General features: G+C 72.4%; 53 protein-coding genes and 1 tRNA gene (1 of these 54 cut by a window edge). 31 read left to right on the plus strand and 23 right to left on the minus strand.

Going from position 1 to position 55,207, the window contains the following annotated elements:
* Positions 1 to 117: 117 nt before the first annotated feature.
* Positions 118 to 190: transfer RNA gene (locus tag AVW09_RS00005), tRNA-Arg, on the minus strand.
* Positions 191 to 336: 146 nt separating this feature from the next.
* Between AVW09_RS00005 and AVW09_RS00010 the strand changes: the two genes are divergently transcribed.
* Entirely contained in the window at positions 337 to 1,833 is a 1,497-nt protein-coding gene (locus tag AVW09_RS00010; RefSeq protein WP_063255872.1) for an L-serine ammonia-lyase, iron-sulfur-dependent, subunit alpha, read from the plus strand.
* 125 nt (positions 1,834 to 1,958) lie between these two features.
* On the opposite strand, the gene AVW09_RS00015 is transcribed toward AVW09_RS00010, so the two are convergent.
* Complete coding sequence (locus AVW09_RS00015) at positions 1,959 to 2,390, minus strand: MarR family winged helix-turn-helix transcriptional regulator (protein ID WP_063255875.1); 432 nt, start codon at positions 2,388 to 2,390, stop codon at positions 1,959 to 1,961.
* 313 nt (positions 2,391 to 2,703) lie between these two features.
* Between AVW09_RS00015 and AVW09_RS00020 the strand changes: the two genes are divergently transcribed.
* From AVW09_RS00020 to AVW09_RS00035, 4 genes are read left to right on the plus strand one after another with little or no spacing between them, the layout of a single operon-like run.
* Positions 2,704 to 5,649 (plus strand): FtsX-like permease family protein, encoded by a 2,946-nt coding sequence (locus AVW09_RS00020; RefSeq protein WP_063255878.1) that lies wholly within the window; start codon positions 2,704 to 2,706, stop codon positions 5,647 to 5,649.
* Positions 5,646 to 8,141, plus strand: coding sequence for a hypothetical protein (locus tag AVW09_RS00025; RefSeq protein WP_063255881.1), 2,496 nt, complete (start codon positions 5,646 to 5,648; stop codon positions 8,139 to 8,141). The genes AVW09_RS00020 and AVW09_RS00025 overlap by 4 nt, the downstream gene beginning before the upstream one ends.
* Positions 8,141 to 9,004 (plus strand): ABC transporter ATP-binding protein, encoded by an 864-nt coding sequence (locus tag AVW09_RS00030; protein WP_063255883.1) that lies wholly within the window; start codon positions 8,141 to 8,143, stop codon positions 9,002 to 9,004. The genes AVW09_RS00025 and AVW09_RS00030 overlap by 1 nt, the downstream gene beginning before the upstream one ends.
* Positions 9,001 to 9,681: an ABC transporter ATP-binding protein gene (locus AVW09_RS00035; RefSeq protein WP_063255886.1), complete on the plus strand. Its 681-nt coding sequence runs from the start codon at positions 9,001 to 9,003 to the stop codon at positions 9,679 to 9,681. The genes AVW09_RS00030 and AVW09_RS00035 overlap by 4 nt, the downstream gene beginning before the upstream one ends.
* 13 nt (positions 9,682 to 9,694) lie before the next feature.
* Here AVW09_RS00035 and AVW09_RS00040 read toward each other — a convergent pair whose 3' ends face one another.
* On the minus strand, positions 9,695 to 10,315 hold the full coding sequence (locus tag AVW09_RS00040; RefSeq protein ID WP_063255888.1) for a histidine phosphatase family protein: 621 nt from the start codon (positions 10,313 to 10,315) through the stop codon (positions 9,695 to 9,697).
* A gap of 236 nt (positions 10,316 to 10,551) precedes the next feature.
* Positions 10,552 to 10,839: a hypothetical protein gene (locus AVW09_RS00045; RefSeq protein WP_063255891.1), complete on the minus strand. Its 288-nt coding sequence runs from the start codon at positions 10,837 to 10,839 to the stop codon at positions 10,552 to 10,554.
* A gap of 154 nt (positions 10,840 to 10,993) precedes the next feature.
* Here AVW09_RS00045 and AVW09_RS00050 point away from each other — a divergent pair, with 154 nt between their 5' ends.
* The gene (locus AVW09_RS00050; RefSeq protein WP_082822722.1) at positions 10,994 to 12,463 is read left to right on the plus strand and encodes an amino acid permease; all 1,470 of its coding nucleotides are present in this window, start codon (positions 10,994 to 10,996) and stop codon (positions 12,461 to 12,463) included.
* Between the two features lie 136 nt (positions 12,464 to 12,599).
* Here the strand turns inward: AVW09_RS00050 and AVW09_RS00055 are convergent, their stop codons facing one another.
* Entirely contained in the window at positions 12,600 to 13,232 is a 633-nt protein-coding gene (locus AVW09_RS00055; protein ID WP_063255893.1) for a LysE family translocator, read from the minus strand.
* 48 nt (positions 13,233 to 13,280) lie between these two features.
* On the opposite strand from AVW09_RS00055, the gene AVW09_RS00060 reads away from it, so the two are divergent.
* Positions 13,281 to 14,606, plus strand: coding sequence for a flavin monoamine oxidase family protein (locus AVW09_RS00060; protein WP_063255895.1), 1,326 nt, complete (start codon positions 13,281 to 13,283; stop codon positions 14,604 to 14,606).
* Between the two features lie 21 nt (positions 14,607 to 14,627).
* On the opposite strand, the gene AVW09_RS00065 is transcribed toward AVW09_RS00060, so the two are convergent.
* Both AVW09_RS00065 and AVW09_RS00070 read right to left on the minus strand, forming a co-directional pair.
* Positions 14,628 to 15,488: a sulfurtransferase gene (locus AVW09_RS00065; protein ID WP_063255897.1), complete on the minus strand. Its 861-nt coding sequence runs from the start codon at positions 15,486 to 15,488 to the stop codon at positions 14,628 to 14,630.
* Positions 15,481 to 15,843 carry a carboxymuconolactone decarboxylase family protein gene (locus AVW09_RS00070; protein ID WP_063255899.1) on the minus strand — a complete coding sequence of 121 codons (363 nt, stop codon included), beginning with the start codon at positions 15,841 to 15,843 and terminating at the stop codon, positions 15,481 to 15,483. The genes AVW09_RS00065 and AVW09_RS00070 overlap by 8 nt, the downstream gene beginning before the upstream one ends.
* A 180-nt stretch (positions 15,844 to 16,023) precedes the next feature.
* On the opposite strand from AVW09_RS00070, the gene AVW09_RS00075 reads away from it, so the two are divergent.
* From AVW09_RS00075 to AVW09_RS00120, 10 genes are all read left to right on the plus strand, one after another.
* A complete protein-coding gene (locus AVW09_RS00075; protein WP_063255902.1) occupies positions 16,024 to 16,899 on the plus strand; it encodes a LysR family transcriptional regulator in 876 nt (291 codons plus the stop codon).
* A 131-nt stretch (positions 16,900 to 17,030) separates the two neighbouring features.
* Positions 17,031 to 18,173 carry an acyl-CoA dehydrogenase family protein gene (locus AVW09_RS00080; protein WP_231901723.1) on the plus strand — a complete coding sequence of 381 codons (1,143 nt, stop codon included), beginning with the start codon at positions 17,031 to 17,033 and terminating at the stop codon, positions 18,171 to 18,173.
* Between the two features lie 226 nt (positions 18,174 to 18,399).
* Positions 18,400 to 20,046 (plus strand): ABC transporter substrate-binding protein, encoded by a 1,647-nt coding sequence (locus AVW09_RS00085; protein ID WP_063255906.1) that lies wholly within the window; start codon positions 18,400 to 18,402, stop codon positions 20,044 to 20,046.
* Positions 20,047 to 20,056: 10 nt separating this feature from the next.
* Complete coding sequence (locus tag AVW09_RS00090) at positions 20,057 to 21,076, plus strand: ABC transporter permease (protein ID WP_063255909.1); 1,020 nt, start codon at positions 20,057 to 20,059, stop codon at positions 21,074 to 21,076.
* Positions 21,073 to 21,921, plus strand: coding sequence for an ABC transporter permease (locus AVW09_RS00095; RefSeq protein WP_063255912.1), 849 nt, complete (start codon positions 21,073 to 21,075; stop codon positions 21,919 to 21,921). The genes AVW09_RS00090 and AVW09_RS00095 overlap by 4 nt, the downstream gene beginning before the upstream one ends.
* 4 nt (positions 21,922 to 21,925) lie before the next feature.
* The gene (locus AVW09_RS00100; protein ID WP_063255915.1) at positions 21,926 to 23,545 is read left to right on the plus strand and encodes a dipeptide ABC transporter ATP-binding protein; all 1,620 of its coding nucleotides are present in this window, start codon (positions 21,926 to 21,928) and stop codon (positions 23,543 to 23,545) included.
* A gap of 30 nt (positions 23,546 to 23,575) precedes the next feature.
* Complete coding sequence (locus AVW09_RS00105) at positions 23,576 to 24,688, plus strand: LLM class flavin-dependent oxidoreductase (protein WP_063255919.1); 1,113 nt, start codon at positions 23,576 to 23,578, stop codon at positions 24,686 to 24,688.
* A complete protein-coding gene (locus tag AVW09_RS00110; protein ID WP_063255921.1) occupies positions 24,685 to 25,671 on the plus strand; it encodes a ketopantoate reductase family protein in 987 nt (328 codons plus the stop codon). The genes AVW09_RS00105 and AVW09_RS00110 overlap by 4 nt, the downstream gene beginning before the upstream one ends.
* Positions 25,668 to 26,717, plus strand: coding sequence for an LLM class flavin-dependent oxidoreductase (locus AVW09_RS00115; RefSeq protein ID WP_063255923.1), 1,050 nt, complete (start codon positions 25,668 to 25,670; stop codon positions 26,715 to 26,717). Before AVW09_RS00110 ends, AVW09_RS00115 begins: the two co-directional genes overlap by 4 nt.
* Positions 26,714 to 28,024 carry an FAD-binding oxidoreductase gene (locus AVW09_RS00120; RefSeq protein WP_063255926.1) on the plus strand — a complete coding sequence of 437 codons (1,311 nt, stop codon included), beginning with the start codon at positions 26,714 to 26,716 and terminating at the stop codon, positions 28,022 to 28,024. The genes AVW09_RS00115 and AVW09_RS00120 overlap by 4 nt, the downstream gene beginning before the upstream one ends.
* On the opposite strand, the gene AVW09_RS00125 is transcribed toward AVW09_RS00120, so the two are convergent.
* Positions 28,018 to 28,527: a DUF4188 domain-containing protein gene (locus tag AVW09_RS00125; RefSeq protein ID WP_063255929.1), complete on the minus strand. Its 510-nt coding sequence runs from the start codon at positions 28,525 to 28,527 to the stop codon at positions 28,018 to 28,020. The two genes, AVW09_RS00120 and AVW09_RS00125, sit on opposite strands and share 7 nt — an antisense overlap.
* Before the next feature lie 71 nt (positions 28,528 to 28,598).
* On the opposite strand from AVW09_RS00125, the gene AVW09_RS00130 reads away from it, so the two are divergent.
* A complete protein-coding gene (locus AVW09_RS00130) occupies positions 28,599 to 29,213 on the plus strand; it encodes a MerR family transcriptional regulator (protein WP_063255931.1) in 615 nt (204 codons plus the stop codon).
* Between the two features lie 3 nt (positions 29,214 to 29,216).
* Here AVW09_RS00130 and AVW09_RS00135 read toward each other — a convergent pair whose 3' ends face one another.
* Positions 29,217 to 29,507 carry a DUF4287 domain-containing protein gene (locus AVW09_RS00135; RefSeq protein WP_063255934.1) on the minus strand — a complete coding sequence of 97 codons (291 nt, stop codon included), beginning with the start codon at positions 29,505 to 29,507 and terminating at the stop codon, positions 29,217 to 29,219.
* A gap of 94 nt (positions 29,508 to 29,601) precedes the next feature.
* On the opposite strand from AVW09_RS00135, the gene AVW09_RS18380 reads away from it, so the two are divergent.
* A complete protein-coding gene (locus AVW09_RS18380) occupies positions 29,602 to 30,573 on the plus strand; it encodes a GNAT family N-acetyltransferase (protein ID WP_082822723.1) in 972 nt (323 codons plus the stop codon).
* Position 30,574: 1 nt separating this feature from the next.
* Here the strand turns inward: AVW09_RS18380 and AVW09_RS00150 are convergent, their stop codons facing one another.
* The 3 genes from AVW09_RS00150 to AVW09_RS00160 are packed head-to-tail and all read right to left on the minus strand — an operon-like array spanning position 30,575 to position 32,619.
* A complete protein-coding gene (locus AVW09_RS00150) occupies positions 30,575 to 30,796 on the minus strand; it encodes a hypothetical protein (protein WP_022879690.1) in 222 nt (73 codons plus the stop codon).
* Positions 30,797 to 30,827: 31 nt separating this feature from the next.
* Positions 30,828 to 31,811, minus strand: a complete 984-nt coding sequence (locus tag AVW09_RS00155) for a DNA-3-methyladenine glycosylase family protein (RefSeq protein WP_063255937.1) — start codon at positions 31,809 to 31,811, stop codon at positions 30,828 to 30,830.
* Between the two features lie 55 nt (positions 31,812 to 31,866).
* On the minus strand, positions 31,867 to 32,619 hold the full coding sequence (locus AVW09_RS00160; RefSeq protein WP_063255939.1) for a winged helix-turn-helix domain-containing protein: 753 nt from the start codon (positions 32,617 to 32,619) through the stop codon (positions 31,867 to 31,869).
* A gap of 427 nt (positions 32,620 to 33,046) precedes the next feature.
* Between AVW09_RS00160 and AVW09_RS00165 the strand changes: the two genes are divergently transcribed.
* The 7 genes from AVW09_RS00165 to AVW09_RS00195 all read left to right on the plus strand — a co-directional run bounded on the left by AVW09_RS00165 (position 33,047) and on the right by AVW09_RS00195 (position 40,017).
* Complete coding sequence (locus AVW09_RS00165; protein WP_063255941.1) at positions 33,047 to 33,340, plus strand: GNAT family N-acetyltransferase; 294 nt, start codon at positions 33,047 to 33,049, stop codon at positions 33,338 to 33,340.
* A gap of 91 nt (positions 33,341 to 33,431) precedes the next feature.
* Entirely contained in the window at positions 33,432 to 33,641 is a 210-nt protein-coding gene (locus AVW09_RS00170) for a hypothetical protein (protein ID WP_063255944.1), read from the plus strand.
* Positions 33,642 to 33,643: 2 nt separating this feature from the next.
* Positions 33,644 to 33,961 (plus strand): hypothetical protein, encoded by a 318-nt coding sequence (locus AVW09_RS00175; protein WP_063255947.1) that lies wholly within the window; start codon positions 33,644 to 33,646, stop codon positions 33,959 to 33,961.
* 103 nt (positions 33,962 to 34,064) lie between these two features.
* Positions 34,065 to 35,219 (plus strand): exonuclease SbcCD subunit D, encoded by a 1,155-nt coding sequence (locus AVW09_RS00180; RefSeq protein ID WP_063255950.1) that lies wholly within the window; start codon positions 34,065 to 34,067, stop codon positions 35,217 to 35,219.
* On the plus strand, positions 35,216 to 38,269 hold the full coding sequence (locus tag AVW09_RS00185; protein WP_063255953.1) for an AAA family ATPase: 3,054 nt from the start codon (positions 35,216 to 35,218) through the stop codon (positions 38,267 to 38,269). Before AVW09_RS00180 ends, AVW09_RS00185 begins: the two co-directional genes overlap by 4 nt.
* Before the next feature lie 9 nt (positions 38,270 to 38,278).
* The gene (locus tag AVW09_RS00190) at positions 38,279 to 38,461 is read left to right on the plus strand and encodes a hypothetical protein (protein WP_063256195.1); all 183 of its coding nucleotides are present in this window, start codon (positions 38,279 to 38,281) and stop codon (positions 38,459 to 38,461) included.
* A gap of 68 nt (positions 38,462 to 38,529) precedes the next feature.
* Complete coding sequence (locus AVW09_RS00195; RefSeq protein ID WP_082822724.1) at positions 38,530 to 40,017, plus strand: MFS transporter; 1,488 nt, start codon at positions 38,530 to 38,532, stop codon at positions 40,015 to 40,017.
* An 18-nt stretch (positions 40,018 to 40,035) separates the two neighbouring features.
* On the opposite strand, the gene AVW09_RS00200 is transcribed toward AVW09_RS00195, so the two are convergent.
* The 4 genes from AVW09_RS00200 to AVW09_RS00210 all read right to left on the minus strand — a co-directional run bounded on the left by AVW09_RS00200 (position 40,036) and on the right by AVW09_RS00210 (position 42,104).
* Positions 40,036 to 40,593: a phosphorylase family protein gene (locus AVW09_RS00200; RefSeq protein ID WP_063255959.1), complete on the minus strand. Its 558-nt coding sequence runs from the start codon at positions 40,591 to 40,593 to the stop codon at positions 40,036 to 40,038.
* A gap of 151 nt (positions 40,594 to 40,744) precedes the next feature.
* The gene (locus tag AVW09_RS00205) at positions 40,745 to 41,689 is read right to left on the minus strand and encodes an aldo/keto reductase (RefSeq protein ID WP_063255962.1); all 945 of its coding nucleotides are present in this window, start codon (positions 41,687 to 41,689) and stop codon (positions 40,745 to 40,747) included.
* Positions 41,690 to 41,760: 71 nt separating this feature from the next.
* A complete protein-coding gene (locus AVW09_RS17420) occupies positions 41,761 to 41,910 on the minus strand; it encodes a hypothetical protein (RefSeq protein WP_156495887.1) in 150 nt (49 codons plus the stop codon).
* Positions 41,907 to 42,104: a hypothetical protein gene (locus AVW09_RS00210; protein WP_063255965.1), complete on the minus strand. Its 198-nt coding sequence runs from the start codon at positions 42,102 to 42,104 to the stop codon at positions 41,907 to 41,909. The genes AVW09_RS17420 and AVW09_RS00210 overlap by 4 nt, the downstream gene beginning before the upstream one ends.
* Before the next feature lie 103 nt (positions 42,105 to 42,207).
* On the opposite strand from AVW09_RS00210, the gene AVW09_RS00215 reads away from it, so the two are divergent.
* Positions 42,208 to 42,705, plus strand: a complete 498-nt coding sequence (locus AVW09_RS00215; RefSeq protein ID WP_063255969.1) for a DUF427 domain-containing protein — start codon at positions 42,208 to 42,210, stop codon at positions 42,703 to 42,705.
* Positions 42,706 to 42,716: 11 nt separating this feature from the next.
* Here the strand turns inward: AVW09_RS00215 and AVW09_RS00220 are convergent, their stop codons facing one another.
* Together AVW09_RS00220 and AVW09_RS00225 are read right to left on the minus strand one after the other, a co-directional pair.
* Positions 42,717 to 44,777, minus strand: a complete 2,061-nt coding sequence (locus AVW09_RS00220; protein ID WP_063255971.1) for an NAD(+) synthase — start codon at positions 44,775 to 44,777, stop codon at positions 42,717 to 42,719.
* Positions 44,778 to 44,839: 62 nt separating this feature from the next.
* Positions 44,840 to 45,343, minus strand: coding sequence for a hypothetical protein (locus tag AVW09_RS00225; protein ID WP_156495888.1), 504 nt, complete (start codon positions 45,341 to 45,343; stop codon positions 44,840 to 44,842).
* Positions 45,344 to 45,459: 116 nt separating this feature from the next.
* Here AVW09_RS00225 and AVW09_RS00230 point away from each other — a divergent pair, with 116 nt between their 5' ends.
* Entirely contained in the window at positions 45,460 to 49,008 is a 3,549-nt protein-coding gene (locus tag AVW09_RS00230; RefSeq protein WP_063256196.1) for a TM0106 family RecB-like putative nuclease, read from the plus strand.
* 32 nt (positions 49,009 to 49,040) lie between these two features.
* Here AVW09_RS00230 and upp read toward each other — a convergent pair whose 3' ends face one another.
* The gene (gene upp, locus AVW09_RS00235; protein WP_063255975.1) at positions 49,041 to 49,673 is read right to left on the minus strand and encodes a uracil phosphoribosyltransferase; all 633 of its coding nucleotides are present in this window, start codon (positions 49,671 to 49,673) and stop codon (positions 49,041 to 49,043) included.
* 86 nt (positions 49,674 to 49,759) lie between these two features.
* On the opposite strand from upp, the gene tadA reads away from it, so the two are divergent.
* A complete protein-coding gene (gene tadA, locus AVW09_RS00240; RefSeq protein ID WP_063256197.1) occupies positions 49,760 to 50,221 on the plus strand; it encodes a tRNA adenosine(34) deaminase TadA in 462 nt (153 codons plus the stop codon).
* Position 50,222: 1 nt separating this feature from the next.
* Here tadA and AVW09_RS00245 read toward each other — a convergent pair whose 3' ends face one another.
* Complete coding sequence (locus tag AVW09_RS00245; RefSeq protein ID WP_063255977.1) at positions 50,223 to 51,152, minus strand: LLM class F420-dependent oxidoreductase; 930 nt, start codon at positions 51,150 to 51,152, stop codon at positions 50,223 to 50,225.
* A gap of 10 nt (positions 51,153 to 51,162) precedes the next feature.
* A complete protein-coding gene (locus tag AVW09_RS00250) occupies positions 51,163 to 52,275 on the minus strand; it encodes an alpha/beta fold hydrolase (protein ID WP_063255979.1) in 1,113 nt (370 codons plus the stop codon).
* Positions 52,276 to 52,375: 100 nt separating this feature from the next.
* Between AVW09_RS00250 and proC the strand changes: the two genes are divergently transcribed.
* Both proC and AVW09_RS00260 read left to right on the plus strand, forming a co-directional pair.
* Positions 52,376 to 53,221 carry a pyrroline-5-carboxylate reductase gene (gene proC / locus AVW09_RS00255; RefSeq protein WP_063255982.1) on the plus strand — a complete coding sequence of 282 codons (846 nt, stop codon included), beginning with the start codon at positions 52,376 to 52,378 and terminating at the stop codon, positions 53,219 to 53,221.
* A gap of 1 nt (position 53,222) precedes the next feature.
* Positions 53,223 to 53,510: a DUF1905 domain-containing protein gene (locus tag AVW09_RS00260; protein WP_063255985.1), complete on the plus strand. Its 288-nt coding sequence runs from the start codon at positions 53,223 to 53,225 to the stop codon at positions 53,508 to 53,510.
* On the opposite strand, the gene AVW09_RS00265 is transcribed toward AVW09_RS00260, so the two are convergent.
* Both AVW09_RS00265 and AVW09_RS00270 read right to left on the minus strand, forming a co-directional pair.
* The gene (locus AVW09_RS00265; protein WP_063255988.1) at positions 53,507 to 54,178 is read right to left on the minus strand and encodes a potassium channel family protein; all 672 of its coding nucleotides are present in this window, start codon (positions 54,176 to 54,178) and stop codon (positions 53,507 to 53,509) included. The two genes, AVW09_RS00260 and AVW09_RS00265, sit on opposite strands and share 4 nt — an antisense overlap.
* Positions 54,171 to 55,207, minus strand: the 3' portion of a protein-coding gene (locus AVW09_RS00270) for a TrkH family potassium uptake protein (protein ID WP_063256198.1). The gene runs 379 nt beyond the window's last position; 1,037 of the gene's 1,416 nt are visible here — the last part of the coding sequence; its start codon lies beyond the right edge, outside the window; it ends in the stop codon at positions 54,171 to 54,173. Before AVW09_RS00270 ends, AVW09_RS00265 begins: the two co-directional genes overlap by 8 nt.

Here is a 55,207-nt window from a genome sequence, read left to right on the forward strand (position 1 = left end):
GACCCATCCACACGTTCTTGCCTATAAGCCCAGAGCGGGCCTCGGACAGGGGGCAGAAATGAGACAAGGCCCGGTCGGATTTCTCCGGACCGAGCCTCTCACTGTCTCAACACAGTGTGCGCCCGAAGGGACTCGAACCCCTAACCTTCTGATCCGTAGTCAGATGCTCTATCCATTGAGCTACGGGCGCAGGGCCTCCGCGCGAAACGGCGCGCAGGCCGTGGTCCAGCATAGACGGGATCGGTGCAGAGGTCTAATCGGCGCCGACGGCAGGGCATCCCGGGCGTGGCGCGCGAGTGTCCGGACGGTGACGCGCGCGCGACGTACGCTGGAGCGATGAGCGCCTACGTCTCGGCGTTCGAGCTGTTCTCCATCGGTGTAGGACCCTCGAGCTCCCACACGGTCGGCCCCATGAGGGCCGCCGCAGAATTCGCCGCACGCCTGCGTTCCACCCGAGCGCTCGAGCACGTGGCATCCGTCTCCTGCGCCCTGTACGGGTCGCTCGGCGCGACCGGGATCGGGCACGGCACGCCGGATGCCGTGGTCGCGGGGCTCCAGGGTCTCGAACCCGAGACGGTGGATCCGGATGCCGTGCGCCGGGCGTGGTCGGACTGGACCGACGGGCAGATGCTCGCGCTCGCCGGCAGCCATGGCATCCCGTTCTCGAGAGACCACATCGTGCTGGCGCCGCGCACGCGTCTGCCGGGGCACCCGAACGCGATGACGCTCGCCGCGCGGGCGGCGGACGGCACGGTCCTCTCGGAGGAGACGTACTACTCCGTCGGCGGCGGGTTCATCCGGCGCGAGGGCGAGCCGCCGCGGGTCTCCGCCGCGCCCGTGCCGTTCCCGTACACCGACGCCGCGACGCTCCTCGCGCTGTGCGACGAGCACGGCATCACGATCGCCGAGGCCGCGCGCCGCAACGAGGAGGCGCTCCGTACCGACGAGGAGATCGCCGAGGGCCTGGACCGGATCTGGGATGCCATGGCCTCCTGCGTGAACGCCGGGCTGAGTCACGACGGGGTACTGCCCGGCATCCTGAAGGTGAAGCGTCGCGCGTCGGTCATCCGCGCGCAGCTGGAGGAGATCGAAGCCGAGGGGCACCGCGAGCTCCCGGGGGAATGGCTCGGGGCGTTCGCGCTGGCCGTGAACGAGGAGAACGCCGCGGGTGGGCGTGTCGTCACCGCCCCCACCAACGGCGCGGCCGGCATCCTTCCCGCCGTGGCGATGTACTGGTGGCGGTTCCTCGCCGACTCGGGACTCGGCGTCGGCAACGCCGTCACCCCGCACGGTGAGCTCGTCGGGAGTGCGCTGCTCGGCTTCCACGGTCACGCGGCGACCCCCGCGGAAGCCGCCGGATGGGACGACGCCCAGGTCGCCGAGGCGAACCGGCGCCGTGGCATCCGTCGCTTCCTCCTGACGGCCGCGGCCCTCGGGTCGCTGTTCAAGAACAACGCGTCGATCTCCGGAGCGGAGGGCGGATGCCAAGCCGAGGTCGGTTCCGCGTGCGCCATGGCCGCGGGCGGGCTGACGGCCGTCATGGGCGGGACGAACCGGCAGATCGAGAACGCCGCCGAGATCGCGATGGAGCACCACCTCGGCCTCACGTGCGACCCGGTCGGCGGGCTGGTGCAGATCCCCTGCATCGAGCGGAACGCGATCGCCGCCTCGACGGCCGTGACGGCGGCCCGCCTCGCGCTGCGCGGCGACGGCACGCACTACGTCTCGCTCGACACGGTGGTGGAGACGATGCGGCAGACCGGCATCGACATGTCGACGAAGTACAAGGAGACGAGCGAGGGCGGCCTCGCGGTGAACGTCATCGAGTGCTGAGGCGCGGCGGGTCGGCGCCGTGAGCGCTCACGATCCGGTCGAGCGCTCACGATCCGGTCGACCCGAATGTGGGCGCTCGCGCGGATCGTGGGCACTCGGCGTGCCCAGCCGCGCGGCCCGGCACGTCAGCGTGCGGCGCGGAGCTTCGCCGTCAGGGCTTCGAGCTGTGCGAGCTCGGCGTCGTCGAGGCGCGCCATGCGGTCGGCGATCGTGTTGCCGTGCGCGGTAGCAAGGCGGCGGAACAGTGCGGCCCCGGCATCGGTCGCGGTGACCAGCGCCCCGCGGCCGTCCTCGGGATCCGCGCACTTGGTGACGAGACCCCGTGAGACCATCCGGTCCACCAAGCGCGAGACGCTCGGCTGGCTGATCAGCATGTTCGAGGTGACATCACGCAACCGCGCGGTCATGTTCCTCCGACGGGTCACCGTCAGGAGCACGTCGTATTCGGCCTGCGACAGTTCGGAGAAGTCGAAATCTGCCCGCAAGTCTTCCCACACTTCGTGCTGCGCACGGAACAGGCTCTCCCAGGCCTGGACGGCGAGGCGACGATCGGTCATGCACTCAGGGTAGGGCGTTCCGACCCGCCCGGGGCGGCGCCACGTCCATGTCGGTGAATACAGGAAGGGCCGGTCGAAGCGGCATCCGACCGGCCCTCTGCACCAGAGTGTCCTGCAATCACATGTGGTAACCGCCACAGCAAAACGGTTACCGTGCGTCGACTCTATAACGGTGAGGTAACGGAAGGGAAGAGGTTTCCGTGACCTTTTCGTGATCAGCGTCGGGAGCGCTCCCGGCGCGTTCGGAAGCTGTAGGAACGGCGGATGCCGAGGGCGGGGTAGGGTCGCGACAACGACCGCCGATGGGGGCTTCGTGCGTTTTCCTCTCTCCGCTTCGCGTGCGGCTCCGCGTGCCGCTTTCGGCGTCGCGGTGGCCGTCGTGGTCGCGCTCGCAACCGCCCTGACGCTGGCGATGCCGGCACTCGCCGCGGGGGCGGCTGATGCGGGGGCGCGGAGTCTGATCGCCGCGCGCTCCGGGCAGGACACCGGGTTCGACCTCTCGCTGCCGCGCGCCGCCGACCCGCGGGGCCAGGACGCCGCGGTCCGTGCGGTCATCGCGCAGACGTTCCCGGCGCGCGCCTCCGTCGACCTCGCGGTCACCGAGACCGCCGGACTCGTGGATGCCGCCGACCAACGGGCGTATCTCGCCGCGGACCTCGGCGGCGCCGACGAGCTTCCCCTCGTCGCGGGGCGACGGCCGGTCGGCGCGGCGGAGGCCGCGGTCCCGGCGTCCTTGGCCGAGCAGTGGGGCCTCGGCGTGGGCGACACGATCGACCTCGGGACGCGGGCCGTGACCGTCGTGGGCGTCTGGCGCGCCTCCACCGACGCTGCCGACCGCTGGTTCGGGGTGCGCGACGAGTTCGCACGCAGCGGCGGCTCGGGGCCGATCCTCGTGGTGCCGGAGACGCTGGACGCCGTCGCCGACGCGCAGGGAGCCGACCGGCGCCTGCATTGGACGCTGCATCCCCGACCCGACGGCCTCGACCTCGCGACGCTCGCCGCGGTCGTGCGCGCCGCTCAGGAGCTTCCGGATGCCGTGGCCTCGGCGGGCGTGTCTACGGACGATGTCGTCACGTCGGGGCGCCTCCTCCCGACGTCCCAGCTCGCGGCGGCGCGCGCCGCCGTCCTGGATGCCACCGAACCCGTCGCGCTCGCGTCGGCGCTGCTCACCGCGATCGCCGTGATCGTCCTGTTCGCGGTCCTCGTCGTCGGCGCCACGGCGGCGGAACGACGTCTGCGCTGGGCGCGGGGCGCCCCGGCGCTTCGCATCGTGGCCGGGGAGGCAGTGCGGTGGCTCGCGCCGGGCGTGGTCGGGGCCGCCGTCGGTGTCGCGGCGGTGCTCGCCGTCTCGCCCGAGCCGCTGCCGCTCGTGCTCCCCGCGGGGGCCGTCCTGCTGGCGGGCGGTCTCGCTCCCGCGCTGTTCGTGGCCGTGCTCGCCGCCGCCGATGTCCGCGCGCTGCAGAGCGCGGGCCGTCCCGGCGTCGCGTCTCGCCCGTGGACGGTCGGGGTCGTGGCATCCGTCTTCATCGTCTTCGCCGGATTCTCGGCCGTCCGCCTGCTCTTTCTCGTGCCTGCCTCGGGGTCCAGCCGCGGGACCGCGCCCGATCCGATCGCCGTCGTGGCTCCCGCGGCGGTGCTGCTCGCGCTCGTCGGCATCCTCGTGGTCGTGCCCGTGATCGCATCGCGCGGCGGCTGGGAGCGGCTCGCGCGGCGCGGCGGCGTGCGCCGGATGCTGTGGGCGACGCGCACCGCCCGGCAGCCGCTGGCCGCGATCGCCGCCGCGATCCTCGTCGGCGCGGCGGTGGGTCAGCTCGGCCTCGCGGCGGCGTACCAGAGCACCTGGGAGCGCGCCTACGGGTCCGCGCTCGCCGCGCAGGAGGGGACGGCGTACCGCGTCACGACCGATGCCCCGGACCTCACGTCCGACACCCTCGCCCGGCTCGCGGCGGCCCCCGTCATCGACGGCGTGGCCCCCGTCTGGAACGAGAACACGTCGATCGCCGCCCGCCCCGCGACGGTGACGCTGGCCGCGCCCGCGGCGATCGCGGCGCTCGGCGATCCCGCGCTCGAGCGAATCGGACGGCTCGTGAATGCCGGGCGCGGCGACGCCCCCGGGCCGCTTCTGCCCGAGGCAGCCCGGGGCGTGCGCGTCGCGCTGGAGGCCCGCGGCACGACCGCGTCCACCGCCGCGCTGGTGCTCGAGGATGCCTGGGCCCGGACGGTGGCGGTGGCGCCCGACCCCGACGGAGGGTTCTCCGTGCCGGCGGTCGAGGCCGCGGTCGGTGGGGCCTGGCGGCTGGTCGCCGTCGAAGTCGCGCTCCGTGGAACCGGGGATGCCGGCGGACAGGTCTCGATCGCCTCGGTGTCCGTCGACGGTGCACCGGTCGATCTCGGCTCGCTCGTCCTTCCGGTCGACGTCAGCGGCGATGCGCTCGCGCTGCAGGTCGATCCGGGACCGCCGGTGGCGACGGTGGACGCTGCGACCACGCGCGTGCGCTTCGTCCCGCAGGGCTCCCCGCCACCGGCCGTGGTGTCGCGGAGCTTCGCGGAGTCCGCCGGTGTCGCCGAGGGCGACACCCTGCCGCTCGCCCTGACGCCCGATGGGCGGTCGTCCGCGGTCCGCATCGCCGCGGTGGTCCCCGCGATCCCCGGCGCTCCGTTGGATTCGGCCGTGTTCCTCGACGCGACGGTCGTCCTCGCGAGCCGGCTGACGGTGAGCGCGGGCCTTCCCGCGACCGACGACGTGTGGCTCGCCCCGGCTCCGGGCGGGACCCCCGACGAACTCACCGGCGTGCTCCCGGACGGGGCGCGGCTCGGCGGGACCGCGGCCGACGACGGGCGGGGTGTCCTCTCGGCGGCCGTCGTGATGCTGTGGAGCGGTGCGGCCGGAATGGCGGTGCTCGCGCTCGCCGGGCTCGCCGCCGCCGGCGCGGCTGCGCGACGCTCTCGCCGGACCGAGGCCGCCTCCTTGCGCGCGGCGGGACTGGATGCCACCGCCCGCCGCCGTCTCCGGGTCGGTGAAGCGACGGCGAGTGTCGCGGGCGGGCTCGTCGTCGGCGTGCTCGCCGCCGCCCTCACCGCGGCGATGCTGCTGCCGGCGATGGTCACGAGTGCGCTCCCGAAGCCGGTGGCGATCGCCGTGAGCGTCGACCCGTGGGTCGCCATCGTCCTCGGTGCCGGCTTCGTCGCCGCCGCCGCCGGGGTCACCTTCGCCGTCGCGGTCCGCCGCGACATCGCGCCCGGGGAGGCCGCGCAATGAGGCTGGGTCGGCGCCTCCTGCGCCCGCACCTCGTCGCGTGGAGCCTCGTGGGTCTCACGGTCGCGGTGGTCGTGGCATCCCTCGTCCTCGTCCCGCGCTACCTCGATGGCGTCGCCGACCGGCGCCTCGACCTGGCGCTGGCCGAGGGGGTGGAAGCCGCGACGGTGGTGTGGAGCTCGGACCTCGACGCGGAGTTCCTGGATGCCGGGTCCGTCGACGGCATCGCCTCCGCGCTCGGCGACTACCCGGCCACCGTCGACGAACCGCTCCGGCGGGCTCTCGGCGAACCGCGGTGGATCTTCGCGTTTCCCGACGTGACCGCCGCCGCGTCCGACGGGCGCTTCGTCCGGGTGCGCTTCGGCTCCGCGCCGGTGCTGCAGGCATCGTGGACCGTGGTGCAGGGGGAGGCCCCTGCGCCCTGGACCGGGGACGGACCGGTCGAGGTCGCGCTCGAACGCGACGTGGCGGACCGGCTCGGGGCCGTTCCCGGCAGCACCTTCGCGGGGACCGAAGTGACCGCGGTGGTCACGGCGATCGTGGACTCCGACCGGGCGCTTCCCGCGACCCAGGGGGTGTTCGCCCGGCCCACGTCGGAGCGCGTGAACGCGACCGACGACCTGCTCACCGGCGGTGCCTACGTCGACCCGGCGTCCGTGCCGGCACTTGCCGGAGCCCTCGCCCGCGTGCAACTGGTCGCCTCGTTCCCCGTCGAAGGCGGGTCCGTCGCGGCCGTCGACGAGTCCGCTCTCGCGCGCGCCGCCGACAAGGCATCCGCGCAGGGAGCCACTCTCCCGAACGGGTATCCGGTCACGGTCTCGACCCGGCTCTCGGCCCTGCTGCACGACCTGCAGGCTCAGCAGAGCGCGCTCGAGACCCTCACCGCGCTGCTGGTGTCGGCCCCGTGGGGCGCGGCGGTCCTCGTGAGCGCGGTGGCGGTCGCCACGGCAGAGCGTCGGCGCCGGTCCGAGCGCGTCCTGCTGTCGGCGCGCGGGGCGAGCCGGGCGCGGACGGCGGGGATCGCGGGCCGGCAGATGCTCCTCGCCTCCGTTCCGGGTGCGGCGGTGGGGTGGGCGCTGGCGCTCGTCCTCGCCCCGGATGCCACCCCCTCCGGGTTCCTCGTCGCGCTCGGTGCCGCCGCGGGGGTGGCGGCGCTCGCCGCCGGAGTCGCCGTGCTCGGCGTGGAGCCGCGCACCGTTCCGCCGATCGTGCGGATCGCGGCGGAGGGGACGCTCGTCGCGCTCGCCGCGGCGGCGGTCGCGCTCACGGTCACGCGGGGCCTGCCGGAGTCGAGCACCGACCCGCTGCTCGCCGCGACGCCCCTGCTGATCGCGCTCGCCGCGAGCGTCGTGCTCGCCCGCGTCATCGGGCTCGTCCTCAGCCCCGGGGCGCGGCGCGCGTGGCGCGGGAGTCGGATCGGCGTCTCCCTCGCGATCTCGCGCCTCGCGCGCGGCGGCGCGCGCGTGCTCTCGATCACCGGCGTCGTCATCGCCGTGGCCACGCTGACCTCGGCCGTCGGTCTCCTGCAGGTCGCGGACGCGGGCATCGCGGAGGCGTCGGAGCGGACGATCGGCGCCGATGTGCGCGCGTGCGGCGGCGCCGGAGGTGCCCTCCCGGCGGGAGCGGCCGCGTCCGTGTCGCTGCGCACGCTGTCCGGCATCCCCGTGACCGACGACGGGCGCCTGCGCGCCGTGACGGTCCTCGCGGCGGAGACGGACGACCTCCGCCGCGTGCAGCCGACGATCCCGGCGCCGTCGGAGTCGGGCGTCGAGGCTCCGGTGATCCTGTCCGCCTCGGCGGCGGAAGTCCTGGCGGGTGCCCTCGAGGTGGGCGGGCGCCCGGTGGCTTCCGCGGCCGTCGCCCCCGACGACGCCGTGCCGACCGCCGATCCGGCGTGGGTGCTCGTCGACGCCGCGTTCGCCGACGCCCTCGACGCGCCGGCCGATTCCGTGTGCGACCTGATCCGCGTGCAGCCCGGCGTCGACATCGCCGGCTTCGCCGCCGACCTGCGTCTCGACCGGCCGGATGCCGACATCGTCGACGTCGCAAGCGAGGCCGCCCGCCGCGCGGCTCTCCCCACGGCATCCGCCCTGTCCCACGTCCTCGTGGGCGTGTCCGCGGTGGCGGTGCTGGCCGCGCTCGCGCTGGCGGTCTTCGACGCGCTCGCCGCGGCTGCCGAACGGCGACGCACGGCCGTCGTCCTGTCGACGATCGGTGTGACGCGGGCGCGCGGACTCGTGCTCGCCGAGTCGCTTCCGCTGGCCGCGGCGGCCGCGCTGCTCGGCGGGGGAGTCGGGTGGGCGACGATGGTGGTGATCGCGGGGGCGGGCGGCCTCGGGGAACGGCTCGGGATCGCGACGGCGATCCCGGCGATCGTGATGCCCACGACGGTGGGCGTGGCGGTGGCGGTCGCAGCCATCGTGGTGGGGGTGTCCGTGGGGGTCGCGGCGATCGCCGCGCGACGCGGTCGCCGACGCAGAGAGGGACAGGACTGATGGAGCTCACGGCACCGGAGATCGAATGCGTCGATCTCGTCCGCATCTACCGCGGGGCGGGGGTGGAGGTGCAGGCGCTGCAGGGACTCAACCTGCGGGTCGAGCGCGGGGAGCTCACCGCGATCGTCGGCGCGTCCGGGTCCGGCAAGTCGACGCTGCTCGCGATCCTCTCGGCTCTCGACGTCGCGAGCGCGGGCACCGCCCGCGTGGCGGGGCACGATCTGCTCGCGATGTCCGCGCGGCAGCGCGCGGAGTACCGCCGGACGACGGCGGGTTTCGTATGGCAGCAGACGGGCCGCAACTTCCTTCCGCACCTCACGATCGCGGAGAACCTCGACCTGACGCTGTCGGTCGGGCGCGTTCCCCGCGCCCGGCGCGCGGCACGGGCGGCCGAGGTGCTCGACCTGCTCGGCGTCGCCGCCGTGGCGGACCGGCGGCCGGGGCAGGTGACCGGCAGCGAGCGCCAGCGCGCCGCGATCGCCCTGGGGCTGGCGAACGGATGCCGCGTGCTCTTCGCCGACGAGCCGACGGGCGAGCTGGACGACGCGAACTCCGCGCAGGTGCTGGAGGCGCTGCGCGAGGTGAACGAGCAGTCGGGGGTGACGGTGCTCATCGTCACGCACGACGCGGGCGTCGCCGACCACGTGCGCCGGACGGTCGGCATCCGGGATGGGCGGACGGCGGTCGAGGTCTGGCGCGGGGGCGAGGTCGGCGACCATGCGCGCGAGTACGCGGTGCTCGACCGCGCGGGTCGTCTGCAGCTGCCGCGGGAGCACATCGACCGGCTCGGCATGCGGGAGCGGGTCCGCCTGCAGCTCGAGAGCGATCACGTCCGGGTCGAGCCGGCGGAGGAGGAGAGATGAGCGACGAGACGATTCGGCTGACGGGGCTCACCCGGACCTTCGGTGTCGGCGCTGCGCGGACGACGGCGCTCGTCGACGCGGACGTCACGGCGAGGGCGGGCGAATTCGTGGCGCTCCGCGGGCCGTCGGGTTCGGGCAAGACCACTCTGCTGCGCCTCGCCGTGGGCCTCGACGCCCCCGACGCGGGGGAGGCCTGGGTCGGGAGTCGTCGGGTGACGGGCGCGCCCGAGAACGAGGTGGCGGAGCTGCGGCGCACGGTGCTGGGCTATGTGGACCAGGAGTTCCCGCTCGTGGGCTTCCTGACGGCGGCCGAGAACGTCGAGCTGCCCCTCCGCGCGCGCGGAGCGTCGGCGCGCGAACGGCGCTTTCGGGTGACCGAGATGCTCGAGGCCGTGGGACTCTCCGACCACGCGGGTCAGCGTCCGGACGAACTCTCCGGCGGTCAGCAGCAGCGGGTCGCCGTTGCGCGAGCGCTCGTGCACCGTCCGCGCGTGCTCCTCGCGGACGAACCGACCGCGCAGCTGGACAGCGGGACCGCGGCATCCATCGTCGCCCTGATCCGCGAACGCGCGCGGCGCGACGGGATGACGGCGCTCGTCGCGACGCACGACCCGACCGTGGCCGACGCCGCCGACCGCGTCGTCGAGATCCACGACGGCCGCCTCGTCGGGGCCTGATCGTGGCGCCGGATCAGCGTCCGCGCACGTGGTTCCACTGCGTGATGACCTCGGAGCCGTGCTCGAAGCCGAGCTCGCTGACGGCCGAAGTGCCGAGCACGAAGTAGCGTCCGCCCGCGGCGGTGAGGCCCAGCCAGACGCCCGCGAGCGCGCGCAGGAAGTGCGCGTGCGAGAACAGGAGCACCTGCTCACCGGCCCGGACGCGTGGGCGCAGCTCGTCGAGGAGCGACTCCGCGCGGGCGGTGACCTGTTCGACGGTCTCGCCGGGTGTGGCGCCCGCGGGGGCGCCGGCCTGCCAGATCGTCCACGGACGGCCCAGCTGCGCGTCGATCTCGGGGGTCGTCAACCCCTCGTGGGCGCCGTAGTCCCACTCGACCAGGCGCGGCTCGATCTCGGCCTGCGGGTAGCCCGCCCGGGCGGCGGTCTCGACCGCCCGCTGGAGCGGGCTCGTGAGCACGAGGTCCCAGTGCCGTGTCGCCAGCAGCGTGCCGGCGAGCTCGGCTTTGTACGCACCGGTCTCGGTGAGCGGGATGTCGGTGAGTCCGGTGTGCCGCCCCGTGCGGCTCCACTCGGTCTCGCCGTGGCGCACGAGCACGAGGCGCCCGTCGGGGTCGGTCAGATCCTCATCTTTCACTCACCCATCCTCCCTCGCGGGAGGCGGTCAGCGGCTGGAGACGGACGAAGGGCCGGTCGAGGAGTGTCGACCGGCCCTTTTCCCTGCACCAGAGTGTCCTGCAATCACATGTCCGGTAGCTGCCACAGCAAAACAACTACCGTGCGAGCACTCTATAACGGTGAGATAACGGAGCGGAAGAGGCGCCGTTATCTTTTCGTGATTTCATAGCGTCCTCATCAGTTCCGCCGTGCCGGTCACGACAGCCAGGTGTTCCAGCCGACCCGCACCGGCGAGGTGACGGTCGATGTGCGACTCTCGACGGCCTCGCAAGACGGGCCGTACAGCGTCTCGGTGCCCGTCACCGTGACGGTGTAGACGCCGTACTCGCCGTTGCCGGTCTGCCCGGGCGGGATGTCGATCGTGATGTCGTTGCCGAGGCCCGCCGTGAGGCTCGCCGAGAAGGACGTGCCGTAGGTCGCGGACACGCTCGCGAGCTTGGCATCCAGGCTGACGTTCGCGCTTCCGCTGACGCTCGCCTCCACCGGCGGGGCTCGGGAGAGCTGATCAGCTCCCGCCCCGCGGCCGAGGGGTTCCCGGCATCCGTTAGCCTGACGTGCGCCGCGATTCGGTCCGAGAGCCGAACGGTCGGTCGCGCGAGCCCCCGCTCCCGGCCTCTCCACGATTGCGAGTCCCCCCATGACAACCTCCCCGGGTTCGTCCGCCCTGCCCACCGACACCACCGCGACGGCGCCGCCGCGCTCCCTGCGTCGGGCGATGGATGCCAGACACCTGGTGATGATCGCCCTCGGCGGTGTCATCGGCTCGGGGCTCTTCCTCAGCTCGGGGTACACGATCCACCAGGCCGGACCCCTCGGTGCGGTGCTCGCGTACCTTCTCGGTGCCTTCGTCGTCTGGCTCGTCATGGTGTGCCTGGGCGAGCTCGCCGTGGTCTACCCGGTATCGGGATTGCTCCACATCTACGCGGCGCGCACCATGGGTCCGGCGACGGGGTTCGCCACCGCGTGGCTGTACTGGCTGTGCTGGGTGGTTGCTCTGGGGTCGGAGTTCACGGCATCCGGGATCCTCATGCAGCGCTGGTTCCCGAGCGTGGACGTGTGGGTGTGGTGCCTCGTCTTCGCGGGCGTGCTGTTCACGCTCAACGCGATCTCGGCCCGCGTGTTCGGTGAGACCGAATTCTGGTTCTCGCTCATCAAGGTGCTGGCGATCGTCGCGCTCATCGTGCTCGGCGGACTGGCGATCTTCGGGTTCACCCCGTTGTCGTCCTCGCCGCACGAGGCGGTGCTGTTGAGCAACTTCCTGACGCCCGAGGGGCTGCTGCCCGCAGGACTCGGTGGCGTGCTCATCACCTCGCTCGCCGTGTTCTACGCCTTCAGCGGTGCGGAGCTCGTGGGTGTGGCGGCGGGTGAGACGAAGGACCCCGGTCGCAACATCCCCCGCGCGCTGCGCTCGACCGTGCTGCGGCTGCTCGTGCTGTTCGTCCTGTCGATCACCGTGATCGCCGCCCTCCTACCGTATGAGAAGGCGGGCCTCAGCTCGAGCCCGTTCGTCGACGTCTTCGAGTACGTCGGCGTCCCGTACGCGGCGGACATCATGAACTTCGTCGTCATCACGGCGCTGCTGTCGGTGGGGAACAGCGGGTTGTACTCGTGTGCGCGCATGCTCTTCTCGCTCGCCGAGGAGGGCTACGCGCCGCGCGCATTCACGCGCCTCACCCGGCGTGGTATCCCGATCGTCGCGCTCCTGGTGAGCCTGGCGATCGGGCTCGTGTCGCTGATCTCCAGCGTGATCGCGGCCGAGACCGTGTACCTCGTGCTCGTGTCGATCGCCGGGTTCGCCGCGGTGGCCGTGTGGATGTCGATCGTCGCGGCGCAGTTCTTCCATCGCCGGGCGTTCGTCCGCGGCGGGGGAGACCTGTCGACCCTGGCCTATCGCACGCCGTTCTCCCCGGTGGTCCCGATCCTCGCGTTCGTTCTGCTGACGGCATCCATCGTCGCGATCGCGTTCGACCCCGATCAGGCTCCGGCGCTGTACTTCGGCATCCCGTTCGTCCTGCTCTGCTACGGGTACTTCTGGCTGCGCTACGGCCGACGCGGGGCGCGGCCCGTACCGGTGAACGAGGAGGCGCCGGTCGACGAGGTCGACTGAGCCTGCGCAGGCTCGGTGATCAGCACAATCTCAGTGATCTGCGCAAACTCCGTGCGATTCCGGCGGATGCCACTGAGTCTGCGCGAATCGCTGAGTTCGTGCCGCGGCCGCCTCGGCGTGTGCGGCACGCGCATTGCTAGCTCTTCGCCCCGGTCAACGCCAGTGCCCCGCCAAGCCCGATCATCATGACCCCACCGGCGCCGGCCAGACCCGAGATCCGTCGCGGCGACCGCGCGAACCACGCCCGGGCCGTCCCGGCCGCGAGCGCCCACGTGCTGTCGCAGACCAGCGCCATGGCCTGGAAAAGCAGCCCGAGCGCGAGCATCTGCGCCCAGACCGGTCCGGCCGCGGGGGACACGAACTGCGGCAGCACGGCGACGAAGAACGCGATCGTCTTCGGGTTCGTCACCCCGACGACCATCCCTTGGCGCAGCAGAGTCCAGGTCGAGCGGGTCCCGACCGCGGCGAAGGAGGCGCCGTCCCGCCGGTGCCGGATCGCCTGGATGCCGAGCCACACGAGGTACACCGCCCCCGCGATCTTCACGACGGTGAAGGCCACGACCGACGACGCCACGATCGCGCCCACACCGAACGCGACGGCGATGACCGCGGGGATCGTGCCGAGGGAGTTGCCGACGACGCTGAGCACGCCGGCCCGGCGGCCGAGGGCGATCGACCGGCCGATGACGAACAGCACGCTCGGCCCCGGGATCACGATGATCACGGCCGAGGCGAGCACGAACGCCACCAGGTTCTCCCACGGAATCATGCGCTCACACTAGCCTCGTCACACGGTCGTCTACCCGAGGGAGCCGTCATGCAAGACCAATTCGACACCGTCGTCGTGGGAGCGGGAATCGCCGGACTGTCGGCCGCCCGGCTCCTGACCCGCGCGGGGCAGCACGTCGTCGTCCTGGAGGCCCGCGACCGGGTGGGTGGCCGCGTCCACTCGCAGCGCGACGGGCACCACGTCACCGACCGGGGGGCATCCTGGATCCACGGCATCGACGACAGCCCCGTCGAGGCGGCCGCCCGCGCGTTCGGGATGCCGATGGCCGAGTTCACCGTCGGCGGCTACCAGCCCGACAGTCGGCCGTTGACCTACTTCGGTCCGGACGGCGAGCGACTCGACGCCGACGAGATCCGCGCGTTCGCCGACGACGTCCGCACCCTGAACGCCGACCTCGTCGACGTCATCGCCCGCTCGGCTCCGGATGCCACCTACGCCGACGTCGTGGAGGAGGCGCTCGCCGCCCGCGACTGGGCCCCCGAGCGCGCGCAGCGCGTGCGCGAATACAACGGCCGCCGCGCCGAGGAGCAGTACGGCGTCCACATGTCGGCGCTCGGGGCGCACGGCCTCGACGACGACACCGTCAACGGGATCGAGGTCGTCTTCCCGCGCGGCTACGACGAACTCGCCACGAACCTCGCCTCGGGCCTCGACGTCCGCCTCGAGCACGTCGTGACCGCGATCGACTGGTCCGCCGCGGGGGTGACCGTCACGACCGATCACGGCACGTTCTCCGGCGCGTCGGCGGTCGTCACCCTCCCGATCGGCGTCCTGAAGTCCGGCGACGTCACGATCACGCCCCCGCTCCCCGACACGCACCAGCGCGTGCTCGGCGTTCTCGCGGCCAACGCCTTCGAGAAGGTCGTGCTGCGCTTCCCCGAGCGGTTCTGGGATGCCGGGGTGTACGGCATCCGCCAGTTCGGCGACGAGGGGGAGTGGTGGCACTCCTGGTACGACCTGGGCCGCATCCACGACGAGGCGGCGCTGCTGACCTTCGCCGCGGGCCCGGCCGCGGTCGCGACACGGCACTGGACCGACGACGAGATCGCCGCCTCGACGATGGCGCAGCTGCGGCGCCTGTACGGCGAGGGGATCCCCGAGCCGGAGAGCGTCGTCGTCACGCGGTGGCAGGACGACCCGTTCGCGCGCGGGTCGTACAGCTTCATGAAGCCCGGCTCGGTCGGCCCCGACCACGACGAGCTCGCCGCACCGGTCGGCGGCGTCCTTCACCTGGCCGGCGAAGCGACGTGGGGTGACGACCCCGCGACGGTTCCGGGCGCCCTGCTCTCGGGGCACCGCGCCGCCGAGCACGTGCTCGGCCGCGCGGTGCCGATCGAGGAGCTCTGGGCCTGACGGCCCCGCCCCCGGCCCGACTCAGCGCGGCTCGGGGCCCGTCGCGACGGGAAGCTCCGGGTGGTTCGACCACTGGCTCCACGACCCCGGGAACACCCGCGGCGTGAAGCCGGCGAGCGTCAGCGCGACGGCCTGGTGCGCCGCCGTCACGCCGGAACCGCAGTACACGCCCACCTCGACGCCGGGCAGCGCACCGAGCTCGGTGAAGCGCGCGCGGAGGGCCTCCGGGTCGTGGAAGCGCCCGTCGGCGCCGACATTCTCGGTGGTCGGGGCGCTCACGGCCCCCGGTACGTGGCCGGCCCGCGGGTCGATCGGCTCGACCTCGCCGCGGTAGCGCTCACCCGCGCGCGCGTCCAGCAGCAGCCCGCCGTCGGCGAACCCGGCCACGTCGTCGAGCGGCAGCACGGGCAGCGCGCCGTAGGTCAGCGTCACCGACCCGGGCGCGGGGGGAGTGGCATCCCCCGTCTCCACGTCGAACCCGGCGTCGGTCCACGCGCGGAGCGACCCGTCGAGCAGACGCACGTCCGCGACGCCGGCGTAGCGCAGCAGCCACCAGGCGCGTGCGCTGGAGAGGTTCTTCAGGTCGTCGTAGACCACGACCGTGTCGCCGTCGTCGATGCCCCAGCGTCGGGCGGCCTCCTGCAGCGCCTCGACGGGCGGAAGCGGATGCCGACCCTCGGTGGGCTCGCCGTGGGCGGCGAGCTCGTGGTCGAGGTCGACGTACTGCGCGCCGGGGATGTGACCGTCGCGGTACTCGGGCAGCCCGTCGGGACGATCGAGGCGCCAGCGCACGTCGAGCACACGCACCGGACCGCCGTCGGAGAACCGCCCCGCCGTGAGGGCGTCGCGCAGCTCGGTCGCGGTGACGAGGACCTCAGACATGCGCGGGCACCGCGTCGTGGTCGTGGATGCCGGACAGCTTGAACGCCAGCCGGCCGTGCGCGAACCCGCCGCCGGCGCGGATCGCGGTGGCGACCCAGGCGGCTTCTGCGAGCTCGGCCTTGGTGGCGCCGGCGCGGACCGCGGCCTGCGAGTGACCGTCGATACAGTAGGTGCACTGCGTCGTGATCCCCACGGCGAGAGCGATGAGCTCGCGGAACTTCAGGGGGATCTCGCGGCCCTCGGGCGCGAAGACGGTGTCGTTGAAGGCCGTGAACGCCGCCAGCACGTCCGGCGTCGTCTCCTTGTAGTCCCGCGTGTACGCGCGGTCTCCCTCGCGGTCGAAGAAGTCGCTCATCTCTCACTCCTGTCGCGCGCCGCTCCGTGGGCGCGCACCCGTCCGAGCCTAGGAACCCCGCCCGCGGTCGAGCAATGCCGGGTCCGTGATGACCACTCATCGCCGCGCGCGATGGATGCCATGTGAACGCGCGTGACCTCGCGCGAGCGGGCGAGGCGTGCGCGCGTCTATCGTCCAGGGATGGCCGAGACTCTGGACATCATCCAACTCCGCACCTTCGTCGCCATCGACGAGTGCGGAGGATTCGGCCGTGCCGCCGTGGCTCTCCACATGAGCCAGCCGACGGTGAGTCAGCACGTCCGGTCGCTCGAGAAGCGACTGCAGCAGCCGCTCGTCGAACGGGACGGGCGCCGCGCCCGCTTCACGCTCGCGGGCGAGAAGCTGCTCGCCGAGGCGCGCCGCATCCTGGCGGTGCACGACGAAGCCCTCGCACGCCTGGACGTCACGCGCGCCCGGACGATCGTCGTCGGCTCGACCGAGACGGCCGCCGAGCAGATCCTGCCCGAGCTGCTCGGCACCCTCCGCCGCGCGTTCCCCGACCGGCAGGTGCAGTTCCACATCGACCGCTCCACCAAGATGACGGATGCCGTGACCAAGGGCACCATCGACCTCGCGGTCGTACTCGACACGGGCTCGACCGTCGCCGGCGTCGAGGTGGGGGAGCTCCCGCTGAACTGGTACGCGTCGCCGTCGTGGCAGCCACCGGCGCACGGCGAGGCCGTACCGCTCGTGGCCTACGTCGAGCCGTGCGGCATGCGGCAGCGCGCGCTGCAGGAGCTCGGCGACATCGGCGCGCGCGTCGACATCGCGGCGGAGTCCGGCAGCCTCGAAGGCGTCATGGCCGCCGCGCGCGCGGGTCTCGGCGTCGCGGTGCTCCCCACCGCGGGCCGGGCTCCCGCCGGACTCGTCGTCCGGCGCGACTTCCCCGACCTCGGCCGCATCTTCGTGCGACTCATCACGCGGCGGGGGCTGGAACCCGACGTGGAGCAGGCGGCGCTGGCATCCCTCGACGGGTTCTTCGCCGTGCGCCGGCACATCCACGCCGTCTCGGCCTGACGCCTGGAACCCCGCTCCGGCTCCGGACCGCGGTCCCCGGCTCCCCGCCGCGGGTCATCGGAAACCCCGATCGATGCGGTTCGCGGATCGCTGTTGGACGCGACCGCTCCCGCGCGCGGAGCATGGGGAGCATGACTGCTTCCCCGACCCTCTCGCGCGTCGACCTCGACGCCCTCACCTCCGCCGTCGCCGAAACCGCCGAGCGCTACGACCGCTCGGGCGACTTCCCCGCCGAGGGTCTCGACGCCGTCCACCGGGCGGGCGTGTTCCAGGCTGTGATCGGCGCCCGCTTCGGCGGTGACGAGGTCGACGCCCTCGAGCGCCTGCGGATCCTGCAGGCGATCGGTCGTGGCGACCCATCGGTCGCCCTCATCGTCGCGAACACGCTCGCGACCCACATCGCGCAGATCGACCGGGACGTGTGGCCCGCCCACCTGTACGAGCGGGTCATCGCCGAGACGGCCGAGCGTCCCGTCTCGATCAACACCGCGCGCGCCGAACCCGAGCTCGGCGCCCCCGCCCGCGGCGGGCTCCCCGCGACCACCGTCCGGCGCACCGCGACCGGCTGGGCCCTCACGGGGCGGAAGGCCTACGTCACGGCCAGCACCGGCCTCGACTACCACCTCGTCTGGGCGAAGACCGACGACCCCGAGCCGCGCGTGGGCCACCTCATCGTCCGCGGAGACGCCCCCGGGATCACGATCATTCCGACGTGGGACCACCTGGGGCTCCGCGCGAGTTCCACGCACGACGTCGTCTACGACGGCGTCGAGGCTCCCGCAGACCACTTCCTCGAGATCCCGTACACGGGGGTCTACCGCGACCCGGCCGCCCAGGCCAGCGCCCTCGGGCTCACGCACGCCGCCCTGTACGTGGGTGTCGCCCGTGCCGCGCAGGATTTCTTCACCCGCTTCGCCCACGACCGGGTCCCCGCCGGCCTCGGGCGGCCGATCGCGACGACGGAGCGCATCCAGACCGTCGCGGGCGAGATCGAGGCGCAGCTCGTCCAGGCCGAGACGCTCCTGTACGGCGTGACCGAGAAGGCGGTGGCCGGTGACCCGGACGCCGTCGCCCGTGTCCCGCTGGCGAAGGTCCTCATCGTCCGTTCGGCGATCGCCGCCGTCGAAGCGGCGGTCGCCGCGCTCGGCAATCCCGCCCTCAGCCGCCACAACCCCCTCGAGCGTCACCTGCGCGACGTGCTGTCCTCACGCGTGCACCCTCCCCAGGAGGACCAGGCGCTGCTCGGCGCGGGACGGAAGGTCCTCGGCGTCTGACGCAACACGGCGTCATCGGAGCCGACGCCCGCGCGGGCGCACCCCTGGCCCCGGAACCCTCGAAACCCCCGGAATCTCGCGGATCCCGGGGGTTTCGGCATCCATCATCCGCACCGATCGTTTCTCATCCGCCCTCGTCGTTGGACGCTCCCGCGCGGCCCGCTGAGACTCGCTGGAGAGTTCCCGACCGCGCCCGGCGGTCGGCCCCGATCAAGGAACACAGCCCATGTCACCGCCCCTGAAGCGCCGACGGCGTGCCGCCCTCGGCGCCGCCCTCGCCCTGTCCCTGACCCTCCTCGCCGGATGCGCCGGCACGACCACCGCGGCCGCCCCCACGAGCGCCGCTCCCACCGAGGGCGGCGACGTCGTCTTCCTCATCAACTCGCTCGGGACGAGCTGGGTGCCCAACGAGAGCTCGATCTCCAGCTACCAGGGCAACATCTGGGGCCAGGTCACCGACAAGCTCGTCTACGTCGACGACAAGGGCGCCGTCTCACCCTGGATCGCCGAGAGCTGGGACCAGAACACGGATGCCACCGAGTTCACGCTGCACCTGAAGGACGGTGTCACGTTCTCCGACGGCACGCCGCTGGACGCCGCCGCGGTCGTGGCGAACCTCGACTACTGGGCGTTCGGCAGCCCCGACAAGGGCATCGCGCCGATCGGCCTGTTCCCGAAGACCTACCAGAAGGCCACCGCGGTCGACGCGAAGACCGTGACGGTGACCTTCTCCGCATCGACCCTCGGGTTCATCCCGACCCTCGGGTACCACGGCTCGATCCTCGTCTCCCCGAAGACGCTCGCCCTGAGCAAGCAGGACCAGGGCAACCTTGACAACTTCTCGGGCTCGGGTCCGTTCACGATCAAGAGCTGGGCCGACGGCGACGACGTCGTGCTCGAGAAGCGCGCCGACTACAACTGGGGCCCCGAAGCCCTCGGACACACGGGCCCGGCCTACCTCGACACGCTCACCTACAAGCAGGTCGCCGAGTCCAGCACCCGCATCGGCGCGCTGAGCGCGAACCAGGCGCAGGTCATCTACAACGTCCAGCCGAGCGAGATCGCGAGCCTCACCGACAAGGGGTTCGTCGCGGGCCTGCCGCGCTACCTCGGCTTCACGAACGGGTACGCCGTCAACGTGCAGGCGGCACCGTTCGGCGACGTCAAGGTGCGCCAGGCGCTCCAGCACGGCATCGACCGCCAGCAGATCCTCGACACCGTCTACACCGACGGCTGGGAGGCCGCGACGGGCTTCATCCAGAGCGGCGTCCCCGAGGCGACCGACCACTCGTCCGACTTCGCGTACGACCCGAAAGCGTCAGCCGCCCTCCTCGACGAGGCCGGCTGGGTCAAGGGCGCCGACGGCAAGCGCACCAAGGACGGGCAGCCCCTGGCCGTGACCCTCTACGCCAACCCGTACTTGGCGACCTCGGCATCCATCGACGAACTCGTGTCGCAGCAGCTCGGCGACCTCGGCTTCGCCGTGACGGTGCAGACGTACGACGTGGCCACCTTCGGCGAGAAGGTCAAGGTCGGTGCCAACACGCCGCTGTACGAGGTCACCCGGTCCTTCATCGACGTGGGAACCGTCGCCGGCATCCTCACCGACGCCAACAAGGGCGAGAACTGGTTCGGTCTCGGCCAGACGGACACGACGCTGAACGACCTGCGTGACCGCATCGCCCGCGCGACCGACAAGGACACCCGCGCCAAGGCGGTCGACGAGCTGCAGACGTACGTGCTCCAGCAGGGCCTGTTCGTGCCCATCACGCAGATCGTGCAGCGCATCTACGTCCAGAGCCCGAAGCTGCAGGGCGTCACGTACAACGGCGTCGCGATCGCCGACTACGCGACCGCCTGGCTGCAGAAGTAGGACGACCCCGATGAACTCCGCCTATCCGGTCTTCGCGGCCAAGCGCCTCGGCCAAGCGGTCGTGGTGGTGCTGCTGGCCTACGTGCTGACCTTCGTGGTGATCAGCGTGCTCCCCGGCGATCCGCTGACGAGCACGCTGCGCAACCCCGAGAACGGCTTCACCGAAGACCAGATCCAGAAGATGGTGGAGTTCTACGGACTGGACCGCCCGGTGTGGGTGCAGCTGGTCGAGGCGCTCGGGCGCTTCGTCCGCGGCGACCTGGGGATCTCGCTGAGGTCGAGCCAGCCGGTGGCCACCATCGTGGGAGACGCCCTGCCGTCGACGTTCGCTCTGGCGGCGTCGGCGCTGGGCGTCGCCCTGGTCCTCGCGTTCGCCGTCGCGTACGGCACCCAGGTGCTCCCGCGCCGGGCGGCGCAGCTGCTGCGCTCGGTTCCGGCCCTCTTCCTCTCGGTCCCGAACTTCGTCATCGGCCTGCTGCTGCTGAACGTCTTCGCGTTCCAGCTCAGCCTGTTCTCGGTGATCGACCCGGATGCCCCGGTCGCCACGTTCTTCGCGGCGGTGGCGCTCGGCATCCCGGTGTCGGCCCAGATCGCGCAGGTGCTCATCACCGGACTCGACCACGAGTTCGGCGAGGACTACGCGGTCGTCGCCTACGCCCGGGGGCTCGGGCGGGCGCGGCTGTTCTTCGCGCACCTGCTCAAGCCCTCGGCGCTGCCGGTCGTCACGATCATCGCGCTCACCGTGGGCGAGCTGCTCGGCGGCGCCCTCATCACCGAGACGGTCTTCGGCCGGACGGGGATCGGCAGCGTCGTGCAGACGGCGGTGACGACGCAGGACCTGCCGGTGCTGCAAGCCGTCGTGGCGCTCGCCGCGGTCGTGTTCGTGGCCGTGAACCTCATCGCCGACCTCCTCTACCCCCTGCTCGACCCTCGCGTCTCGCTCTTCGCCCCGCGCCGCGCCGCCGTGCCGGCCCCGGCCGGGGACGAGGCCCGTCCCGAGAAGCTCTCCGAGAAAGCGAGCGTCCGATGACCGCCGTCCTCTCACCCGTGCTCGCGGGCGCCGACTCCGCCGGACGTCGCCGGGGCGGCGTCCCCGTCGCCGTGGCGGTGGCGTTCCTCGTCATCCTCATCGCCACGGCGTGGGCCGTGGCCCCTTCTCTCTTCACCGGCTACGACCCCGCCGTCGGAGACACGAGCGAGAAACTCCTCGGGCCGAGTGCGGCGCACTGGTTCGGCACCGACAACCTCGGACGCGACCTCCTCGCGCGCATCATCTACGGCACGCGCTCCTCGGTGCTGAGCGCGTTGGTGGCCGTGGGCATCGCCGTCGTCGTCGGCGGTCTGCTCGGACTCGTCGCCGGGTTCTTCGGCGGGCTGGTCGACGTCGTCACGGCGCGCGTCGTGGACGTGCTGCTGGCGATCCCGAGCTTCCTCCTCGCGGTCGTGGTCGTGAGCTCGCTGGGCTTCGAGACCATCAACGCCGCCATCGCCACCGGCGTCTCGGCCGTGGCGGTCTTCGCCCGCGTGATGCGGTCGGAAGCGTTGAAGGTCCGCGGCACCGTGTACGTCGAGGCCGCACAGCTGCAGGGTGGCTCGCGGTGGCACGTGCTGCTCACGCACGTCCTCCCCAACGCCTCGCGGTCCGTGCTGTCGCTCGCCGTGCTGCAGTTCGGGGTGTCGATCCTCGTCATCGCGGGGCTCGCCTTCCTCGGCTACGGCGACCCGCCCCCGGCATCCGACTGGGGACTGCTCGTGTCGGCGGGCAAGGACTACCTCGTGTCGAGCCCGTGGCTCGTCTACGCCCCGTCGGCGGTCATCGTCGCCGTCGTGCTCTCGATCAACCGGGTCAGCCGCTGGCTGCGAGCGAAGGACTGAAGCCGTGACCGAACCCCTCCTCTCCGTTCGCGACCTGTCGGTGTCGTACGGCGGGCGTCGCGTCGTCAGCGACGTGTCGTTCGACCTGCAGCGCGGCCGCAGTCTCGCCCTCATCGGCGAGTCCGGCTCCGGCAAATCGACCATCGCGAAGGCCGTGCTGCGTCTGCTCCCGCGCGACTCCGGTCGCGCCGAGGGGCGCGTGCTGCTCGAGGGCGACGACGTTCTCGCGCTCTCGCTCGCCCGGTTCCGTCCGCTGCGCGGGCGCCGGCTCGGCTTCGTGCCCCAGGATCCGGCATCCGCCCTCAACCCCGTCCGCACGATCGGCTCGCAGGCCCACGAGGCCGCCGCCCTCACCGGGGAACGGGATGCCGCGCGCCGCCGGGCCGCCATCCTCGACGTGTTCGCACGCGTGGGACTCGCCGACCCCGAGCGGGTGTACCGTTCGTACCCGCATCAGCTCTCCGGCGGCATGCTCCAGCGCGTGCTCATCGGGCTCGCCGTGCTGCCGCAACCCGCGCTGCTGGTCGCCGACGAGCCCACGAGCGCCCTCGACGTGACGATCCAGAAGCGGATCCTCGATCTCCTCACCGAGCTGCGGACGTCTCTCGGCATCGGTCTGCTCCTCATCACGCACGACCTGGCCCTCGCCGCCGAGCGCGCCGACGACCTCGTCGTGCTGCGGGACGGCGTCATCCAGGAGTCGGGGCCCGTGGCCGAGGTCTTCACGGCCCCGCGCTCGGAGTACGCCGCCGCGCTGCGTGCCGACGTCCCCGCCCTGTCGCCCGATCGCTACCGCGCCGTCCTCGCCGGGCGCCGCATCGATCCGGCCCGCCCCGCGGTGCGGGTGTCGGACGTCGTGAAGACGTTCCGCGTCGGCGGGGAGGAGCTGCGCGCCGTCGACGACGTCTCGTTCGAGGTCGCGGCCGGCAGTACGCACGCGCTCGTGGGCGAGTCCGGCTCGGGCAAGACGACGACCGTGCGGCTCCTCCTGGGGCTCGAGACCCCGGATGCCGGTGACCTCCGCGTCGCGGGAGAGCCGGTGCACGGGCGGTCCCGCGCGGACCTCCGCGCGGTGCGGCGCCACTTGCAGCTGGTGTACCAGAACCCGTTCACGTCGCTCGACCCGTCGTGGCACGTCGAGACCCTCGTCCGCGAGCCGCTCGACCGGTACCGCGTCGGCGACCGGCGCGAGCGACGCGAAGCAGCCCGTGCGGCGCTGACCGCCGTAGGCCTGCGCGAGCACCTGTGGGGTCGCCGCGCCGCCGCGCTCTCGGGCGGTCAGCGCCAGCGCGTCGCGATCGCCCGCGCTCTCGTCCTCGAACCCGACGTGCTCGTGCTCGACGAGCCGACGAGCGCGCTCGACGTCACGGTGCAGGCCGAGATCCTCGATGTGCTGGCACGACTGCAGGTCGAGCGGGGGCTCACCTACCTGTTCGTGTCGCACGATCTCGCGCTCGTGCGGCAGATCGCCGACACCGTCACGGTGCTCCGTCACGGCCGCGTCGTGGAGCACGGCGCCGCGGCCGAGGTGCTCGAGAACCCGCAGCACCCGTACACCCGCTCTCTCGTCGCCGCGGTCCCCGACCCGAGCGGCATCCGACCCGCCGTGCCCGTCACGGTCTGAACCCTTCGCTCCCGCGAGAAAGGAACTCTCATGCCCGTCGAATTCGTCAACATGGTCGGCAGCCGCCCCCCGGGGTCCGTCGCTCCGGGCGGCAACACCTTCACCACGCCCATCGACGTGGACTGGCTCCGCCACTACGCCCGCACGATCGAGGCGTACGGCTTCGACTACACGCTCATCCCGTACGCCTCGGCCAGCGCCGACCAGTACGCCCTGTCCGCCACGGTCCTCGCCGCGACCCAGAAGCTGAAGACCGTCGTCGCGGTGCGCCCGAACTCGGCGTTCCCGACGGTGGCCGCACAGGGGCTGTCGACCCTCGACCAGCTCTCCGGCGGTCGCGCGCTCATCCACATCATCTCGGGCGGCAGTGACGACGAGCAGGCGCGGCAGGGCGACTACCTCGACAAGGAGGCGCGTTACCGCCGTTCGTCCGAGTTCATCCAGCTGCTACGGCGCGTGTGGACGGAGAAGGCGCCGTTCTCGCACGAGGGCGAGTTCTACCGCTTCGACGACTTCGGCCCCGGCTACCAGACGTTCTCCGGCGGTGCCCTCCCGGTGTCGCTCGGCGGCTCGAGCGAGTTCGCCTACGCGTCGGGCGGGGCGCACGCAGACATCTTCGCCCTGTGGGGCGAGCCGCTGGCGCAGACGGCCGAGCAGATCGACCGCGTCTACGCGCACGCTCGCGCCGCGGGGCGCACCGACCGCCTCCGGTTCTGGGTCACGTTCCGCCCCGTGGTCGCGGCCACCGACGCGCTCGCGCGCGAGAAGGCCCGTGGCATCCTCGAGGCCGCCCGTCCGTTCTACGAGAAGGTGCAGGACCTCAACCGCACGAACATCGGCTCCGTGCGGCTGCGCGAGATCTCGGAGCAGGCAGAGGAGCACGACGGCGGGGTCCTGTGGACGCCGCGCGGTGTCGCCGGATCGGGCGGCGCGTCGTCGCTCCTGGTCGGTTCGCCCGAGACGGTGGCGGAGGCCATCGTCCGGTACGTCGAACTCGGCGCCGACATCGTGTCGCTGCCGACCCTCGGCGACCTGAACGACGCGGTGGATGCCGGTCGCCTGGTGATCCCGCTCGTGCGCGAAGAGGTCGCGCGCCGCGGCATCGACCCCGAGATCGTGTTCGGGCGACGGAACGTCGCGTGACCGGCCGCCGACTGATCGTCGGCGCGGGTGCGCTCGGGGCCCTGCTGTCTGCCCAGTGGCAGGCGGCGGGGCTCCCGGCCGTGCTCGTCGCCCGGGGCGCTGCGCTCGACGTCATCCGCGAGCGGGGCGTGACCGTCCGCCGCCCGCGAGGTGACGAGACGGTCCGGGTCGACGTCGTCGGGTCTATCGACGAGGCCGAGCCGGCCGAGGGCGACTCCGTGGTGCTCGCCGTCAAGGCGCAGGATGCCGAGCAGGCGTTGGCCGCGATCGCGTGGAGGCCGCTGAGCGGCGGCGGAGCGGTGGCAGACCTCCCGGTCGTCACGCTCCAGAACGGACTGTCCGCGGAGGCGATCGCCGCCCGGCGGTCGGCCGCCGTGGTCGGCGTGTCCGTCGGGATCGCCGCGAGCCACCTGCGTCCGGGCGAGGTCGTCTCGCCCTCGTGGCCGACGATCGGGGTCGCGCGCGTGGGCGCGGCGACGGTCGCGGGTGCGCCCCTCGAAGCGGGGGTGCGCGGCGACCTCGCCGTTGCAGGCTTCGACGCGACGCTCGTCGACGACATCGCCGCCACGAAACGGCGCAAGCTCCTCGGCAACCTGCGCAACGTCGTCGAGGTCTTCGCCGTTGACGCGGAAGAGCGGGATGCCGCCACCGACGCGCTGCGGCGCGAAGCGGAGGCGCTCTTCGCGCGGCTCGACCTGGCCGTCGCCCCCGCCGAGCAGGGGTTCCTCCCCATCGACGACGTCCCCGGTCACGTGCCCGGACGCCTGTCGACGTGGCAGAGCCTCGAGCGCGGGACGAGCGTCGAGAGCGACTACCTCGTCGGCGACCTCGTGCTGCTCGCCCGCCAGGCGGGGGGAACGGTGCCGTTGGCCGAGGCGATCCAGCGCGCCCTCGGCATCCTGGCCGCGCGCGGCGACCGTCCCGGGAGCGTGCCCCTGCCGGCCGAGGTCGCCCACGCCGCCCGGACGGGGGTGGCCTCGTGAGCGCCCCCACGGTCTCGGTGCCGTCCGTGGGCACGTCGGCCCGCGAGCTGAACATCGGCTTCCACACCCGCGTCCCGTTCGCGTCGGGGCGTGCGGCGGAGGGCCTCCGCGACGGCATCACGCTGTTCCGTGAGGCCGAGGACCTGGGCTTCGACCGCGGCTGGGTGTACCAGCGGCACTTCGACAACTACCTGGCGGCGCCGCTGGTGTTCCTGCCGGTCGTCGCCCAGCACACCGCCCGCATCGGACTCGGCACCGCCATCATCGGCATCCGGTACGAAGACCCGATCCTGCTGGCCGAGGCCGCCTCCACCGCCGACCACCTCAGCGGTGGCCGGTTGGAACTCGGGTTCGGAACCGGGCTCGGGGGATTCGATCGCGCGTTCGGACAGGAGCCGAACGACGGACGTCAGCAGTCCCTCACCCGACTGGATGCCTTCCTCCGAGCGCTGCGCGGCGAAGCCGTCGGAACGGCGCCCAACGGCGATCCCCTCACCGTGCGCGGCGCGAGCACCGACCTGCTCGCGCGCACCTGGTACGGCGCGGGCTCGGTCGCCTCGGCCGAGCGGGTCGGGCAGCGCGGGATCAACCTCATGCTCAGCACGATCCTGACCGGCGACATCGCCGAGTACGAGGCCGAGCAGCGTGCGGCCATCGAGGTCTTCCGTGCCCTCCACCCCAGCGTCGAGCGCGCGCGAGTCTCGGTGAGCCGGTCGATCCTGCCGACCACGTCGCCCGAGCGGGCGCGCCGCTACGCCGCGTACGACGCCGATCGGCGCGCGAACGGTCCCGCCGCGTCGCGGCTGCGGGGTGCGGTCGCCCCGACGGCGGCTCCGCCCGGCGCGTACACGATGAGTCCCGTCATCCACGGCGATCCGTCGGCAGTCATCGATACACTGCTCGCCGACCCGGCGGTCGCCGAGGCGGACGACCTCATCGCGTTCCTGCCGCCCGAGTTCGCGCTCGCCGAGAGCACGCGCGTGCTCGAGGAGATCGCCGAGCACGTCCTTCCCGCCCTCCGCGCCGAACGAAAGGTCCCCGCATGACGGCTCCCGCGACCGAGATCGACCGGGCCATCGACCGCTCGGGGCTCCAGCCGCACGGGCGCCCTGCCGAGATCGTCGTGGCGCGCGATGTCGCGGAGGTGCAGGAGACGGTGCGCCGGGCGGCGGCATCCGGTGTCCCCCTCATCACTCGCGGTGCGGGCTCGGGCCTTGCCGGGGGAGCCGTCGCGGGGGAGGGCGCGATCGTGCTCGACCTGTCGCAGCTGAACCGCATCCGGACGATCGACCCGGTCGACGGCACGGCCGAGGTCGAGGCCGGGGTCATCACGGCCGACCTGGATGCCGCGGCCCGAGACCACGGCCTGCTGTACGCGCCCGACCCGGGCAGCGTCGGCATCTCCACGATCGGCGGCAACATCGCCACCAACGCGGGCGGCCTGCGCGGAGCGAAGTACGGCGTGACCCGCGACGCGGTGCTCGCCGTCGACGTGGTGCTCGCCGACGGTTCGCTCGTGCGGCTCGGCCGCCCGACCATCAAGGGCGTCACGGGGTACGACCTCGCGGGGCTCGTCGTGGGATCCGAGGGCACGCTCGGCATCGTCGTCTCCGCGCGCGTGCGGCTGCTCCCGGCGCCGCGGCGGCTGGCCACGGCTTCGGCGTTCTTCGCGTCGCTCGAGGACGCCGCGCACGCGGTCGCCGCGATCGCCGTGAGCGGTGCGCGCCCGGCCGTGCTCGAGATCCTCGACGGGGCGACGCTCGCCGCGATCGACGCCGCGGAAGGCACCGACCTCCGCGCCCGGGGGGAAGCGCTGCTGCTCGCTCAGACCGACGGTTTCGGCGCGGCGGAGGAGATGGCGGTGGTCATCGAGGCGATCGCTCCGACCGCCGCTCACCACGAGTGGACCGAGGATGCCGAGCGCGCCGCCGACCTGCTGAACGCGCGACGTCAGGCCCTGCCGGCGCTCGAACGGATCGGGCGCCCGCTGATCGAGGACATCGCGGTGCCCCGCAGCCGGCTCGCGGAGGCGATCAGCGGCATCCGGGTGATCGCCGACCGGCACGCGGTTCCGATCTTCGTCTTCGGCCACGCCGGTGACGGCAACCTGCACCCGATCATCGTCGTCGAGCACGGGGACGGCGAACTCCCCGAGGCCGCCGTCCGCGCCGCCGACGACATCTTCGCCCTCGCCCTGTCCTTGGGCGGCACCGTGACGGCCGAGCACGGCGTCGGGCGTCTCAAGCGTGAATGGGCGCGACGGGAACTCGGCGATGACGTTGTGCGGCTGCACGACGAGATCAAGCGGGTGTTCGACCCGCTCGGCATCCTGAACCCCGGCAGCGGTTACTGAGCCTGGTCGGCCGGCGGACGCGCGGGGGTGCGCCCGTCGGCGGCCCGCGCTGCCGCGCGATCGTGCCGCGAGCCCACCGGGACGATCGCGGTCGCGCGCGGCAGTCCCATGGTCGGGGTGGCGACGAAGATCGACTCGGCGCGGTCGACGAGGTACGTCTCGTGCCAGATGCCGACGGCCCCGGCCGCCTTCCGTGCCCGCTTGTTGAAGCGCGTCCACGCGGGCCGGTGCGCCTGGGTGGGCGCCGACGCGTAGGCGTACAACTTCTCCAGCGACGACCAATACTGCACGAGGTACGGGCCGCGCGCGCCGAACAGCATCGTGAACCCCAGGAGTCCCGACTCGGGGTCCATGCTCAACTCGCGGAGCATCGGGCCCATCTCCCCGAAAACGGGGAGCCAGGCGTCGGGCCGCCACCATTTGTTGATGGTCATGCCGATGTGGAAGACGACGAGTTCGCCGTCGTGTCGGTGCGTCATCCGCCCCGGATTGATGGATGCCATGGCTCCGTCCTCACTCGATAATGTCACTATCTAGTGTTGGATAGTGCAGGTATCCAGTCAAGGGGGAATCCATGCGGATCTCGGAACTCTCCGCCCGCAGCGGCGTCTCGGTCGCGACGATCAAGTACTACCTGCGCGAGCGCGTGCTGCCCGAGGGGGAGCGCACCTCGGCGACCCAGGCGACGTACGGCGAGGAGCACGTGCGGAGGTTGGGAGTCATCCGCGCCCTCGTGGATGCCGGGGTGGGGATCGCGGGGGTCCGCAACGTCGTCGCGGTGCTCGAGAGTCCGCCCGAGCACCCGTACGACCTGCTCGGCGCTGCGAGTGCGGCCGTCAATCCTCCGGGCGTCGACGACGACGCGCTCGACCTCGGACCCGCCCTGACGCTCCTGGGGCGCTTCGGGGGCGACCCCGAGGACTGTTTCCCCGCTCAGGTGGCCGCGGTCGCGCGGGCGCTGAACGCGCTCGATCGCGCAGGGTTCACGGTCCCCGAGTCGGTGCTCGACGCGTACGTCGAACATCTCGGCGCGATCGCCGCCGCGGAACTCGACGCGACCCCCACCGACTCCGCCGAGGCGGCCCTCCGCTACGTCGTCCTGGGCACTGCTCTCGTCGAGCCGCTCATCCTCGCGCTGCGTCGCGTCGCCGAGCAGATCGCGGCGTCACGCCGCTTCGGCCACGACTGACCGTCAGCGGTTCGGGTTGGTCGCGGCGCCGTCGAGCCACAGCGTGTCGCTCGGATCGCTGTGCGTCCCGCCCGAGTCGACGTGGGTGTCGCTGATCCGCGGACCCTTGGTGATGACGTGCACGAGCGCCATGCCGTGGCCCCGCCCGAGGTCGTAGTCCTCCTTCAGCCACTCCAGGATCGGGGTCGCCTTCGTGCCGGGGCCGAACCCTCGCTCCTGCGCGAGGTCGACGAGCTGGCGCGGGGTGAGCCCGGTCTTCTTCTCGACCGCGTCGAGGTAGGCCTGGAAGGACATCGTTTCTCCTGTGTCGGTGCGGGGACGGCGGTGTCGGGGGGAAGCGAGCGACGCTCGGGGCCAGGCTAGCGAGGCGGCGCGATAGCGTCGAGGAATGGCCGTCACGTTCCACCGCGCGCCCGTCGCCGAGATCACCCCGCTCACCCTCTACCGGCTGCTGTGGCTGCGGGTGAGCGTCTTCGTGGTCGAGCAGGAGGCGGCGTACCCCGAGATCGACGGCCGCGACATCGAGCCCGGCGCCGAACTGATGTGGGCCGAGGACGCCGCGGGCGCGGTGCTCGCGACGCTGCGCATCCTGCGCGAGGAGCGGAACACCCGGATCGGCCGCGTCGCCACGGCCGCGGACGCGCGCGGACGAGGGCTGGCGGGCGACCTGATGCGCGCCGCGATCGAGGTCCTCGACGCCGAGGCGCCCGGCATCCCGATCCTCCTCGATGCGCAGGCGCAGCTCGCGGAGTGGTACGGCCGGTTCGGGTTCGTCGTTTCGGGGGAGCCGTTCGCGGAAGATGGCATCCCGCACCACCCGATGCGGCGGACGCACCTCGCGACCGAGCGTCTCGTGCTGCGCGAGTGGACGCGGTCCGCCGACGACCGCGCGTTCCTGTTCGACCTGTACCGCCGCCCCGAGGTGCGGCGGTACATCGGCGACGGGAGGAGGATGACGGATGCCGGCGAGGTCGACGCCCTGCTCGAGCGCTGGACGGCGCGCGCCGACGGGGTGCTCGGCATCCGGGCGGTCACGACCCTCGACGGCACGCGGCTCGGGGCGATCCTCCTGAAGCCCATCCCGTGGTCGGAGGGCGCCGGCGGGGGAGCGCCGGAGGAGATCGAGATCGGCTGGCACTTCCATCCGGATGCCGGCGGCCGGGGGTACGCGACGGAGTCCGCCGCGGCGGTGCTCGCGCTGGCCCACGACGCCGGCATCCGCCGTGTCGTCGCCGTGACCCACCCCGACAACGTCGCGTCCCAGGCGGTGGCCACCCGGATCGGGATGCGGGCCGCGGGGTTCACCGACGACTACTACGACACGACGTGCGCGCTGTTCGTGTCGGAGCGGGCGTCCTGATTCAGAGCTCGACGCCGTTGTCGGGATCGTTGACCCCGACGTTCCGGCCGCGGCTGGATTCGAACGCGATGAGCCACCCGAGGGACACCACCGCGGCGAGGATCACCCCGAGCCACACGTTCTGGAACACCAGACCGAAGAGCACGCCCCCGGCGAAGAGGACGACCGAGCCGAGCAGCCAGTAAGTGCGTCCGCGGGGCCAGCCGGTTCCGGATTGCGTCATGCGCCTCAGCCTACGGGTGGCCTGGCTCTCGTCAGCGATCGCGGTGGTCTTCGGGGTGAAGCCGAGGGCCGCGCCGCGGTTCCAGCGCGGCTCCCGCGTAGATCAGCCGGATGACGCGCTGGCGGTGCCCCGCGAACGGCTCGAGCAGTTCGAGCATGCCGTCGTCGTCGGTGCGGTGCCCGGTGAGGGCGTAGCCCACCTGGTGAGCGAGGTGGTAGTCGCCGATGCTCACGGCATCCGGATCGCCGAAGGCGCGAATGCGCGTCTCGGCGCTCGTCCACACGCCGACGCCGCGCAGGCTGATGAAGACGCGGTCGCGTGCTTCGCCGTCGACGGCCTCGGTCGCGGCCCGCTCGAGCGAAGCGCCGCGTCGCGCGGCCTCGACGATCGTGCGGGACTGGGGCGGCTCGAGACCCGCGCGATGCCACGCCCACGACGGCACGTGCCGCCATCCCTCGATGTCGGGCGGGGCGAACATCGGCTGCGGCGTCGGCCCGGGGGCGCGTTCGCCGTACCAGGTCACGATGCTGCGCCACGCGGAGAACGCCTGGAGCCCGGTGACCTTCTGCTCCATGATCGCGCTGACGAGCGCGTCGAACACGAGGTCGGTGCGGCCGATCCGGAGATCGGGATGCCGGCGGTGCCATTCGGCGACGGAGGGATGCCGCGACGCGTCGAAGCCGTCGGGATCGTCGAGCGCGCCGCAGAGCGCGGGCAGCTGTTCGAGTGCCCAGGCGGCACCCGGACCCCACGCGGCGGCGAGGACCGTGCCGTCCGCCCGGCAGCGGAGGGCGAGGGTCGCGACGCCCGTCGGTGTGCGACTTGCGCGCCAGACGACGCCCCCAGCGCTCAGCGCTCCGGTCGCCACGAAGGTCGGGTCGTTGCGGCCGTGGCGCTGCGCGGTGATCGTGCGACCGAGATCCACCGGCGTGCGGGGGCGGTACTCGGTGCGGAGGGGGTCGGTGAGGGGCGGGCGCGGGTCGCGCTCGCGTGCACGTACCCGGGTCGACCTCATGCCGACACCCTACGTCGCCCCACCGACATCGCGGGGGGAGCCGGCACGACCGGGGTCAGAAGCGGTCGGGCGAGGGCGTGCCGTGGCCGTAGCGGATCGAGACGTCGGCGTGGCGGTCGAATCGGTAGCCGACGCCGCGCACCGTGCGCACGATGTCCTCGTAGATGCCGAGCTTCGCGCGCAGGCGGCGCACGTGCACGTCGATCGTCCGCTCCCCGGGCGCCTCGTCGTCGGTCGCGCCCTCCCATAGGGACGAAACGAGCTCCGTGCGCTCGATCGTGCGGCCCTCGCGGAGGACGAGGTACTGCAGCAGCTCGAACTCCTTGAAGGTGAAGGCGGCGGACTCGCCGTCGATGAGCACGCGCTTGCGCGAGATGTCGACGACGACGCCGCGGGGGGCGCGGTCCTCCTCGGCCGGCTCCTCCTTCGTGCGGGCGACGGCGGAGGGTTCGTGCAGGGCCAGCCGCACGACGTCGACGTCGCGGCCGCCGGCGCCGGCGGGAGCCAGGGCGACGGTCGCGTAGGTCTCGGCGGCCGGGGCGAGTTCGCTCAGCGTGCGACGCAGGGCCTCGACGAGCGTGCCGAGGCTGACGCCGGCTTCGGCGGCCTTGGCTTCGTCGATGCCGACGTAGAGGGCGAAGCCGCGCGGCGCGGTTCCGGCGGGAAGCGCGGGGCGGGCGGGGGCTGCGGGGGTCGCCGCGGCGGGCTGTGCGGCGGGCGCTGCGGGGCGGCGGACCGCCTGCGGGCGGACGGCGGCAGCGGCGGTGGTCGAGGTGGCGGGGCGGTCGAGAACGGCGGAGATCGACATGAGGAAGGTGTCCTTCAGTGGTGAACCCGGGCGTCAGATGCGGGGTTCTGCGGGAGGTGTGTGGCCGAGGGCCGGAGCGCGGTGTCCGGGTACGCGTGATCGACGCGTACCGCGAACGACCGAGTGTCGACGCGAGCGTTCAGAAGCTCGAGGTCGGCAGAGCGAGGGTCGCTGTTAGCGGCACATTCGACAACACATGACAGCGCGGCCGGGCATCATCATGCCGGCAGTCCCGTTCGCCTCCCAGGCGGACAGAGCAAGCGCGTTGACAGTCATGGGGCTGATTATGACCTACGGTGCCGTTCGGCGTCAAATGATGACACCGGGGAATGTGGCATCCTGCTCGGTTCGCCGCCGTTTCCGCGGAAAAGACCGAGCACATTGCGCTCTCGGCGCCGCGTGGGCTGCAGCGGCGTACCGTGGTGGCATGACCGACCTGCGCTTCGCCGACGACCGGGACGCCTCGCGCTATACCCTGCACGACGGCGACGACCTGGTGTCCGTCCTCGACTACCGCGACGACGGGCGCACGATCGCCCTCGTCCGTTCCTTCACCATCCCGACCTTCCGTGGACGCGGCTACGCGGCCGTCGTGGTGGAGCACGCGGTGGATGCCATCGAGCAGGCGGGCGACCGCGAGATCCTGCCCGTGTGCTGGTACGTGGGCGAGTGGTTCGAGGCCCACCCCGAGCGCGCGCACCTCCTCCACGCCCGCAGCTGACGCGTCGCGCTACCCGCGCTCCCCGGGGCCGTCAACCCCCGGCGATCCGCCGCGCCCGGCGACCAGGCTGGAGCGGGTGAAAGGGGATGGCATGACCCACGACAACGACCTTCCCGAAGGTGTCATCGATGCGGACCCACCCGGCGGCTGGGAGAGCGGCGACGTCGCCGACGCCGCGACGGCGGAGCAGAACGACCACGCGAAGGGCTCCCCGCGCCTGAACGACGCCGAGCCGTCGGACCCCATCGAGGGGGACGCCGCGAGCCAGGGCATCGATCCCGACATGAGCACGGAGGACTGACCATGACCGACCACATGCACAGCCCCGAACCCGCGAACGGCCCCGAAGGCGGCGCGTCGCCCGCGGATTCCGTCGGAGGCGCCGTCCACGCGGACGGCAAGGTCACGCGCCCCGACGAGCAGTCCGCTCCCGCGATGGACACGCACACCACGACCGACGAGGAACGCATCGCCGGAGTCGTCGTGCAGACGCGCGCCGATGTGGGGGACGCCTCCGAGGAACGCATCGCCGACGTCCTGCGTCAGCGCTTCTCCGACATCGGGCTCGACCTGGGCGACGACCGCATCCGCGCGCTCGCGGCCGAGGTCGCCGGCGGCTGAGCCCCGTCGATGAGCCTGTCCGGCCCTCGGTGACCTCGACCGGCGCGAGCGACCCGCGCGCCGGCTGAGCACCGATGTCGGAGGCCCGACGTACCGTGTGTGCATGCGGATCCTGCACACCTCCGACTGGCACATCGGGCGCTCGTTCCACGGCCATTCGACCCTCGACGCTCTCGGCGATGTCCTCGACGTGCTCGTGCAGCAGGTGCGCGAGAACGACGTCGACGTGGTCCTCGTCGCCGGTGACGTCTTCGACTCCGCCGCCCCCTCCGCCGCGTGCTATCCGCTGCTGACGCGGACCCTCGTCGCTCTGGCCGACGCCGGTGCACGGGTCATCGTCACCTCGGGCAACCACGATTCGGCGGCGCGCCTGGGCTTCCAGTCCGCGCTGCTGCGTGACGGGATCACGGTCCTCACCGATCCGCTGTCGGTGGGGACACCGGTGACGATCCCCGACGCACACGGACCGGTGCACTTCTACGGCATCCCCTATCTCGAGCCGGCCATCGTCCGGCACCTCTGGGACGGTGTCGAACTCCGCAGCCAGGCCCAGACGATGGGGCACGCGATGGATCTCGTGCGCCGCGACATCGAGTCGCGCGGCGGCCGCGCGGTCGCGCTGGCGCACTGCTTCGCCGCGGGGGTCGAGGCGACTCCCGGCGTGGAACGCGAGATCCGCCAGGGCGGCCTCGACAACGTGCCGCTCCCCGCCTTCGACGGCCCCGACTACGTCGCCCTCGGCCACATCCACGGGCGCCAGCAGCTCTCCGACCGCGTACGGTACGCCGGCGCACCCCTGCACTACAGCTTCGGCGAGGCGGGCAAGCCGCGTGGCTCGTGGCTCGTCGACCTGGATGCCGAGGGGCTGGCATCCGTCGAGTGGCTCGACCTGCCGGTGCCGCGCCCTCTGGTCACGCTGCGCGCGTCCTTCGACGACCTGCTCGAAGACCCCGCGTACGACGCGTTCGTCGATCACTGGGTGCGCGCGGAGTACACCGACTCCACGCCGCAGATCGACCCGATGCGTCGTCTGCAGGAGCGGTTCCCGTGGTGCGCCACGGTCGCCCATCTCCCCGCTGAATCCCGGAAGGACGACGGGCTCGGGTACGCGCGCCGCGTCCGTGCGGCACGCGACGAGACCGAGATCATCGACGCGTTCCTCGCTCACGTCCGCGAGGGCGAGGGCGCGTCCGAGGCGGAGCGCGACCTCATCCGCGACGTGCTCGACGCCCGCACGGTGGCGGAGGCGCGGTCGTGAAGCTTCACCGGCTCGAACTCGAGGGCTTCGGCCCGTTCCTGGAACGCCAGGTGGTCGACTTCGGCGCGTTCGCGGACGACGGGATCTTCCTCATCGCCGGGCGGACGGGCGCGGGGAAGTCGAGCGTGCTGGACGGCGTCTGCTACGGCCTCTACGGGGGAGTGCCGCGGTACGACGGCGCCGAACGGCGGCTGCGCAGCGACCACTGCGGGCTCGACGATCCGACCAACGTCACGGTCGAGTTCACCGCCGAGGGCCGCCGGTGGCGGGTGACGCGGTCGCCCGAGTACGAGCGCCCCAAGCGCAACGGCTCGGGCACGACGAAGGAACCCCATCGCGCGAGCCTAGAAGTGCTCGAACCCGAGGGATGGACGGGCGTCGCCGCACGACCGGTCGACGTGGCCGCGCGGCTCGACGAGATCCTAGGGCTCACCCAGCAGCAGTTCCTCCAGGTGATCCTGCTCGCGCAGAACCGCTTCGCGCGGTTCCTGCTCGCCAAGAACGACGAGCGCCAGGCGCTGCTGCGCACGCTCTTCGGCACGCGGTCGTACGAGCAGTACGCCGCGGCCCTCGACGATCGCCGCAAGCGCGCGCACGAGCGTCTCGCGGCCGAGGGCACCGAGGTGTCCACGCTGCTCGACGAAGCCGAGCGCATGATCGCGGCGTTCGACGCGGCGCGCGGGGCGGACGTCGCAGGGGCGGACCAGGCGCCGGTCGGCGTCGCGGAGGTCGCGTCGACCGACGGTCCCGCGCTGACGCTCGACGAACGGCTCGCGGGCGCGGTCCGCGCCGTCGAGCGTATGGAGTACCGGGTCGAGGCGGCCGCCCACGAGCGCGAGGCGGCGAAGAGCGCCCTGGATGCCACCCTCACGGCCGAGCGTGAAGCGACCGCGCTGCACGGACGCCAGGTCGAGCGCCGCGCCGCCCGCGCGCAGCTGGACGCTCTCGAGGCAGACACCGAACGAATCGACGCCGCACGCGCCGAGCTCGGGACGTCTGTCCGCGCGGAGGCGCTCCGCGCGCCCCTGGACGCGGTCGGTCGCGCCGAGCGTGCGCTCCCCGCCGCGGCGTCCGCGTGGCGCGAGGCGGTGGCCGCCGCCGAGCGCGTCGGCGAGGCGGGCCTCGACTCAGCGGTCGCCCTCGCCGCGCGCGACGACGACCTCACGGCGCTGCTCGCGCGCGTGGAGGACGCGCTCGCGCTCGAGGACGACCTCGCGACGATCGAGAACGACGTCACCGCGCTGCAGGCGGCGGTCGACCGGGCTGCGCGCCACGCGGACGAGGTCTCCGCCCGACTCGCGGCGGTCCCGTCGGCGCGGGACGCCCTGGACGAACGGCTCGCGAGCCTGGCCGACGCGACCGCGCGCCGCGACCTCGCCACCGCGGAGCAAGCGGAGGTCTCCCGTCGGCTCGAGGCGGCGCTCGAGGCCGAGCGTCTCGCCGAGGAGCGCGACACCGCCGATCTGGCGGCGCTCGTCCGTGCCGACGACCTGCAGCGCGCGGTCGAGGCCTGGAGCGCGCTGCTGCGACGCCGGCTGGCGGGTGCCGCAGGCGAACTCGCTCACGCCCTCGTCGACGGCGAACCGTGCGCCGTGTGCGGATCGAGGGAGCACCCGGCCCCGGCGGTCGGTACCGGAGACCCCGTGACGGACGCCGAGATCGCAGCGGCAGAGGAGCGCAAGAACGCCGCGAACGAGCAGGACCGCCTCGCGTCGGACGCCGCGCGCATCACGCGGGACGCCCACGCGCTGGCCGCGGCGCGGGCCGGCGGCGAGACCGTCGCCGAGCTCCGCGAGCGTCGCGACCGGATCGCCGAGGCCTCTGCCCGCGCCCAGGCCGACGCGGCCGAGCACGAGCGCCTCGCCGCGGAACGCGCCGCCCTCATCGTGCGGGAGGCGACGGACGCCGCGGAGAGCGAGCGACTCCGCCACGAGCTCGCCGACGCCCGGCAGGAGCTCGCCCTGCGTTCGCAGAGCGCCGAGACGGTGCGCGCCGCGCTGGCCGAGGCCCGCGCGGAGTTTCCGACGGTCCACGACCGTCGACGCGACGTGCGCGCCCGGCGCGATGCCGTGCGGGCGGTCATCGCCGCGCGGGCCGAGCACGAAACGCGCGGGCGTGCCATCGTCGAGGCGCGCGCCGCGTTCGACGAGATGCTCGCCACCAGCACGTTCTCCGACGAGGTCGAGGTGCGCGCGGCCCTGCGAGAGCCCGGGGAGCGCCGGCGCCTGGAGGCGGCCGTCGCCGATCACGACGCGAACCTGGCCGCCACCCGCCGCCGTCTGCTCGATCTCGAACTTCACCTGGTCGGAGCACCCGACGACCCGATCGATCTCGCCCCCGTCGCGGCCGCGGTCCGTGACGCACGCGCCGCCGTCGAGTCGGCGGCCGCCGCGCACGCCGCGGCGACGGCGGCCGCGACACACGTGCGCGATCTCGCCGAGCGCGCCGACGCGGGCAGCGCCGCCGTCGCGCGACTGTCGGACGAACACGCGGTCGTCGCGCGTCTCGCCGACACGGTGGCCGGGCGCGCCCCCAACACCCGCCGGATGACGCTGGAGACCTTCGTGCTCGCCGCCGAGCTGGAGGAGATCGTGGATGCCGCGAACCTCCGCCTCGACCACATGTCGGCGGGCCGCTATCGCCTGCAGCACACCGATGCCTTGGCCGCCCGGGGTGCGGCGAGCGGGCTCGGGCTCGAGGTCATGGACGCGTTCACCGGACAGTGCCGCCCGCCGCAGTCCCTCTCGGGCGGCGAGACGTTCCTCGCTTCGCTCGCGCTCGCGCTCGGGCTCGCCGAGGTGGTGACGGCGCGGGCGGGTGGCATCCGACTCGACACCCTGTTCATCGACGAGGGCTTCGGCTCCCTCGACGACGAGACGTTGGATCTGGCGATGCGGACACTCGACGAACTGCGTCAGGGCGGCCGCACCGTCGGGGTGATCAGCCACGTCGCGTCGATGAAGGATCAGCTCCCGGCCCAGGTGCGCGTGACCGCGACGCCGCGCGGCCCGAGCGTGATCCGCCAGGATGCGGTGGGCGCGCTCGCCTAGGCTGTGTACATGCGCAAGAGCACGCTCTGGACCGTCCTCGGAGTCATCGCGGCCGTCGTCATCGCGTGGATCCTCGTGAACATCCTGTTCTCGCTCATCGCGTTCGTCTTCCGCGTCGTCGTGGTCGCTGTCGTCGCGGTCATCGTGTTCGTGATCCTCCGCGCCGTCTTCGCACGGCGCGGCGACGACTGACCGCGCCGACTGACCGAGCCGGCGCAACCCCGCCCCCGCGTCCTCGCGCGCGAGTAGCGTGAAGGACGATGCCTGAGAAACCTTCGTCCCCCCACCCACCGACACAGGACATCCAGCTCTCGCCCCGCCACCGCTGGCGGGCGTACTGGATCGCCGTGTCGGTCGCGGCGCTGACGATCCTCGACCTGACGAAGGTCAACGTCGCGTTGCCGTCCATCGAGACGGCGCTGCACGCGGGTCCGACCGAGCTGCAGCTCGTCGTCTCGGGGTACGTCCTCACCTTCGGTCTCGTGCTCGTTCCGGCGGGTCGCCTCGGCGACCTGCGGTCGCGGCGCGTGCTGTTCCTCGTCGGGCTGTCGCTGTTCCTGGTGATGAGCCTCGTGTGCGCCCTCGCGCCCAACACCACGGTCCTGCTGACCGCCCGCCTCCTGCAGGGCGTCGCAGCGGGCATCCAGATGCCGCAGGTGCTGGGGCTCGTGCAGCAGCTGTTCCAGGGCAAGGAACGCGGCCGCGCCTTCGGCCTCTTCGGCGCGACGATCGGCATCGCGACGGCGCTCGGTCCGACGCTCGGCGGACTGCTCATCGCGCTCGGCGGCCCGACCGACGGCTGGCGGCTCATCTTCTGGATCAACATCCCGCTCGTCGCGATCGTGATCGTGCTGGCGGCGTGGCTGCTCCCCGCCACCCGGACGAAATCGCATCGTGCTCTCGATCTCGACCCGATCGGCGTGATCCTCTTCGGGCTCACGATCGTCGCCCTCATGTGGCCGTTCCTCTTCACGACCGGGTCGCCCGACGACGACCCGCGCCGCTGGTGGCTGATCGTCGTGTCGGTCGTCTTCGCGGCGGCGTTCATCTTCTGGGAGCGCCGCTACGCGGATCGCGGACGGATGCCATTGATGCCGCTGTCGATCTTCTCGCTCAGCTCGTACCGAAACGGCATCCTGATCTCGACCGCCTACTTCTCGGCCGTGCCGGCCATGTTCCTGCTCGGCACCCTGTTCCTGCAGGGCGGACTGGGTCTCGAGCCGGTGTTCGCCGGGATGGTCACGATCGGGTTCGCCGTGGCATCCGCGGGAAGTTCCTGGGTGGGCGGCAACCTCGTCACTCGTCTGGGGCGGCCGCTCGTGGTCGTCGGCATCCTCGGGATGGTCGTCACCGCGGGCGCTCTGGCCGTCGTGGCGCTGACGACCCCGGCCGAGTGGACGCCGTGGGCCATGGCGGGGGTCATGATCTTCGGCGGCCTCGCGGGCGGCCTCGTCATCTCGCCGAATCAGACGCTCACGCTGGCTGACATCCCGGTTTCGAGCGGCGGCGTCGCCGGTTCGGTGGGACAGCTGGGGCAGCGGATCGGCACGGCCGTGGGGACGGCGATCGCCCTCGCGCTGTTCTACGCGACGGTGTACCGCGAGCAGGACGGCCGCGACACGCTCGTGGTGTTCCACGACGCGTACGCCAGCGGTCTGATCGCCGTCGGCGTGTTCCTGGGGCTCGCCCTCATCGTCGGCGTCGTCGACCTCGCCGGCCGCGCGCGCCGCGGTTCGCAGACGCCGTAAGCCGCGCGCGGGGAGCCGTCAGACCCCGTACAGCTCGCGGATCTTCGCGCGGAGCTCGTGGCTGCAGCGCTCGACGACGTCGTCCCACAGTTCGGTCGCGCCGTCCTGGGCGCGGTCCGACACGGCGCGCAGGATGCGGATCGGCACGTCGAACTGCTGCGCGACCCACGCGAGCGCGTAGGACTCCATGTCGACCATGCGCGCGTCGAGTCCGCGGATGAGGGCGACGGCCTCGGCGTCGTCGACGAAGTGATCGCCCGTGGCGATCACGACGCCCTCGGGAGCGATGTCGACCCGCGCGGGCAGCCAGACGTGCTGACCGAAGGTGCCGTCGAGCCCTTTCACATCGTGCTGGATCGTGGCGGAGATGTCGTAGATGCCGCCTTCGAGTTCCGGATCGATGGCACCCGCGGTGCCGACGACCACGATCTCGTCGTACGTGCCCTCGCACAGCGCGCGCGTCAGCGCGTATGCGGCGGGAATCTTGCCGACGCCGGTCAGCAGTGTGTCGAAACCGGGGATGTCGGGTTCGAAGGCGACGAGTTCGGACGCGTGGGCGGCGACGAGGAGCTTCACCTCCCCATTCTGACCGACGCCGCGCCCGTGCCGCGCATCCTCCGCGATCCGCGCAGCGTCAGCCGAAATCTCGGGATGCCGCTGACACGGTGCAGATCGCTGAGGATGTGCCGCGACGGGCGCGGAGTGGCATCCGCCCCCCGTCGCAGGGTCAGTCCTGCGCTGCCGTCGACACCTCGTCGAGGCGGGAGAGCTCGTCGCCCGACAGCTCGAGCGACATGCTCGCGACGAGGTCCGCCACCTGCTCGGGGCGCGACGCGCTGGCGATGGGGGCGACGACCGTCGGCTGGGCGCGCAGCCACGCGAGGGCCGTGGTCGCGATCGAGGCACCGTGCGCGTGGCCGATCTCCTCGAGCGCGTCGATGACGGCGAGGCCCGCGGGCGTCGCCAGCTTCGCGGCCCCGCCGGCGCGGGGCGAATCGCCCGCGGCATCCGTCGTCCGGTACTTGCCCGTCAGGAAGCCACTGGCCAGCGCGTAGTAGGGGACCAGCGAGAGGCCGAACTCCTCGGCGACGGGGACGATCTCGCTCTCGACCGCCTCGCGGTGCACGAGGTTGTAGTGCGGCTGGACGGCGACGGGCAGGTCGGCGCCGGCCGCTTCGGCGAGGGAGATCCATTCGCGGATGCGCTCGGCGGTGTAGTTCGACACGGCGACGTACCGCACGAGCCCATCGGACACGAGCTCGGCGAAGGCGCCGACGGTCTCCTCCAAAGGGGTCTCGGGGTCGTCGAAGTGCGCGTAGTACAGGTCGATCGCCTCGACGCCGAGGCGCTTCAGGGAGGCCTCCGCGGCGGCACGGACGTTTCTCGCAGAAAGACCGCGGAAGTCGGGGTGCGTGCTGACCTTCGTGGCCACGACGACGTTCTCGGGCTTCCGGCTCGCGAGCCACTCGCCGATGAGGGTCTCGCTCTCGCCACCCGAATTGCCGGGCGCCCAGTGGCTGTAGCCGTCCGCGGTGTCGATGAAGTCGCCGCCGCCGGCGTGGAAGGCATCCAGCACGGCGAAGGAGGTGTCTCGGTCGGCGGTCCAGCCGAAGACGTTGCCTCCGAGGGAGAGGGGACGGATGTCGAGGTCGCTACGACCGATGCGCGTCATGATGGCCTTCCGTTCGGGAATGGGTGCCTTCGAGACAACGACCCCATCCGCGGGGAATTCCCGCCGCGCCGTCAGTTGCCCGAGCCGCCCGACAGGATGCCGATGAGCCCGCTGCCGAGCAGCCAGAGGCCGACCGCGGACACCGCGATCCAGATCACGACCTGCCCGCGCGGGTACCTGCGGGGCTTGTCGTTCTGCCCGTCGTCGTCGGGGACGCTCACGAGCGCACCATCATCACGATCGACACGATGATCACGGCGAGGCCTCCGATTCCGGCGATGGCGGCGATCACGGGGCCGCCGCCCGCGAGGAGCGCGGCGATGCCGAGCCCGAGGAACAGCACGCCGAGAACGATCCCGCCCACCTGGTAGACGCGGTACCGCCGACTGGTTCCGGTGCCGTGTTTGCCGCTCACTCGTGCCCCTCCTGCCACCAGGCTATCGAACCGCTGTGACCGTCTGAGCCACGCTTCGATCACGGCCGACCCTCGTGACGCCGGCGCGGCGTACCTTTGATCCATGGTGCGACCCGTTCCCGACGCTGTCCGACCCGGCCAGGAATCCGTGTGGGAGTACCCGCGGCCGCCGCGGGTGGAGAGGGTCCCGAAGCGCGTGCAGATCGACTTCGGTGGCATCCGGATCGTCGACACCGACGATGTCGTGCGCGTGCTCGAGACGAGTCACCCGCCCGTCTACTACCTGCCGATCGCCGCTTTCGGGGACGCGCTGACGCTCGGTCAGGGCGCGTCCTTCTGCGAGTTCAAGGGCGGTGCGCGGTACTTCGACGTGCACGGGGGCGGCGGGGTGGTCGCCGAGCGTGCCGCGTGGAACTACCCGAGTCCGATGCCCGGCTACGAGGTGCTCGCGGATCGCGTCGCCGTGTACGCCGCACCGATGGACCGCTGCATCGTCGCGGGGGAGACGGTGCGGCCGCAGCCCGGCGGGTTCTACGGCGGATGGGTCACCGACGACCTCGCCGGGCCCTTCAAGGGCGTCCCCGGCTCGATGGGCTGGTGAGGGCACGCGCCTCAGTCCCTCGCGAACGCCTCGGGAATCGCGGCGTGGAGCTCAGCGAGCCATGCTCGGGCGTTTCCGTCCGACGGTGCACGCCAGTCGCCGCGCGGTGACAGCGAGCCCGCGGGGGAGACCTTGGGTCCGTTCGGGATGGCGGTGCGCTTGAACTGCGCGAACCCGAAGAAGCGCTGCAGGAAGACCTCCATCCACCGCGCGACGGTGACGAGGTCGTAGGACGGCCGCGCGCCCTCGGGGTAGCCCGCAGGCCAGGATCCGGCATCCGGGTCCTCCCACGCCTTGGCGGCGAGGAACGCGATCTTCGACGGCCGGAATCCGAAACGCAGCACGTGGTAGAGCGTGAAATCGTGCAGGTTGTAGGGGCCGATGCGGTCCTCGGTGGACTGCATCTTGCCGTCCTGCCCGGCCGGCACCAGCTCGGGGCTGATCTCGGTGTCGAGCACGGCCTGGAGCACCTCGACCGTCGCGGCGCTCAGCTCGCCGGCCGAGATCACCCACCGGATGACGTGCTGGATCAGCGTCTTGGGCACGCCCGGGTTCACGGAGTAGTGGCTCATCTGGTCGCCCACGCCATACGTCGACCAGCCCAGCGCGATCTCGGACAGATCGCCCGTCCCGATGACGATGCCGCCGTTCTGGTTCGCCAGGCGGAAGAGGTAGTCGGTGCGCAGACCCGCCTGGACGTTCTCGAACGTGACGTCGTGCACCGGCTCGCCCGCGGCGAACGGGTGGCCCATCCGGGAGAGCATCTCGGATGCCGCGGGGCGGATGTCGATCTCCTCGATCGTCGCGCCGACCGCCTCGGCGAGGGCGATCGCGTTGCGCTTGGTCCTCTCGCTCGTGGCGAACCCGGGGAGCGTGTAGGCGAGGATGTCGCTGCGCGGACGGCCCATGCGGTCCATCGCGCGGGCGATCACCAACAGGGCGTGGGTCGAGTCGAGCCCGCCGCTCACGCCGAGGACGGGGCGCGGGCGGCCGATGGCCTCGAGGCGCTGCACGAGCCCGGACACCTGGATGTTGAACGCCTCGTAGCAGTCCTGCGCCAGACGCGCGGGGTCGTCGGGGACGAAGGGGAAGCGGTCGAGCGAGCGCCGCAGTCCGAGGTCGGCGGCCGGGGGCGCCAGTTCGAACGCCACGGTGCGGAACGGGGTTCCGGCCGTCCGGCGGTTGTCCTCGAACGTGCCCTGGCGCAGGCGGTCCTGGCGCAGGCGGTCGAGGTCGACGTCGGCGACGCTGCGCCGCGGACCGTCGGGGAACCGCTCGGTCGTGGCGAGGAGCTGTCCGCCCTCGTAGATCATCGTCTGACCGTCCCACGACACGTCGTTGGTCGACTCGCCCTGACCCGCGGCGGCGTAGACGTACGCGGCGAGGCAGCGGAGCGACTGCGACTGGCACAGCAGGCTGCGGTCGTCGGCGCGTCCGATCGTGATGGGGCTGCCGGAGAGGTTCGCGAGCACCGTGGCGCCGGCCAGCGCGGCGGGGGAGGACGGCGGGATCGGCACCCACACGTCCTCGCACACCTCGGTGTGCAGCGTGAGCCCGGGGACGTCCACGGCGTCGAACAGCAGGTCGGTGCCGAACGGCACGGTCTCGCCGACGACGGTGATGTGCTGGCCGGCGGTGTCGTCGCCGCGGGCGTACCAGCGCTGCTCGTAGAACTCGCGATACGTCGGCAGGTACGACTTCGGCGCGACGCCCAGGATGCGCCCGCGGTGCACGACGACGGCGCAGTTGTAGAGGCGGTTGCCGTGGCGCAGGGGCGCCCCGACGAGCAGGACGGGCAGGAGATCGACGGATGCCGCGACCACACGCGCGACCGCGGCCTCCACGGCATCCAGCAGGGGATCCTGCATCACGAGATCGTCGATCGCATAGCCCGACAGGCAGAGCTCGGGGAACACGGCGATCGCGACCCCCTCGGCGTCGCACTCACGCGCCGAGGCCAGCACCGCTTCGGCGTTGGTCGCGGGGTGGGCCACGGCTACGGGGATCGTGCACGCCGCCACGCGCGCGAAGCCGTGCCGGTAGACGTTCTCGAACGGCAGCTCGGTGATCACCGCTCCAGTCTGTCAGGTGGCGCGGACACGCGGCGGTGCGTGTGCGCGGACCCGGGGCGGCGTCAGCGCGAATCGCACTCCCCGGCGAGGTCGGCGCTGATTCCTGCCCCGGCGGCGACCCGGCCGAGGGCGTCCGAGACGTCGGGGAGCTGCTGGAAATCCTGGAAGACGACCGCGAGCGATTCCGTGTCGTTCGCGGCGCCGAGGTGCTCGAAGAGGGTGGCGCCGTGGTCGTAGTAGGACGCCACCGCCTCGATGTCGGGACGGATGTCGTCGGGCCACGGGGTACCCGGATCGCGGAACGCGGCGGCGCTGCGATGGAAGAGATCGGCTCCGTCGTCGGACATCTCCCGGAGCTGCGTCAACGTCTCGAGGGTGATCTCCTGCTCCGCGAAATGCGCGAACTCCTGCTGGTAGGTGCGCGTGGCGCACAGGATCGACAGCGTCGTCGCCCTCACTGCCGCGTCGTCCGCGCCAGGATCCGCGTCGGGCTGCACAGCGCCGCCGCTGCACCCGCCCAGCAGCACGATTCCGCCGACGATCGCCGCCGCAGCCCGAATTCTCATCCTCGCCCCCCAGTCGGACACTACGTGCGGTCGGTGAACCCCGCGCGGCTCTCCGACGAACGAGGTGTGGACAGTGCGACCGGCGATGTCGGCGGCCCCGATTAGCGTTGACCATCATGCGGTACATCGAGCAAGAGGCCCGGATCGTCTGGAGCGCGAGCGACCTGAAAGCGGCAGCCGAGTGCGAGTTCGCCTGGCTCCGGGCGATCGACGCCAAAATCGGCCGCATCGAGGCCGTGCCCGACCCCGAGGATGCCACGCTCGAACGCGCCGCGGCGCTCGGCACCGCGCACGAGCTGCGCGTGCTCGACGACTACCGCCGCCGCTTCGGCGCGGGCGTCCGCGAGATCCCCGCCGCCCGCTCCTCCGACGCCGCGGCGCTCGCCGAGGCCGTGCGCCTCACCGACGCGGCACTCGCCGACCCGACCGCCGAGGTCGTCTACCAGGCGGCTTTCGCGACCGGCGAGTTCGTCGGTTTCGCCGACTTCCTCGTCCGCGAGCCCGACGAGGGCGACGGCGGCGCGCGGCCCTGGATCGTGCAGGACACCAAGCTCGCGCGCCGCGCCCGTGTCACCGCCCTCATGCAGCTCGCGGCCTACGTCGATCAGCTCGACCGCCTCGGCGTCGCGCGCTCCGACGAGGTGCAGCTGCTGCTCGGCGACGGCGGCACGAGCACGCACCGTGTCGACGATCTCCTCCCCGTCTTCGAGCTGCGCCGCGCGCGCCTCCGCGCTCTCATCGCCGATCGCCGCGTCGAGCTGGGCGCGGCCGGTCCCGTCGTCCCGTGGGGCGACCCCCGCGGCGATCTCGCGGTCGTCGCGTGCGGCCGGTGCGCCACGTGCGAGATCGAGGTGGTCGCCCACCGCGACCTGCTGCTCGTTGCCGGGATGCGCCCCGTGCAGCGCGATCGGCTGCGGGCCGGTGGCATCCACACGATCGACGCGCTGGCGGACGCGCCCGCGGCTCCGCAGGGGATGAGCGTCGACACGTTCGTCTCCCTCCGCACGCAGGCACGGCTGCAGCTCGAGAGCCCCGCGGGCGACGGCGTTGCGGGCGAGCACGTCGTGCCGACCTTCGAGGTCGTGGCCCCGAAGGCGCTCGGCGTCCTGCCCCGCCCCGACCACGGCGACCTGTTCTTCGACTTCGAGGGCGACCCGCTGTACACCGAGGGCGATCGCGAACAGTGGGGTATCGACTACCTCTTCGGCTGGGTCGACACCCGCGAACGCTACGGAGCACTGTGGGCGCACACGTTCGACGAGGAACGCGCGGCGCTCGAGCGCTTCCTCGACATGGTGGCGGTGCGGCGCGAGCAGTTCCCCGACATGCACATCTACCACTACGCCCCGTACGAGCCCACGCACCTGCTCACGATGGCGGCGCGGTACGGCGTGCGGGAGGGCGACGTCGACCGCCTCCTGCGCGACGGCGTCTTCGTCGACCTGTACCCCGTGGTGCGCCGCGCACTGCGCGTCGGCTCGCGGTCGTACTCCATCAAGAAGCTCGAGCCGCTCTACATGGGCGACGAGGTGCGCACGAGCGACGTGCAGCGCGGCGACGACTCCATCGTGAAGTACGTCGAGGCGCGGGCGCTCGCCGCCGACGGCGAGGTCGAGGCCGCGCAGCGGGTGCTCGACGACCTGGCCGACTACAACCGCTACGACTGCGTCTCCACCCACCGCCTGCGCGACTGGCTCGTCGAGCGCGCGCGCGAGGGCGGGGCCATGCCCGCGCGGGGTGCGGAACCCGACGAGCAGGCGTACGAGCCGTCGCCGCGCGCGACCGCCCTGCAGCGGTGGGCGGCGGACGCCGCCGAGCCCGACGCGACGGCCCTGCGCCTCGCTGCCGCCGCGATCGACTACTACCCGCGGGAAGAGAAGACCTACTGGGCGACGCACTTCCTGCGCCTGCGTGAGCCGGTGTCGATCTGGGAGGACACGCGGGACGTCATCGTCGTGGACGCCGCGCGCTCCCGGGTCGTGGCCGACTGGCACATCGCGGAGTCGGGGCGCGGCGCCGAGCGTCGTCTGGTCGAGGTGCGCGGTGAGGTGGCGCCGGGGAGTCGCCTGACCGTGGATGCCGAGCCCTTCGCGGTCTACGACCTGCCGGCGCCGTTCCCGCTCGAGGTCCGTCCGCGCTGGATCCACGGTGCGCGTCGGGTGACGGTGCGGGAGGTGCTGGACGATGGCGCGATCATCGAGGAGGTCGCCGTCGACGGCGTGACGTGGGACACGTTCCCGCTCGCCCTCACGCCCCCGGCGCCACCCCGCGCGGGCAACCAGCAGAAAGCCATCGACGCGTGGGCGGATGCCGTCCTCGCCGCGGCCCCGACGCTCCCCGAAGGACCGGCGGCCGACATCCTCCGCCGACGTCCGCCGCGCACGCGGTCCGGCGCACTCGCGTCCGTGACCGCGGTCGACGGTGCAGCGGGCGACGACGAGGTCACCGCGATCGCCCGCAGCGTCGCCGACCTCGACCACAGCTACCTCGCCGTCCAGGGTCCGCCCGGCACCGGTAAGACCTACGTCGGCTCCCACGTCATCGCGCGGCTCGTCGCCGAGCGCGGCTACCGCGTCGGGGTCGTGGCGCAGTCGCACGCGACGGTGGAGCACATGCTCGACCAGGTCATCGCGGCCGGTGTCCCCGCCGCGCGCGTGGGCAAGGCCCCGAAGGACCCCGGTGCGGAACACTCCTTCACCGTCCTGCCGAAGAACGGCGTTCCCGCCTTCGCCGCCGAGAACGCCGCGCACGGATTCGTCGTCGGGGGGACGGCGTGGGATTTCAGCCACGAGGGCCGCATCCCGCGGGGGAGCCTCGACCTGCTCGTCATCGATGAGGCGGGGCAGTTCTCGCTGGCATCCACGATCGCCGTCTCGCTCGCGTCCACGCGGCTGCTGCTCCTCGGTGACCCGCAGCAGCTGCCGCAGGTGAGCCAGGGCACGCACCCCGAGCCCGTCGACACATCGGCGCTCGGATGGGTGATCGACGGGGCCGAGGTCGTCCCGGCGGAGTTCGGGTACTTCCTCGCGCGCACGCGCCGTATGCACCCCGCCGTCGCCGGGCCGGTGTCGCGGCTGTCATACGAGGGGCGCCTCGCCGCCCACCCCTCGACGGCATTGCGGACGCTCGCGGGCGTCGAGCCCGGCCTGCACCCCGTCGCGGTCCGCCACCGCGGCAACGCGACGGCCTCGCCCGAGGAAGCCTCTGCCGTGGTCGCTCTGTTCGCCGATCTCGTCGGTCGGGAGTGGGTCGGAGCCGACGGGGCGGCCGGCGACGCCGCCGTCATCCACCCGTCGCGCCCGCTGCGCGCCGACGACATCATCGTGATCACGCCGTACAACGCGCAGCAGGTCGCTGTGGAGGAGGCCCTCGCCGCCGCGGGATACGCCGACGTGCCGGTGGGGACCGTCGACCGGTTCCAGGGCAAGGAGGCGGTCGTGGCGATCCTCACGCTCGCGGCGTCGTCCGGGCGTGAGGCGCCGCGCGGGTTGGAGTTCCTGCTGCTGCGCAACCGCATCAACGTCGCGATCTCGCGCGCGATGCAGGCCGCCTACGTCCTGTACTCGCCGTCCCTGCTCGACGACCTCCCGCGCACCCCCGAGGGTGTGGCGCGCCTCAGCGCCTTCGCGCGCCTGGTCGGCGTCGGAGCCGGATCGGACGGCTGAGGGCGCAGCGGAGGCCCGGCAAAGACTCGGTGTCAGGCGGTGCCGTACAGGCGGTCGCCGGCGTCGCCGAGGCCGGGCACGATGTAGCCCTTCTCGTTCAGGCGCTCGTCGAGCGCGCCGAGGACGAGTGTGACGTCGTGTCCCTCGACCTGCTTCTCGATCGCCGCGACGCCCTCGGGCGCGCCGAGCAGGCAGATCGCGGTCACGTCCTGCGCCCCGCGGTTGAAGAGGAATTTGATCGCCGCGCCGAGCGAGCCGCCGGTCGCGAGCATCGGGTCGAGCACGAAGCACTGGCGGTCGCTGAGGTCGTCGGGCAGGCGCTCGGCATAGGTCGACGGCTGCAGCGTCTCCTCGTCGCGGATCATGCCGAGGAACCCGACCTCCGCGGTGGGGAGGAGCTTCACCATGCCCTCGAGCATCCCGAGACCCGCGCGCAGGATCGGAACCACGATCGGACGCGGCTCGCTGATCTTCACGCCCTGGGTCGTCGTGACGGGCGTCTGGATCTCGATGGGGTCCACGCGCACGTTCCGTGTGGCTTCGTAGGCCAGCAGCGTCACGAGCTCCTCGGTGAGCTGACGGAACACCGGCGACGAGGTCTGCCGGTCGCGCAGCACCGTGAGCTTGTGGGTGATGAGGGGGTGGTCGGCGACGTGGACACGCATAGGCTCAAGGCTAGCCGCTCGACCCCGTCGTTCCGCCCCCGTCTTTCCGGAGCCCCGTGACCCCCACCGACGCCGACCTCGCCGCGATGCGCCGCGCGCTCGCGCTCGCCGGCGACGCCGCGACCCACGACGATGTGCCCGTCGGGGCGGTCGTGCTCGGACCCACCGGCGAGGTCATCGGCGAGGGTCGCAACCTCCGCGAGGTCACCAACGACCCGACCGCCCACGCCGAGGTCGTCGCGCTGCGCGAAGCCGCCGCGCACCTGGGTACCTGGCACCTCGCCGGCTGCACGCTCGTCGTCACCCTCGAGCCGTGTGTGATGTGCGCGGGGGCCGTCCTGCAGGCGCGGGTTCCGCGCGTGGTCTTCGGATCCTGGGATGCCAAGGCCGGCGCCGCCGGGTCGCTCTACGACGTTCTGCGCGACCGACGTCTGCCGCACCGCGTCGAGGTGGTCGGCGGAGTCGCCGAGGCGGAGGCATCCCTCCTGCTCCGGGACTTCTTCGAGCACCGCCGCGACGGAGCGCCCCGCAACGACGGAGCGCCCTGACTCAGCGGGGCAGCAGCGGCAGCAGCTCGGCGCCGACCTCGTCGGCGTGATCGACGTCGCGCAGGTCGAGGAGCTGGAAGTACACGCGCTCTGCACCCAGGGCCCGCAGACGCTCGACCTTCTCGGCGATCTGCTCGGGTCGCCCGATGAGGTTCGCGCCGTTGTCGAACTGCGCGCGCGTCTGACCGATCGCGGCCGCGCGGCGCTCGATCGCGGCGTCGTCCGCGCCGACGATCGTGGGCAGCGCGACCGAGAATTTCAGCGACGCGGGGTCGCGACCGATGTCCTCGCACGCCGCGCGCACGACGGCGAACTTCTCGGCGACGACGTCCTCCGCGACGAAGCCGATGTTGAACTCCGTCGCGAAGCGCGCCGCCAGGGCCGGCGTGCGCTTCGGGCCGCCGCCGCCGACGATGACCGGGACGGGGGACTGGACGGGCTTCGGCAGCGCGGGTGCGGCATCCAGGCGGTAATGCTCGCCCTCGAACGAGAACGTCTCTCCGGCCGGGGTGGACCACAGGCCCGTCACGACGGCGAGCTGCTCCTCCAGCAGGTCGAATCGACGGGGCGGGAACGGGATGCCGTACGCGGCATGTTCCGCCTCGAACCAGCCGGTACCGAGGCCCAGTTCGACGCGGCCACCCGACATCGCGTCGACCTGCGCGACCTGGATCGCCAGGATGCCGGGAACCCGGTACGTCACCGACGAGACCAGCGTGCCGAGGCGGATGCGGGAGGTCTCGCGGGCGAGGCCGGCGAGGGTCGTCCACGCGTCGGTGGGGCCGGGCAGCGGATCGCCCTCACCCATCCGCAGGTAGTGGTCGGAACGGAAGAAGCCGTCCAGGCCGTGGGTCTCGGCCGAGCGCGCGAAGGCGAGCTGGTCGTCGTACGAGAAGCCCTGTTGGGGCTCGGTGAACAGGCAGTACTCCACGGGGGACCTCTCAGTCGGCCGAACGCAGGATGATCGCCTCGGTGGGCGGGGCGGGGTCGGCGGGACGGCCCACGTACCCGATCACCGTCAGCAGCGCCTGGCGGAACTGCGCCGGCCGCTCGAGGTGTGGGGCGTGCCCGGCGCCCTCCACCGCGATCTCGGTGACCTCTCCGCCTGCGGCGGCGTACGCGTCCAGCACGTCGCGCGTCTGCGACACCATCGGCTGCGCGGGCGCGACCTCCTCGCCGGGCCAGTCGGGCACGATGCCCAGCGCACCGAGGTGGTTGAAGTCGTAGAACGAGGCGTCCGAGACGATGGCGTCCGCGGTGCCGTGGATCCAGAGGATCGGGGGCTTCTCGGCGAGCTCGACGATCCCCGAGACGTCGAAGTACTTGGGCGCCATGGTGTTGAGTACGCCGATCGTCCCGGCGGCGAAGCCCGGCCAGTTCGGCGAGGCCACGGCATCCCCGGGGTAGTTCCCTCCGGCCGTCGAGGTCGTGAGCATGGACTCGACCCACACGTCCTCGTGGTCGCTCGTATACCCGGGCGCGACGTACCCCGTGCGGAAGACGGATCGCGGCGAGGTCGGGGCCTCGTCCGTCGTGTCGTGGTCGATGAGGCGCTGCACGAAGTCGGGGTTGGCGCCGCCCGCACCCGCGCCGGCGTCGTCGTCGGTGAGCCGCGAGCCGTCGCGGCGCGTGCCGCCGAAGCCGTACGGCGAAACGGGCGCCTGGAGCGTGAGCGAGAGCACGGGGTGGTCGAGGGCGTACTGCAGCACGACGCCGCCGCCCATCGACCAGCCGACCAGGTGCGCGGTCGGGATGCCGAGCGCCTCGAGGGTCGCGTGGAGGTCGTCGCTGAAGTCGCGCACGCCGCGGGTCGCGTCGATCGGGGCGTGCTCGGTGCCGCCGAAGCCGCGCAGGTCGACGGCGAGCACGCGGAGGTCGCTCGGCAGGTCCTGCATGATCTCCTGCCAGAAGAGCGAGGACGACACGTTCCCATGGACGAAGACCACGGTGTGCTCGGGGGCCGTGGCGGGATCGTCGGTCGCGCGCTCGAGCACGTTGACGCTCAGCCGACCGGTCTCGATCAGCCGCGAAGTGATGCCGTCGAAGAGAGTCATGGTGGTCCTCCGTGTCGCTCGCGTCCGCCCCGGTACGGACGCGCTCCGACTCTAACGCTCGCCCCTATCCGCCGCACTCAGGCTTCGTAGACTTGCGTGCATGACGGATGCCACTCCCACGCTGCCCCCGCTCGCCTTCCTCGGCGCAGGTTCCATGGGAGGGGCGATCCTCCGCGGACTCGTCGCGGCGGGGCTCACCGGCGGGGGCGTCATCGCCACCAACCGGTCGATCGCGAAGGCCGCCGAGCTGGCCGAGCTGGAGGGTGTGACGAGCGTCGCGCTCGAGGCAGCCCCCGACGCCAACGCGACCGCCGCGGCATCCGCCGACGTCATCCTCATCGGCGTGAAGCCGGCCATGGTCCCCGACCTGCTGGACGAGATCGCCCCGCACCTGCGCCCCGGCGCCGTGGTGTTGAGCCTCGCGGCCGGCGTGACCCTCGCGACGTTCGCGAAGCACCTCGGCGACGGCGTCGCGACGCTGCGCTCGATGCCCAACACGCCGTCGCTCGTGGGTAAGGGCGTCACGGGTCTCGCGGCCGGTGCCGCGGCCACCGCAGAGGACGTCGCCCTCGTCCGCGCGCTGTTCGAGACGGTCGGTCAGGTCGTCGAGGTGCCGGAATCCCGGATCGACGCGCTGTCCACGATCTCCGGTTCGGGGCCTGCCTACGTCTTCCTGCTCATCGAGGAGTTCACGAAGGCCGCGGTCCGCATGGGCTTCGATGACGACGCCGCGCGCCTCCTGGCGGAGCAGACGTTCATCGGGGCGACGGCGCTCCTGGCATCCTCGGATGTGGACCCTGCCGAACTCCGCCGCCGCGTCACGAGCCCGAAGGGCACGACCGAGCGCGCGGTCGCCGTCCTGCAGGCCGCGCACCTCGACGACACGTTCACCGAGGCGGCCGAGGCCGCTCTCGCCCGCGCCAAGGAACTCGCCGCCGGGGCCTGAGGTGCGTCTGCGGTTCGAGGGGCCGATCTGGTACTGGCGCGGACCCGCACCGTACCACTTCGTCACCGTGCCGCCCGCCGAAGCCGCGGCCATCGCCGAGATCGCTCCCGTCGTCACCTACGGCTGGGGGATGATCCCCGTCGCCGTGACGATCGGCGCCACCCGCGTGGCGACATCGCTCTGGCCGAAGGGCGGCGCGTACGTCGTGCCGATCAGGAAGGCGCTCCATGATGCCGAGGATCTCGCCGTGGACGACACGGCGAGGGTGGAACTGGAGATCGCGGTCTAGCGATCCAGCGCGGCGAACCGCTCGATGTCGCCGTTCGTGCCCGAGACGATGATGAGGTCGTGGTTGGTCACCACGGTGTTCGCCTCGGCGTAGCGGAACGGGCGGCCCGGGCTCTTCACACCGACGACCGTGACGTTGTACTTCGTGCGCACGCCCGACTCGTTCAGCCCCACGCCGCGGATGAGCTTCGGCGGGTACATCTTCGCCAGCACGAAGTCGTCGTCGAACCGGATGAAGTCGAGCATTCGGCCGCTGACGAGGTGCGCGACGCGCTCGCCGGCCTCGGCCTCGGGGTAGATGACGTGGTTCGCGCCGACGCGGGCAAGGATCTTGCCGTGCGACTGCGAGACGGCCTTCGCCCAGATCTGCGGCACTTTCAGGTCGACGAGGTTGGCGGTGATGAGGACGGATGCCTCGATGAGCGAGCCGACCGCGACGACCGCCACCTGGAAGTCCTGGGCACCGATCTGCCGGAGGGCGTCGATGTTGCGCGCGTCTGCCTGGACCGCGTGCGTGACGCGCTCCGACCACTTCTGCACGAGGTCGAGGTTGCCGTCGACGGCGAGCACTTCTCGGTCGAGGCGGTCGAGCTCGCCGGCGCACGCCGCGCCGAAGCGCCCGAGTCCGATGACGAGGACGGGCGCGTCGCTGCGGATCCGTTCAACCAACGATCGGCCTTTCGACGGGCAGCGCGTACAGCTGCGAACGGGAGGATGCCGCGACGGCCGCGGCGAGTGTCACAGTACCAATGCGCCCCATGAACATCGTCAGAGCGAGCACGTAGACCGCGGGGTCGGGGAGTTCGGCGGTGAGGCCGGTGGACAGTCCCACGGTCGCGAACCCCGAGATGACGTCGAACAGGACGTACTCGATCGGCGCGCCGGTGATGCGACTGATCGTGACCGTGGAGATCGCCACGATCGTCGCACCCCAGGCCACGACGGAGAGCGCCACGCGCTGCACGTCGCTGGGGATCCGGCGACCGAACGCCTGCACGGACGGGCGCCCCTTGGCCTCCGACCACACGGCGAGGGCGAGGACCGCCAGGGTCGTGACCTTGATGCCGCCCGCGGTGGATGCCGAGCCCCCGCCGACGAACATCAGCATCGAACCGACGATGAGCGTCGCGCCGTTCAGATCGCCGATGTTGACGACCGAGAACCCGCCGGAGCGCGTCATGGCCGAGAGGAAGAAGGCCTGGAACGTGGTGTCCCACGCGTCCATGCGGCCGAACGTCAGCGGGTTGTCGTATTCCAGCAGCAGAATGACGCCCGCGCCCGCGAAGAACAGCACCACGGTGGTGATGATCGTGAGCTTCGCGTGGAGCGACCAGAGCCGGAAACGCCACCAGTGCCGCCACAGCGTGAAGATCACGGGGAAGCCGATCGAGCCGAGGAAGACGCCGATCATGAGGACCGTGAGCAGGAAGTAATCCTGCGCGAACGGGGCCAGTCCGTCGGCGTTGGGAACGAACCCGGTATTGGTGAAGGCCATCGCGGCGTAGTACGGCGCCTCCCACAGGGCGACGAGGGGGTCGATTCCTCCGACCACGAGCGACGGGTAGATGAGGACCGTGAGGCCCGCCTCGATCACGAGGGTCGACAGCGCCACGGTCCGCAGCAACTGACCCACCTCGCCGAGACGGATGGTCTGGCCCTCGTTCACGGGTCCGCCATGGGCGCGCAGCGGGTTGCTGT

This window comes from Microbacterium sp. T32 (genome assembly GCF_001619615.1).
GTDB lineage: Bacteria > Actinomycetota > Actinomycetes > Actinomycetales > Microbacteriaceae > Microbacterium.

Excerpts from the sequence above, each read along its gene's own strand:
- AVW09_RS00105 (WP_063255919.1), top strand. The coding sequence starts at position 23,576 with ATGCCCGTCGAATTCGTCAACATGGTCGGCAGCCGCCCCCCGGGGTCC.
- AVW09_RS00010 (WP_063255872.1), top strand. The coding sequence starts at position 337 with ATGAGCGCCTACGTCTCGGCGTTCGAGCTGTTCTCCATCGGTGTAGGA.
- AVW09_RS00165 (WP_063255941.1), top strand. The coding sequence starts at position 33,047 with ATGACCGACCTGCGCTTCGCCGACGACCGGGACGCCTCGCGCTATACC.
- AVW09_RS00225 (WP_156495888.1), bottom strand. The coding sequence starts at position 45,343 with ATGAGAATTCGGGCTGCGGCGGCGATCGTCGGCGGAATCGTGCTGCTG.
- AVW09_RS00135 (WP_063255934.1), bottom strand. The coding sequence starts at position 29,507 with ATGTCCTTCCAGGCCTACCTCGACGCGGTCGAGAAGAAGACCGGGCTC.
- AVW09_RS00160 (WP_063255939.1), bottom strand. The coding sequence starts at position 32,619 with ATGTCGATCTCCGCCGTTCTCGACCGCCCCGCCACCTCGACCACCGCC.
- AVW09_RS00080 (WP_231901723.1), top strand. The coding sequence starts at position 17,031 with ATGACTGCTTCCCCGACCCTCTCGCGCGTCGACCTCGACGCCCTCACC.
- AVW09_RS00095 (WP_063255912.1), top strand. The coding sequence starts at position 21,073 with ATGACCGCCGTCCTCTCACCCGTGCTCGCGGGCGCCGACTCCGCCGGA.
- AVW09_RS00170 (WP_063255944.1), top strand. The coding sequence starts at position 33,432 with ATGACCCACGACAACGACCTTCCCGAAGGTGTCATCGATGCGGACCCA.
- AVW09_RS00035 (WP_063255886.1), top strand. The coding sequence starts at position 9,001 with ATGAGCGACGAGACGATTCGGCTGACGGGGCTCACCCGGACCTTCGGT.
- AVW09_RS00130 (WP_063255931.1), top strand. The coding sequence starts at position 28,599 with ATGCGGATCTCGGAACTCTCCGCCCGCAGCGGCGTCTCGGTCGCGACG.
- AVW09_RS00085 (WP_063255906.1), top strand. The coding sequence starts at position 18,400 with ATGTCACCGCCCCTGAAGCGCCGACGGCGTGCCGCCCTCGGCGCCGCC.
- AVW09_RS00150 (WP_022879690.1), bottom strand. The coding sequence starts at position 30,796 with ATGACGCAATCCGGAACCGGCTGGCCCCGCGGACGCACTTACTGGCTG.
- AVW09_RS00060 (WP_063255895.1), top strand. The coding sequence starts at position 13,281 with ATGCAAGACCAATTCGACACCGTCGTCGTGGGAGCGGGAATCGCCGGA.
- AVW09_RS00075 (WP_063255902.1), top strand. The coding sequence starts at position 16,024 with ATGGCCGAGACTCTGGACATCATCCAACTCCGCACCTTCGTCGCCATC.
- proC (WP_063255982.1), top strand. The coding sequence starts at position 52,376 with ATGACGGATGCCACTCCCACGCTGCCCCCGCTCGCCTTCCTCGGCGCA.
- AVW09_RS00065 (WP_063255897.1), bottom strand. The coding sequence starts at position 15,488 with ATGTCTGAGGTCCTCGTCACCGCGACCGAGCTGCGCGACGCCCTCACG.
- AVW09_RS00175 (WP_063255947.1), top strand. The coding sequence starts at position 33,644 with ATGACCGACCACATGCACAGCCCCGAACCCGCGAACGGCCCCGAAGGC.
- AVW09_RS18380 (WP_082822723.1), top strand. The coding sequence starts at position 29,602 with ATGGCCGTCACGTTCCACCGCGCGCCCGTCGCCGAGATCACCCCGCTC.
- AVW09_RS00055 (WP_063255893.1), bottom strand. The coding sequence starts at position 13,232 with ATGATTCCGTGGGAGAACCTGGTGGCGTTCGTGCTCGCCTCGGCCGTG.
- AVW09_RS00180 (WP_063255950.1), top strand. The coding sequence starts at position 34,065 with ATGCGGATCCTGCACACCTCCGACTGGCACATCGGGCGCTCGTTCCAC.
- AVW09_RS00190 (WP_063256195.1), top strand. The coding sequence starts at position 38,279 with ATGCGCAAGAGCACGCTCTGGACCGTCCTCGGAGTCATCGCGGCCGTC.
- AVW09_RS00015 (WP_063255875.1), bottom strand. The coding sequence starts at position 2,390 with ATGACCGATCGTCGCCTCGCCGTCCAGGCCTGGGAGAGCCTGTTCCGT.
- AVW09_RS00030 (WP_063255883.1), top strand. The coding sequence starts at position 8,141 with ATGGAGCTCACGGCACCGGAGATCGAATGCGTCGATCTCGTCCGCATC.
- AVW09_RS00090 (WP_063255909.1), top strand. The coding sequence starts at position 20,057 with ATGAACTCCGCCTATCCGGTCTTCGCGGCCAAGCGCCTCGGCCAAGCG.
- AVW09_RS00250 (WP_063255979.1), bottom strand. The coding sequence starts at position 52,275 with ATGACTCTCTTCGACGGCATCACTTCGCGGCTGATCGAGACCGGTCGG.
- AVW09_RS00050 (WP_082822722.1), top strand. The coding sequence starts at position 10,994 with ATGACAACCTCCCCGGGTTCGTCCGCCCTGCCCACCGACACCACCGCG.
- AVW09_RS00195 (WP_082822724.1), top strand. The coding sequence starts at position 38,530 with ATGCCTGAGAAACCTTCGTCCCCCCACCCACCGACACAGGACATCCAG.
- AVW09_RS00125 (WP_063255929.1), bottom strand. The coding sequence starts at position 28,527 with ATGGCATCCATCAATCCGGGGCGGATGACGCACCGACACGACGGCGAA.
- AVW09_RS00070 (WP_063255899.1), bottom strand. The coding sequence starts at position 15,843 with ATGAGCGACTTCTTCGACCGCGAGGGAGACCGCGCGTACACGCGGGAC.
- AVW09_RS00205 (WP_063255962.1), bottom strand. The coding sequence starts at position 41,689 with ATGACGCGCATCGGTCGTAGCGACCTCGACATCCGTCCCCTCTCCCTC.
- AVW09_RS00230 (WP_063256196.1), top strand. The coding sequence starts at position 45,460 with ATGCGGTACATCGAGCAAGAGGCCCGGATCGTCTGGAGCGCGAGCGAC.
- AVW09_RS00155 (WP_063255937.1), bottom strand. The coding sequence starts at position 31,811 with ATGAGGTCGACCCGGGTACGTGCACGCGAGCGCGACCCGCGCCCGCCC.
- tadA (WP_063256197.1), top strand. The coding sequence starts at position 49,760 with ATGCGCCGCGCGCTCGCGCTCGCCGGCGACGCCGCGACCCACGACGAT.
- AVW09_RS00025 (WP_063255881.1), top strand. The coding sequence starts at position 5,646 with ATGAGGCTGGGTCGGCGCCTCCTGCGCCCGCACCTCGTCGCGTGGAGC.
- upp (WP_063255975.1), bottom strand. The coding sequence starts at position 49,673 with ATGCGTGTCCACGTCGCCGACCACCCCCTCATCACCCACAAGCTCACG.
- AVW09_RS00120 (WP_063255926.1), top strand. The coding sequence starts at position 26,714 with ATGACGGCTCCCGCGACCGAGATCGACCGGGCCATCGACCGCTCGGGG.
- AVW09_RS00215 (WP_063255969.1), top strand. The coding sequence starts at position 42,208 with ATGGTGCGACCCGTTCCCGACGCTGTCCGACCCGGCCAGGAATCCGTG.